Consider the following 42703-nt stretch of genomic DNA (forward strand, 5'->3'; position numbering starts at 1 on the left):
TTAGTTTCCCGATGGGCTATGGCGCCGGCGTCACCGCGGAAGCGAAGGTCACTTTCTGCTCAGCAAGGCCTTTATTTCGCAGAAAGTGACCTTCGCTTCCACGGCGCCGCCGGTGCATCCATCGCGGGCACTCAAAGGAAGGCCCGTGGCCGCGCGCTTCGATGCTTGCGCGTGTGCGATCCGGACTAAGGCGGATCATCTCTCCTGCGGATCCCGCGGTTAAACGATTCCGCACACCTGCCACCATCGCGTCAGCGCGTGCGTGTCCACCTGGACACGCGAATACCTTGGTCGCGAGCTGGATGGACGTCGAGACCGAGACACCTGTCCGCCCGGCGGCGGGGGTGGGTTCTTGGCGATCACGAGAAGCGCATCTGGCCGGTAAAGCAACCAGCTCGCGCTGCCGCGCGTAGCTCCGCCGGACGGGCCTTTGTTCCGGCTCACGCACGCGTTAGACGATTGGAGTCCTACGCGAACTAATTACGGACTTTCCTGGTTGCGGCGCGGCGTGTGAGACACGGGAGCCGCTCCTCGCGCTAGACCCGAACTCACACCCGCCGCCGGGCGGATAGGAGATTCGGTCTTGGCGTCCATCCAGCCCGCGACCAAGCCGGTTGCGTGTCCAGGTGGACACGCACGCGTTGACGCGCTGGCGCCAAGTCGACCGCACTGTTTCACCGCGTGATCAGCAGGAGAGATGGTCCGACTTGGTCCGGATGGCACACGCGCAAGCATCGAAGCGCGCGGCTACGGGCCTTCCTGACAGCAAACCGGATGATCCGGACCAGGCGGGACGTGGAGGTGCAGGTCACTTTCTGCGAAATAAAGGCCTCACTGAGCAGAAAGTGACCTGCACCTCCGCGGCCCGTCCGGCGCCAGATAACTCAGCGCGGTGGGGCGAGAAGCTCGGTGCGGCTCAGGTAGCCGTCGGCGTTGCCGTCCTGGCGGCGGAACTGCGCGGTGAAGCGCTCGTGGTGCTCGGCCAGCGTGAGCGGCTTGGCGTTGGGGATGTGCTGCTCGCCGGGCTCGAGCACGTCGTTGAGGTTGGTGTCCATCTGCCGGAACGCGAAGCTCATGCGCTCCAGGAACTCCTGCAGCGACACCCTTCCATCACCGTCCAGGTCCACCCGGGTGAAATAGTCGTCCGACTGTGCCCAAGCGGGGCCGGCGCAGGCGAACACCACCAGCGCGATCCAGGCCAGTGCGCGGCGACGATCAGCCCGCATACACGGTGATCTCTTCGCGGTCGTGGTAGAGCTGCTTCGCGCGCAGCGTCAGCGGCCGGCCGGCATGGTCGACGAAATGCTGCAGGCAGTCGCGGGTCTCGTCCCAGCGCTTCTTCATCGGCAGCTTGAGGTTGAAGATGGCGTGCTTGCACCAGCCCTCGCGGAACCAGGTGGCCATGCGGTCGGCCACCTTGCGCGGCGACTCGACCATGTCGCACACCAGCCAGTCCATCGGCTTGGGCGGCTGCCAGCGGAAGCCGTCGGCGCGGATGTGTTCGATGATCGGCATGTCCATCGCGGTCTGCGCCATCGGCCCGTTGTCCACCGCCAGCACCCGCACGTGCATGCGCGCCAGTACCCAGCTCCAGCCGCCGGGCGCGGCGCCCAGGTCGGCGGCGAACATGCCGGGCTTGATGAACTCGGCGCGCTCCTTTTCGGTCAGCAGGGTCATCAGCGCTTCTTCGAGCTTGAGCGCGGAGCGGCTGGGCGCATCGGCATGCGCACGCAGCCGCGGCACGCCCAGCGGCCACGGCGAAGCGTCCTTGGCGTCGGCGCTGGCCAGCAGGGCATGGTCGCCGGCGAGCATCATCACGTGCAGGCGCGGCAGCCGCGGATCGTCCTTGTCGGTGAGCAGGCCGCGCTGGCGCAGCGCCGGGCGCAGCGCGTTGCCGAAGGAGCGGGCGAGGGCGGCGAGTTGTTTGCCCTCGTCCGAATCGGGGTGCTCGACCATCAGGTCGCCGTAGCGGCCGCGGCCGCCCAGCACCTCCATGATCGGCGTGATGCGGTCCTTGGGGTCCATGCCCGCCACGTCGGCCAGCAGCCGCAGCTTCTGGCGCGCGAAGATCAGCGTGGACCAGGGCAGGGCACGCGACAGCGCGGCGCCGTCCTCCACGCCGAGGAACTCGACGTAGCCGGCATTGCGCTGCGTGCGGGCATAGCCCGGGCAGCCGGCGATGGCCGCGCGCTCGCCCAGTTCGGCGGCGAGCTCGGGCTCGAAGCCGGGGCGGCAGTAGGCCAGCAGGCCATCAGTAGACAAGGCCACTTTCTCCGTAGTCGCGCAGCACGTCGCGCGCGTGGTCGCGCATCAGGTCGGTGTGTACTTCGATGCCTCGCTTGCGCAGCTCGCCGGCCCAGTCGGCCGGCAGCGGGCCTTCGTCGAAGCCGGCCAGGGTCTGCACGTCGTCGGCGGTGGCTGCGATCAGCAGCTCGTCGATGCCGGCCCAGATCAGGGCGCCGTAGCACATCGAGCAGGGCTGGGCCGAGGTGGCCAGGGTGATGCGTTCGCCGCCCAGGTTCAGGCGGAAACTCTGCATGCGCTGCTGGCTGGTGGTCAGCGCCATCACCTCGGCGTGCGCCGCCGAGCAGTTGTGCGGCACCACGCGGTTCACGCCCACGCCCACCAGGCGGCCGGCGCCGGTGAATACGGCGGCGCCGAACGGGCCGCCGCTGCGGTGGTCCACGTTCAGTCGCGACAGCCTGATGGCCAGCGCGATGCGGCTCTCGGCATCCGGATACAGGCGGTCGCCGTCCACGTCCTCGTGGATCCAGGCCGGCAGCGTCAGGTGCAGCTGCGCGTAGATCACGTCAGCCACCGGCCTTGCCGGCCCAGTTGTCGCGCAGGGTCACGGCGCGGTTGAACACCGGACGGTCGGCGCGGTGGTCGTGGCGGTCGGCGACGAAAAAGCCCAGGCGCTCGAACTGCAGCGCCTGCTCGGGCTGCAGCGCGGCGGCCGACGGCTCGACGTAGCCGCGTACCACGCGCACCGAGTCGGGATTCATGTAGTCGCGATAGGTCTTGCCGCCTTCGTCCTGGTCGGGATCGGGCACGGTGAACAGGCGGTCGTACAGGCGCAGCTCGGCCGGTACCGCGGTGGCCGCGGCCACCCAGTGGATGGTGCCCTTCACCTTGCGGTCGGCGCCAGGCAGGCCGGCGCGGCTGTCCGGGTCGAGCGTGCAGTGCACCGCGACCACGGCATCGCCTTCCTTGACCACGTCGGTGCAGCGCACGATGCCGACGCCGCGCAGGCGCACTTCGCCGCCCGGCACCAGGCGGTGGAAGCCCTTGGGCGGCACTTCCATGAAATCCTCGCGCTCTATCCACAGCACCGGAGAGAACGGGACTTCGCGCTCGCCGAAGGACGGATCCTTCGGGTGGTTGGAGAAGCGGATCGTTTCGGCGTGGCCTTCATCCAGGTTGGTGATCACCAGCTTCAGCGGATCCACCACGCCCATGCGGCGCGGCGCGGCGGCGTCCAGCGTCTCGCGGATGCAGCCTTCCAGCACCGAGAAGTCGATCAGCGAATTCTGCTTGCTGATGCCGACCCGGTCGGCCAGCAGGCGCAGCGCCGCCGGCGGGCAGCCACGGCGGCGCAGGCCCTGCAGCGTGGGCATGCGCGGATCGTCCCAGCCCGACACCAGGCCTTCGCCGACCAGGGCCAGCAGCTTGCGCTTGCTCATCACGGTGTAGTTGATGTTCAGTCGCGAGAACTCGATCTGGCGCGGCTTGGCGACCGGGGCGTCCAGTCCGGCGTCGAGCAGCGGCTGGTAGAGGTCCGGGTTGCGCGGCAGGTCCACGTGGTCCACGAACCAGTCGTACAGCGGCCGGTGGTCCTCGAACTCCAGCGTGCACAGCGAATGCGTGATGCCTTCCAGCGCGTCGCTGAGGCAGTGCGCGTAGTCGTACATCGGGTAGATCGGCCAGGCGTTGCCGGTGTTCTGGTGCTCGACGTGCTTGATGCGGTAGATGGCCGGGTCGCGCAGGTTGATGTTTCCGCTGGCCATGTCGATCTTTGCGCGCAGGGTGCGGGCGCCGTCGGGAAACTCGCCGGCGCGCATGCGCGTGAACAGGTCCAGGTTCTCGGCCACGCTGCGATCGCGGAAGGGCGAGTTGCGGCCCGGCTCGGTGAGCGTGCCGCGGTAGGCGCGCACCTGCTCGGCGTCCAGGTCGCAGACGTAGGCCTTGCCGTCCTGCACCAGCTTCAGCGCGCTGCGGTAGAAGACCTCGAAGTAGTCCGAGGCATGGCGCAGCTCGGCCCACTCGAAGCCCAGCCAGCGCACGTCTTCCTTGATGGCCTCGACGTACTCGGGGTCTTCCCGGGCCGGGTTGGTGTCGTCGAAACGCAGGTTGACCGGGCCGCCGAACTCTCGGCCGATGCCGAAGTTCAGGCAGATCGACTTGGCGTGGCCGATGTGCAGGTAGCCATTGGGTTCGGGCGGGAAGCGCGTGCGCACGGCCGCGTGCTTACCCGAGGCCAGGTCCTCGCGGATGATCTGCCGGATGAAGTCGTTCTTTTCCGGCGCGGTGGCGTCGGCGGGCTTGGGCGAGGAGGTCATGCGTCCGCAGGGATGGGGAGGGGTCGCCCAGTTTACCGGCTGCCGGCCCCCGCCGCGGCCCCGGGCCTGAACGCCGGGCGCCGCGCGAGTATAGAATCGGACGGCCGGGGGGCGTTGCGCTGTCTTGGGGAGTGACCAGCTTGCACATCATGCGGGCCGCAATAAGCGTCGTCGGTGGGCTGCTGCTCGCCCTGATGCTGCCCCTGGCCGCGCGCGCCGCCGAGCTGGCGGTCCAGCCGGCCTTCGAACTGGCGGTGATGGAAACGCCGCAGGGCACGACCCTGGACGACATCCTGACCGGCCGGGCCCAGCCCGGCTTCACGCCGGTGCTCACGCCGGGCTTCCCGTTCCAGGCCCGCGAGGGCCAGGTGCTGTGGGTGCGGGTGCGCACCGAACTTCCGCCGGCCCCTCCGGGCGGGTGGCGCGTCGGCATCGTCCGCGTGCCCTTGGACCACATCCGCCTGCGCGTGCAGCCGCCGGGCGCCGTGGTCTCGCGCGCCAGCTTCTTCGTCACCGGCAAGGACTCCACGCCCTGGCCGGCCACCTTCGAGCTCAAGCTGCCGCCGGAGCTTCAGGGTCGCACCACGCTCTACCTGGAGCTGGAAGGGAAGGTGCGCGGAGGCTTCCACCTGCGCCTGCGGGACGCCGCATCCGCGGACGGGGGCGAGGCCCGCGCGCGCGGTTTCTTCCGTCTGGTCTACGGGCTGTTCCTGCTGGTGGCGGCCCTGTCGGTGATCCGCTACGTCGAGGACAACCGCTCCGGCGCGCTGGCCGTGGGCGCCGCCGCGCTTTGCTCCTGGCTGGCCTGCCTGGGCTTCAATGGCCACGTGTATTCGCTGCCCGAGGTGGCGCTGCTGTCGGGCCTGGGCGCGACCGTGCCGCAGGCCCTGCTGCTGCTGGGTGCGGGGCCGCTGGTGCTGGCCACGCGCTACTACAGCGGCCTGGCGAAGTCGGCCCCGGGCATGGTGCCTTGGGCGCGTGCGCTGGGCTGGGCGTTGCTGCTGCTGGCCGTGTTCGGACTGTTCGCCTCCAGCACGCCGCCCGCGCTGCTGCAGGCCCTGGCCTGGCTGGGCTACGGCATCGCCGGCGTCGCCTGCCTGCTGATGCTGCTGGTGGATTCGCGCAGCTATCGCTGGGCGCCGCTGCTGACCCTGCTGGCCACGGCGGCCGCCGTGGTGGTGCGCGTGCTCACCGACCTGCAGGTATTGCCCGCCAGCCTTTACAACCTCTATGGCTGGCAGCTGCTGCTGGCGATCACGGTGACGCTGTACCTGGCCTTGCCCTGGATCCGCGCGCGCCTGCAGCAGTGGGCCATCCGCAAGCGGGCCGAAAAGCCCGAGCCCAGCGCCACCGAGAAGATCGCCGCCGCGCGCGAGCGCCTGATGGAAAGCCTGCAGTCGGGCCTGAAGAACGCGGCCGACGGCGACCTGAAGTGGATCGCCTTCCGCCGCCTGCTCGATGGCCTCAAGAGCGTGCTGCCGCAGAGTTCCGCCGCGGTGGTGGCCATGCACTTCCACGGCGAGGACCTGCTGCAGGTCGAACCGCCCGATGCCGAAGACCGCTATCGCGAGCTGCTTTCCCAGCGTGCCACCCTGCTCAAGAACCTCAGTCGCCTGCGGGCGCCACAGCAGATCGGCATCGATTTCGACGGGCCGCAGGGACCGCTGGACCAGGTGCAGCTGGCGATCATTCCGCTGCCGGTCGGCCGTCCGGGCTGGGGAGCGCTGCTGGTCGAGCGCAGCGCCGACGTGACCTACAGCGATGCCGAGCTGGCGCTGTGCACAGAGTTCGCCGCGATGGCGATCGTGGCCGGTGAAGAGGCCGCCAACGTCGTCAGCGCCCAGCGTGCCGCCGATACCGATGCCGCCACCGGCGTGCTTCGGGCCGAGCCCTTGCGCGCGGCGCTGGCCAGGCACATCGACCATTCGCGGCAGAAGCAGGTACCGATGAGCCTGCTCTACGTGCTGGTGGACCAGTTGCCCGGACTGCGCGAGACCGGTGGCGAAGTCGGCGCCACCGCCGGCCTGCGGCCCGTGGCCGAGCTGCTGCGCGAGGAAGTGGACTATGGCGACCTGATCGGCCGCTCCGGCCCCGACGGCTTCCTGCTGGTGGCCAACGGCAAGCGCCTGATCGAGGCGCGCGACTATGCCGAGCGCCTGCGCGCGGCGGTGGCGCGCATGCCGGTGGATGCCCGCATTGCCGCCAGCCTGACGGTGAGCATCGGCGTGGCCCAGGCCGGACCGGCCGAGCGCGATGCCGCAGCCCTGGTGGAGCGCGCGCTGAAGGCGGCGCAGATCGCCAGCAAGAACGGCGGCAACCAGATCTTCAGTTGAGCGCCGTGGCCGGGCATGATGCCCGGGCCGCGACCTGCGGCGTCCGCGAGGCATCCATGGCCACCACGCTCGTCATCGGCAACAAGAACTATTCGTCCTGGTCGCTGCGGCCCTGGCTGCTGATGCGCCACGCCGGGGTGGCCTTCGACGAGGTGAGGCTGCCGCTGGATACCCCCGAGTTCCACGCCCGGGTCGGGCAGTGGTCGCCCACCCAGCGCGTGCCGGTGCTGCGCGACGGCGAGCTGACCGTGTGGGATTCGCTGGCCATCTGCGAATACGTGAACGAGCGTTGGCTTGACGGTGCCGGCTGGCCAGCCGCCAGAGACGCGCGCGCCGTCGCACGTTCGGCCGCGGCTGAAATGCATTCGGGTTTCGCCGCAATGCGCGGCCAGCTGCCGATGAACGTGCGGCGCCAGCCCGACGCCAGGCGCTGGGACGCCGACGCCGGGCGCGACATCGATCGCATCCAGGCGCTGTGGCGCGAGCTGCGCACGCGTTTCGGCGGCGACGGTCCCTTCCTTTGCGGCCGGTTCGGCATCGTGGATGCGATGTACGCGCCGGTGTGCGTGCGCTTCCGCGGCTACGGCGTCCGCGCCGACGATGTTGCCTCGGCTTACATGGACGCGGTCTTCTCCCTGCCGGCGATGCGCGAGTGGGAGGCTTCGGCCCTGGCCGAAACCGAACGCGTCGCCGCGGACGAGGCCTGAACATGGGTGGCTTCGCCGACCTGATCCGCGACGTGCCGGATTTCCCGAAGCCGGGCATCGTCTTCAAGGACATCCTGCCGGTGCTTTCGGATCCAGCTGCGTTTGCATCGGCCATCAACGCGCTCAGCGATCCCTGGCGCACGCTCGGCCTGACGGCGGTGGCCGGCATCGAGGCGCGCGGCTTCATCCTGGGGGCGGCGATGGCGCGCGAGTTGGGCGTGGGTTTCGTGCCGCTGCGCAAGCCCGGCAAGCTGCCGGGCCAGCTGCACGAAGTGGCCTACGCGCTCGAGTACGGCCACGACCGCCTGCAGGTGCAGCGCGATGCGTTCGCCGCCGGCAGCCGCGTGCTGCTGGTGGATGATGTGCTGGCCACCGGCGGCACCCTGGTCGCGGCCGCGGAATTGCTGCAGGCCACCGGCGCCGAACTGGTGGGCGCGGCGGTACTGGTGGAGCTTCGCGCCCTCGGCGGTCGCGCGCGGTGGACGTGCCCGGCGCCGCTGCACGCCACGCTGGCCTACTGACTCAGTTGGCGGAAATCGCGCACACGTAGATCAGCTCGCAGGATCCGTCGCCGCTGTCCTCGCGGGTCAGCGAGCTGCGCCAGTGCCAGCCATCCTCGCGGCGTGCCTCCACAAGCCAGCCCTGCAGCTGCACGGTCTGGTCGGGGCGCACGCGCGACATGGCCTGCGCAACCCCGGCGTTGGCCGGGATCAGGTGCATGTTGGCGCTGGAGCGGATGATCTCGCCCAGTTCAAGCGGCGGCCCTTCGCTGCCCCAGCGGTAGTGGTACCAGCGGCCGGACTGCGAGATGGAAAGCTGCCGGTACACGGCCGGATCGGACATGCGCTGCCAGCCCAGGGCCAGGTCGGTGGGCGACAGGGCGGCGCCCGCATCGAAGCGATAATCCTCGCGCGCCAGCACGCGCGCCTGCAGTGCGAAGCCCGCCAGGGGCGTGATGGTGAATTCGCCGTGCCGGAACGGACCCATCGTGTCGGGAACGTCGCTCTGCATCGGCGCTTCGCCCGCCCGCGCGGCCGCCTGGGGGACGCAGTTCACCAGGCCTTGCCCGGACAGGGATTGCGCCACCACCAAGTCGGGGCTTCGATTGGCTGCCCAGAGCAAGGCGCCAATGCAGGCGAGAAGGAAGATCCATATCCAGCGCGGCATGGGTGGTCTCGTCGTGGCGCGGGTCAGGCCGCGGGACCGGAGGCAAGGCCATCCAGCGCGCGCTGGAACCTGCGCGCATGCGAACGCTCGGCCTCGGCCAGGGTCTCGAACCAGTCGGCGATTTCGTCGAAGCCTTCTTCGCGCGCGGTGCGCGCCATCGCCGGATACATCTCCATCGCATCGTGCAGCTCGCCGGCGATGGCGGCGCGCAGGTTGCCCGGCGTATCGCCCCAGGGCAGGCCGGTAACGGGATCGGCGCAGGCCTCCAGGTACTCCAGGTGCCCGTGCGCGTGGCCGGTCTCGCCTTCGGCGGTGGAGCGGAACACCGAAGCGATGTCGTTCTGGCCTTCGGTATCGGCGCGCTGCGCGAAGTAAAGGTAGCGGCGGTTGGCCTGGGCCTCGCTGGCGAACGCGGCCTTGAGGTTGTGCTCGGTGCGGGAACCCTTCAGCGACATGGCGAGATCCGGTGCGGGGCCCGCGATGCGCGGGATCGGGCCAGCATAGGGCCGTGCCGGCCACCGCCGATTGCCGATCATCGGGACGGAGGCTGCCGTCCGCCGGGAAGGCGGGATCGGCTGCTGCACTCAGGCCTTGGCGCGGCTGGTCCGGGCGGGTTTGCCGTGCACCTCGGCCGGTGCCTCGAGCAGGCCTGGCGGCAGGTCGCGCAGTACCGCGGCCAACTGCCGCAGGAAGGCTGACATGGCCGAACTGCGCCGCCACACCATGGCCATCTGCCGGGTGGGCGGCGGATCGCGGAAGGCGATCAGGCGGATGTTCTCGGAGGGCGAGACCGGGGGTTTCACCGCCAGGGTCGGCAGCAGGGTCACGCCGACGCCGGCCGCGACCATCTGGCGCAGCGTCTCCAGGCTGGTGGCGCGGAAGCCGTCCTTTTCGCCGGCGCCGGCCAGGGCGCAGACCTCCAGCGCCTGGTCGCGCAAACAGTGGCCTTCCTCGAGCAGCAGCAGGTGCTGGTCGCTGAGCTCTTCCAGGCGCAAGTCGTGGCGGTGCGACAGCGGGTGGCCCTCGGGCACCGCCAGCAGGAAGGGTTCCTCGAACAAGAATTCGGTTTCCAGCCAGTCCTCGTGCAGGGGCAGGGCCAGCACGGCGGCGTCGAGTTTGCCGTCCCGCAGCATCGCCAGCACCACCTCGGTCTTCTCCTCCACCAGCAGCAGCTCCAGGCGCGGGAAGCGGGCGCGGATGCGCGGCACTACGTGCGGCAGCAGGTAGGGGCCCAGGGTGGGGAAGAGGCCAAGGCGTACCGTGCCAGCCTCCGGATCGCTGGTGCGGCGCGCGGTCTCGCGCATCTGCTCGACTTCCGACAGCACGCGGCGCGCGCGTGCCGCGATGTCCTGCCCGGCGGGGGTCAGCATCACGTGCCGGGGCGCGCGTTCGACCAGGGCCACGCCCAGCTCGTCCTCGAGCTTCTTGATCTGGGTCGACAGGGTCGGCTGGCTCACATGGCAGGCTTCCGCGGCGCGGCCGAAATGCAGCACGTCGGCCAGGGCGACCAGATAGCGGAGATCACGCAGGTTCATGGCTCATGGATCCGGTCTATCAAGTTGCGGCAATCAATACGCCTTGAGAATGGCTTTGTCGAGCCTTATATATAGGCATTGCCTATTGCATAGATAGTATTCATTGTCTTGGCATATTGATAGGCAGGGCCTAAGATGGCCCATCGTTCAATTCACCCCTCCCCAAGCAAGGAAGTCTCCATGTCCCTGATCAACACCGAAATCAAGCCGTTCAAGACCAATGCCTTCCACGCCGGCAAGTTCGTCGAGGTCTCGGACCAGACGCTGAAGGGCCACTGGTCCGTGCTGGTCTTCATGCCGGCCGCCTTCACCTTCAACTGCCCGACCGAGGTCGAGGACGCGGCCGACAACTACGCCGAGTTCCAGAAGCTGGGCGCCGAGGTCTACATCGTCACCACCGACACCCATTTCTCGCACAAGGTCTGGCATGAGACCTCGCCGGCGGTGGGCAAGGCCAAGTTCCCGCTGGTCGGCGACCCGACCCACCAGCTCACCCGCGCCTTCGGCGTGCACATCGAGGAAGAAGGCCTCGCCCTGCGCGGCACCTTCGTGATCAACCCCAACGGCGTCATCAAGACCGCCGAGGTGCACGACAACGCCATCGCCCGCGACATGAAGGAAACCCTGCGCAAGCTCAAGGCCGCGCAGTACGTGGCGGCGCATCCGGGCCAGGTCTGCCCGGCCAAGTGGAAGGAAGGCGAGAAGACCCTGGCGCCTTCGCTCGACCTGGTCGGCAAGATCTGACTGTCGCCGGCGGCCCCTGCCTCTGCGCAGCGGCCGCCGGACCCAGGACCCTTGCCCCAGGGACCGTCGCCTCGCCGGCGCCGGTCCCTGCATCAAGCGTCTTCCCCCCTTTCTTTCCGGAGCCTTCGCCATGCTTGATGCCACCCTCAAGTCCCAGCTGCAGGCCTACCTCGAAAAGCTGGTGCACCCGATCGAACTGGTCGCCTCGCTCGACGAGGGCGAAAAGTCCCTCGAACTGTGGTCGCTGCTGGAAGACATCGCCCCGCTGTCGGACAAGATCAGCCTGCTGCGCCGCGACGACGACGCGCGCAAGCCCTCCTTCGCGATCCAGCGCGTGGGCAGCGACATCGGCGTGCGCTTCGCCGGCCTGCCGATGGGCCACGAATTCACCTCGCTGGTGCTGGCCCTGCTGCAGGTGGGCGGCCATCCGTCCAAGGCCACGCAGGAAGTGATCGAGCAGGTGCAGGCGCTGGAGGGCGATTACCTGTTCGAAAGCTATTTCTCGCTCAGCTGCCAGAACTGCCCGGACGTGGTGCAGGCCCTGAACCTGATGAGCGTGCTGAATCCGCGCATCCGCCACGTGGCCATCGACGGCGCGCTGTTCCAGGACGAAGTGGAAGCGCGCGAGATCATGGCCGTGCCCACCGTGTTTCTCAACGGCAAGGTGTTCGACCAGGGCCGCATGAGCCTGGAGCAGATCGTCGCCAAGCTCGACGTCGGCCTGGAGCAGCGCGAGGCGGAGAAGATCGCCGCGCGCGCGCCCTTCGACGTGCTGGTGGTGGGCGGTGGCCCGGCCGGAGCCGCGGCGGCGGTGTACGCCGCGCGCAAGGGCATCCGCACCGGCGTGGTGGCCGAACGTTTCGGTGGCCAGGTGCTGGACACGATGGGCATCGAGAATTTCATCTCGGTGCCGCACACCGAGGGCCCGAAGCTGGTGGCCGCGATGGAGCAGCACGTGCGCGAATACGAGGTGGACGTGATGAACCTGCAGCGCGTCGAGAAGCTGGTGCCGGCTACGGTCGAGGGCGGCCTGGTCGAGCTGCAGCTGGCCAACGGCGCCACCCTGCGCTCGCGCACCGTGGTGCTGTCCACCGGCGCCCGCTGGCGCCAGATGAACGTGCCGGGCGAACACGAATACCGCAACAAGGGCGTGGCCTACTGCCCGCATTGCGACGGCCCGCTGTTCAAGGGCAAGCGCGTGGCGGTGATCGGCGGCGGCAATTCCGGCGTCGAGGCGGCCATCGACCTGGCCGGCCTGGTCAGCCATGTGACGCTGGTCGAGTTCGACGCGCGCCTGCGCGCCGACGAGGTGCTGCAGCGCAAGCTGCGCAGCCTGCCCAATGTCAGCGTGGTGCTCAACGGCCAGAGCACCGAGGTGCTGGGCGACGGCAAGAAGGTCACCGGCCTGGTCTACCGCGACCGCGTCGGCGGCCAGGACGTGCGGCTGGAGCTGGAAGGCATCTTCGTGCAGATCGGCCTGCTGCCCAATACCGAATGGCTCAAGGGCACGGTGGCGCTGTCGGCCCGCGGCGAGATCGTCATCGACGACCGCGGCCAGACCTCGGTGCCGGGCGTGTTCGCCGCCGGCGACGCCACCACGGTGCCCTACAAGCAGATCGTGATCGCGATGGGCGCGGGTTCGACCGCGGCGCTGGGCGCCTTCGACCACCTGATCCGCACGGTCTCAGCCGCCGAGGTCGCCCCGGCCGAGGCCTGAGGGTTCGGCCGGCAGGTCCAGCCAGGCCAGCACTTCCCGCAGGGTAGGGCTGGCCTTCTCGCCGCGCAGTTCCAGCAGCAGGCCGATGTGGCCCTTGTCCGGTACCGGCACATACGTGGCCGACACGCCTTGCGCAACCAGCCTCCGGCCGAGGCGCTGGCTGTTGACCGGCCACACGGTGCCGTCGTCGGTGCCGTGCAGCAGCAGGAAGGGCGGCTCGTCCCCGTCCACGAAGTTCACCGGCTGCGAGGCCGGCCAGTCGGCCTCGTCGCCGAACACTTCGCGCAGCGCCGGGTCGGTGATCGGAAGGAAATCGAACGGACCCGCCAGCGCGATCACGCCGGCCAGGTCGCGCGGCTTCATGTCCACGCCGGCCAGGTAGCGTGCATCCGTGGCCACCAGCGCGGCGATGTGTGCGCCGGCCGAGTGGCCCATCACGTAGATGCGGTCGGGGTCGCCGCCCAGCTCGGCCGCATGCGTGCGCGCCCAGGCCAGCGCCCGCGCGGTGTCATGCATGAAGTCCGGAAAGGCATGTGCCGGCGCCTTGCGGTAGTCCGGGACCAGCACCAGCGCCCCGCCCGCGGCCAGCCGCTGGCCGACGAAGCGATAGCCCTGGCGGTCGCCGTTGCGCCAGCTGCCGCCGTGAAGGAACACCACCACCGGGGCCGGCCCGGCACCGTCCGCGGGGCGATGGATGTCCAGCGACAGCCCCTGCGCCGGGGCATACACCTGCGAGCCGATCCGGCTGTCGTCCACGCCCAGGTTGATCGCCCGGTAGTAGGCCTGACCGCAGCCCGCCAGCAGCAGGGCAACGAGGGCGGCGACGGCGGCGCGCAGTTTCGGCAGGGGCATCCAGTGTCCGGGGCGGGTGGCGGAAGGACTATCATGCGGGCCTGAACGTCAGGAGCGCGTCATGAGCCCCCCCGAGCCCGCCGTCGCCAGCGACACCGAGCGCCTGTTCGCGGCCATCCCCGAACGCAACACCAGCGACTGCCTGCTGCGCACCATGCAGCAGCACCACGTGCAGCTGTCCACCATGGCCGACACCAAGGCCAACATCATCATCACCATGTCTTCGATCGTGCTGACCCTGGTGCTGGGCCGGCTCAACGACCCCGTGCTGCGCACGGCTTCGCTGACGTTGGCGGGCTTCACGATGATGGCGCTGCTGCTGGCGGTGCTGGCGGTGCTGCCCAAGTACCGGCCGCTGAAGCTGCAGGACGGCAGTCTGCCCTCGCAGTTCAACCTGATGTTCTTCGGCCATTTCGCCGAGCTCTCGCGCGAACGCTTCCTGTCCGAGATCGCCGGCGCGCTCAAGTCCGACGGCTCGGTTTACGAGACCATGGCGCGCGACACCTATGCGCTGGGCTGGTACCTGGCGCACCACAAGTACCGCTACCTGCGGCTGTCCTACCTGTTTTTCCTGGGCGGCTTCGTGCTGGCCTGCATGGTGCAGGGCTGGTACCTGGTCACGCACTGGCAGTGACCACGCTGGCCCAGGCGCTGCGTGACGCCTCGTCGCGGCTGTCCGGCGACGAGGCGCGGCTGGAAGCCGAGCTTCTGCTGTCCCATGCGCTGGACAAGCCCCGCAGCTGGTTCTACGCCCACGCCGGCGACGTGCTGGACGAAAGCGAACAGCGCGCCTTCGAAGCCCTGCTGAGGCGACGCCACGAGGGCGAGCCGGTGGCGCAGATCACCGGCCACCGCGGCTTCTGGTCGCTGGACCTGGCGGTGACCCGCGACACGCTGATCCCGCGGCCGGAGACCGAGCTGCTGGTGGAGCTGGCGCTGGACCGCATGCCGAACAACCGGCCGATGCGCGTGCTCGACCTGGGCACCGGCACCGGTGCGATCGCGCTGGCCATCGCCAGCGAGCGGCCCTTGGCCGACGTCACCGCGCTGGATGCCAGTCCCGGCGCGCTCGAGGTCGCGCGTGCCAATGCCGCCGAGGCGGGCCTGCCGGTGCGCCTGCTGCTCAGCGACTGGTATGCCGCCGTCGCCGGCGACGTTTTCGATCTGCTGGTCAGCAATCCGCCTTACATCGCCGACGGCGACCCGCACCTGCGCCAGGGCGACCTGCGCTTCGAGCCGATCGCCGCCCTGGCCTCGGGCAGCGACGGCCTGGATGCGATCCGCGTGATCGCGCGCGACGCCATCGCCCACCTGTCGCCGGGTGGCTGGCTGCTGGTGGAGCATGGCTACGAGCAGGGCGCGGCGGTGCGCACGCTGTTCACGGCGGCGGGGCTGGATTCGGTGGCGACCGAGCGCGATCTCGAGCAGCGCGACCGCGTCACGCTCGGCCGGCGTGCGCCGGCCTGAGGTCCGACGCGACGGCGAACCGCGTCGTCAGTCCGCTACCCGAAGTTCAACGCGGCGATTGAGCGCGCGCCCGGCCTCGGTCGCGTTGTCGGCCACGGGCCGCGCTTCGCCGAGGCCTTCTGCGCGCAGGCGCTGCGCATCGATGCCCTTGCCGGTGAGCCAGGCCACCACGGAGGCCGCGCGCTGTTCCGACAGCGACTGGTTGTAGGCGTCGCCGCCCTCGCTGTCGGTGTGCCCGGCGATCACCAGCTTCAGGGCGGCGTCTTCGGTCAGCACGCCCAGCACCTGCTGCAGCGTGGCCTCGGACTCGGGCTTGAGGCTGGCCTTGGCGGTGTCGAAGTAGATGCCGTACAGGTCCACCTTGCCTTCGCGCTCGAGCTGCTGCGCCAGCGAGTCGCTGTCCTTCCGGATCGGTGCGAGCTCCAGCACCACGTCCACCACCTGACCATCCTCCAGATCGGCCGCCTCGCTGTCGGAGCTGTAGTCGGGCTTGCTGCCGGTGGTGACCACCAGTCCGGCCGGCACCTGCTCGAGCACGAAGCCGCCCTTGTCGTCGGTGAGCGCCTGGCGCACGTTCGCCGCCGACACCAGCACGCCCGCGAGCGGACGGCCGGCTTCGGTGTCCACCGCGATGCCGCGCACGGTGCCGGTATAGCGATAGCCCTTGGGGTTGATGAGCAGGCGCGCGAAGTCGAAGGCAAAGCCATCGCCGGCGGTGTTGTCCGGATCGTCCACGCGGATCTCGAGGCGGCCATCGCGCACCAGGTCCAGGTATTCGGGCAGCAGCTGCAGCGTCAGCAGCTTGCCGATCGGGCCGGTCTGGTCGAGCGCATTGAGCACGACGGGCAGGTCGGTGGCCTCGCGGTCGTCGAGCCAGACGCGGAAGCGGCTGCCCATGCTGCGCGACTGGAAGTCGTCGACGAACAGCTGCAGCGCCACCGTCTTCACCTCGATGCCGTCCAGCGCGTACTCCAGCACCAGCGGCTGCGGCAGGTTGGCGGGGCGCGAGGTGGTTTCGGTATAGCCATCGCGACGGCCCGCGCCGCCGTAGACGTGACCGGTCACCACCATGATGCGGTCGGTGGCCTGCGGATCATCGTCCTCGGGCAGGTAGGGGAAATCATGGCGTGGCGTTGACTTGCCGCGGAACGGATCGAAGCCTTCGGGCCAGCCGAATCCCATGTTGTCGATGTCGCCCACGCGCACGACCAGGTCGGCTTCCGGGCCATCCTTCACCACGCTGTTCTGCTCGCGCCATTCTTCGGGCAGCTTCGCTTCGAGCTCGGCATTGCGCTGGTCGGAGCGGGTCTTGAGCTGGGCATCGCGGATCGCGAGCTGGGCGGCCTCCAGGCGCGCCATCGCGGCCTTGCGCTTGGCTTCGTCGTTGCCGGCGGCCGTCATGTCGGCCATCGCCGCCATCATCTCGGCCATGTTGGCCTTGGCGGTGTCGGCAGGATCGGGCGCGCTCTGCGCGTCCACGGCCTCGGCTCCGGTGGCCCCGGGATCGCCCGCGAGGGCGTCGCCGCCGGGCATGGCCGCGAGGTCGCCAAGGCTGGCAGTGCCGGCGTCCGCCGTGTCGGTCTCGCCCGCAGGCGGGGCGGCGGACGCTAGGGGCGCTGCCGCATCGGACATCGGACCGGCGGCCGGGGCGGGCGCGGGATCGTCACCGCCGCAGGCGGCAAGGACAAGCGTCAGGACGAGCAGGGCGGCGAGCGGGGGAAGTCGCATGGCAGGCTCCGGGTCGACGGCGCGCCCACTCTAACAAAGCGTCGCCGCGCGCGAGCGCGGCGCGCATCAGGCGCCGAGTACCGCCCGCGATTGGCCCGGACCCAGCTGGGGCCAGCGCGCCAGCACCGCGGCGCGGATGCCCGCGGCGTCCAGCCCGGCCTCGGCCAGCAGGTCTTCGCGGCTGGCGTGCTCCTGGTAGCGGTCCGGCAGGCCCAGGTGCAGCACCGGCAGGGTGATGCCTTCGGACGCCAGCAGTTCGGACACGCCGCTGCCCGCCCCGCCCATCACCGCATTGTCCTCGAGCGTGGCGAAGCCTTCATGCGTGCGCGCCAGCTCCAGCAGCAGCGTGCGGTCCAGCGGCTTGACGTAGCGCATGTTGACCACCGTCAGCCCCAGTTCGCGGCCGACCTTTTCGGCGGCCGGCACCAGGGCGCCGAAGGCCAGCAGCGCGACGCCGCCGCCGCGCTGGCGCAGCTCGGCCTTGCCGATCGGCAGCACGTCCAGGTCGGCCTGCACCGGCACGCCCGGACCCGTGCCACGCGGGTAGCGCACCGCGGCCGGGCCCTTGTGACGGAAGCCGGTGCTGAGCATCTGTCGGCACTCGTTCTCGTCGGCCGGGGCCATCACCACCATGTTCGGGATGCAGCGCAGGAAGCTGAGGTCGAAGCTGCCCGCGTGGGTGGCACCATCGGGGCCCACGACGCCGCCGCGGTCGATCGCGAACAGCACGTCCAGGTCCTGCAGCGCCACGTCATGCACCAGCTGGTCATAGCCGCGCTGGAGGAAGGTGGAGTAGATCGCGACCACGGGTTTGGCGCCCTCGCAGGCCATGCCGGCCGCCAGCGTCACCGCATGCTGCTCGGCGATGGCGACGTCGAAGTAGCGCGCCGGATATTCCTTGCTGAAGCGGACCAGGCCCGAACCCTCGCGCATCGCCGGGGTGATGCCCATCAGCTTGTCGTCGGCGGCCGCCATGTCGCACAGCCAGTCGCCGAACACCTGCGTGTACGTGAGCTTGGCCGGGCCGGGCTTCTTGACGATGCCGATGCTGGGGTCGAAGGGGCCGACGGCGTGGTACTCGATCTGGTCGCCTTCGGCCAGTTCGTAGCCCTTGCCCTTGGTCGTGATGATGTGCAGCAGCTGCGGACCCTTCAGGCCCTGCAGTGTCTTGAGCGTGGACAGCAGGGCCGGCACGTCGTGACCGTCGATCGGGCCGGTGTAGTGGAAGCCCATTTCCTCGAACAGGGTGGAGGGCACGAACATGCCCTTCCAGTGTTCTTCCCAGCGCCGCATGAAGCGCGCGGCCGGGCGCCGCTTGTCGCCGAACAGCTTCTTGCCGCCCTCGCGAAGCGCATTGAGCGTGCGGCTGCCCGACAGCCGGCCAAGCATGCGCGTCAGGCCGCCGACGTTCTCGGAGATGGACATGCGGTTGTCGTTGAGCACCACCAGCAGGTTGGGCTCGGGGTCCATGCCGCCGCCGTGGTTGAGCGCCTCGAAGGCCATGCCGGCGGTCATCGCGCCGTCGCCGATCACGGCCACCACCTTGCGCGGGTCGCCCTGGGCCTGCAGCGCGATGGCCATGCCCATCGCCGCCGAGATCGAGGTGGAGCTGTGGCCGACGCCGAAGGTGTCGTATTCGCTCTCGTCGCGCTTGGGGAAGGGCGCCACGCCGTCCTTCTGCTTGACCGTGTGGATGCTGTCCCGGCGGCCGGTCAGGATCTTGTGCGGGTAGCACTGGTGGCCCACGTCCCAGACCAGGCGGTCCACCGGCGTCTCGAACAGGTAGTGCAGGGCGACAGTAAGCTCGATGACGCCCAGGCCCGCGCCGAAATGACCGCCGGACTGGCTGACCGTGTCGATCAGATAGGCACGCAGTTCATCCGCGATGGCGGGCAGCTCGGATTCCGGGAACTGGCGCAGGTCGGCGGGAACGGCAATGCGGGAAAGGCGCGGGTAGCGCTGGGAGTCCATCAAGGCTCGAAAGGCAGGGGTCAGGCCGAAATTGTCCGGCACTGGCTGTCCCGGGGCAAGGCGGGACAGGGTTTCCATTCAGGCGGGCGACCTGGTCGGACCAGGCCGCGATGCGCGTGCGCCGCGAAGACGCCGCATGACCCTGACGCGCGGCCGGTGGCCGCGCGTGTATCAGCGCCGGAAGCGACCCAGCAGGCCGCCGCTTTTGCCCTGGTCCGGCACCGCCGGCGGCGGCACGTCGGGCTCGGCCACGCCGGTGGCCAGGCAGGCATTCACGAAATCGATCACCTCGGCCAGGGTCGAGCTGCTCTGCTCGGCGATATCGGAGAGGTTGGCCGGTCCCTTCATCATGATGGTGGCGATACGGAAGTGTTTCGGGAACTCGCGCTCCGTCTGCGGCCACTTGAGCAGCTTGTACTTTTCGTTGGGGCTGAAGCCCGGGGCGAGGGCCCCGTTGCCACCGGTCAGCGCGCACAGCCAGGCCAGGCGCGACCAGGGCTGGCTGCCGCCGAGCTGGGTGGCCAGGCCGGGCAGGTCGGCCGCGGCGACCGGCTGCAGGTCGTCGTCCTTGAGCACCGCGGCGCAGTAGGGCAGCAATGGCTTCAGGGCCGAGGCGCCCAGATAGGTCTGGGTCGTAGGATCGAGCACCAGGTCGGGGGCGCCGGCCTGCTGCAGCCGGACCGGACCAGTGAGTGCGCCCGGCCGCAGGTAGTCGGCCAGGCGCGGTTCCGCGGGTTTGGCCGGGGCGGGGGCGGGCTCGGGTGCGGCGGCAACGGGCGCCGGGGCGGGCGTTGGCACAGGCGCAGGCGCCGGGACGGGAGCAGGCGCCGCTGCGGGCGCAGCCACCGGGGAAGGGGCGGGCACGGCGGCCTTGGCCGGGACCGCCGGAATTTCGGCGGTGATCCGCGACGAGGCCGGCACTGTGGCGGGAGCTTCCACCGGCGGCGAAGGCTGCGCGCTGGCGGCCGAATCTGCGTCGATCTTCCCGAACAGGTCGACCAGGGCGTCGACCGTCACCGGCCGCTGCAGCACGTGGTCGGTCTCGGCCCGGCCGCCGGAGGTCAGCGCCACCAGCACCTTGCCGGTGCCCAGGGCCTTCATCAGGCTCATCTGGCCGTACATCGAGTCCATGTCGATCACCACCACGGCGGCGTCCTTTTCGGGGGCCACCAGCCAGCGGTTGCCCACGCGGGCGTTGGCCTGTTTGAAACGGGACACCACTTCGGCCTCTTCCTCGCGGGACAGGCCGGCAAAACAGATGCTCTGAGTCGTCATTACGTTCCTTCCCCCTGATCACGCCGCCCGGGGCGACGTGAAGGCCGGCAGTGTCGGCCGCCGGCCCGGGTCCCGTCAAATGGGCTCAGGACGGGCGCCCCGGCCGCTTGGGCAGGTGGTTTTTCAGGAAGGCCATCTGGTCGGCCAGGATGTGGCGATTGGAGAGGATCAGGTGTTCGACCCAGCTGGGCCGGTAGGGAACCGCCAGTAGCGGCATGCCGGCCTGTTGCGGGGTCCGGCCGCCCTTGCGGGAATTGCAGTGGTAGCACGCGCAGACCACGTTCTCCCAGACGTCGCGACCGCCGCGCGAGACCGGGATGACGTGGTCGCGGGTCAGCGAGTGCCGGCCGAACTCGTTGCCACAGTAGAGGCAAAGGTTGGCGTCGCGGGCGAACAGCGCGGTATTGGTGAGCGCGGGCGAGGGCGACAAACCCTGCAGCCGTGCATGGCTGCGCGCCGCGACGATGGGATGCAGGTCGATCAGGCTCTGCTGGCCGCTGATGCGGTTGGTGCCGCCGTGCACGGTGAGGCAGGGCTCGCCCAGGGTCCAGGCGACCGCGCCACGCACGTACAGGCAGACGGCATCCTGCCAGTGCATCCAGTCGAGGATGCGGCCATGGGCATCCAGGGAGAGAACGCGGGGCATCGCGGTTTCGCGCGGGGAAGCGGGGCCGACCGGGGGGCGCTGCATCCCGGTGCCCACCAGACTCAGATGCGTTGGTGGCGTGCCCATCTCGTCTGAGCATACGCCTTGCGCATGACAGTTCAAGTCCGGCGCGTGCGGGCGGTCGGGATAGAATCGGGGCCAGACCCTGACACCGAGAGATGCCATGCGCGGCCTGTACCCGGAGCTCGAGCCCTACGACAGTGGTTTCCTGCAGGCCGACGCGCGCCATCGGCTTTATTACGAACAGTGCGGCAACCCCGAGGGCAAGCCCGTGGTGCTGCTGCACGGCGGCCCCGGCGCCGGCTGCGGCGCGCGCATGCGCCGCTTCCATGATCCCGCGCGCTACCGCATCGTGCTGTTCGACCAGCGCGGCAGCGGTCGCTCGACCCCGCACGCCGACCTCCAGGACAACACCACCTGGGACCTGGTGGCCGACATCGAAAAACTGCGCCGCCATCTCGGCGTCTCCCGCTGGCAGGTGTTCGGCGGCAGCTGGGGCTCGACCCTGGCCCTGGCCTACGCGCAGGCGCACCCGGGCCAGGTCACCGAGCTGGTGCTGCGCGGCATCTTCATGCTGCGGCGCTGGGAGCTGGAGTGGTTCTACCAGGAAGGCTGCTCGAACCTGTTCCCCGATGCCTGGGAAAAATACCTGGAGCCGATCCCGCCGGTGGAACGGCACGACCTGATGAGCGCCTACCACCGCCGCCTCACCTCGCCCGACGAAGCCACACGCCTGGCTGCGGCCCGGGCCTGGTCGGTGTGGGAGGCCAGCACCAGCTTCCTGCGCCAGGACGAGGCCTTCATCCGCAGCCACGAGGACGCGCACTTCGCGCTCAGCTTCGCGCGAATCGAATGCCATTATTTCGTCAACGGCGGCTTTTTCGATGTCGACGACCAGCTGCTGCGCGACGCGCACCGGCTCAAGGGCATCCCGGGCGTGATCGCGCACGGTCGCTACGACGTGGTGTGCCCGGTGCGCAACGCCTGGGACCTGCACAAGGCCTGGCCGGAGTCGAAGCTCGAGATCGCGCCGCTGTCGGGACACTCGGCCTTCGAAGAGCAACTGACCGACATCCTGGTGCGCGCCACCGATTCGTTCCGGTAACCGGCGAGCCGCCGCGACGGCCTGTCGCGGTGGCCGTGGCTCAGGCGGGGCGGCCGTCCGGATCGCGGTCCAGCAGCCAAAGGCCGGCCCACAGCTTGGGATCCATCGAATAGCCGGCGTCCATCTTCGCTGCCAGCCAGCGCGGCGCGTCCGCCACCGGCACCTCGTGCACGGTGATGTCCTCGCTCTCGTCGCCGCCGCCGGCATGCACCCGGGTCAGGCCGCGCGCCCGCACGAAGGCGATCCGCTCGTTGCTCAGGCCCGAGCTGGTGGGTCCGATCATCAGCACCTTGACCTCTGCGGCCAGCCAGCCGGTTTCTTCCAGCAGCTCGCGGCGCGCGGCCTCTTCCAGCGTGTCGCTGGCGTCGATGTCGCCCACCAGGCCGGCCGGCATCTCGATGGTGTTGGCGTCCATCGGCACCCGGAACTGCTCGACGAAGACCAGCTTGTCCTCGGGCGTCACCGCGATCACGATCACCGCGCTGCCGGCATTGGTGCGCTCGGCGTATTCCCAGGTGCCGCGCTTGACCAGGCGCAGGTACTTGCCTTCGTACAGGGTGTGGGCGTCGTCGGTCATGCGGGCATCCGGGCGGTCAGGCGGAAAAAAGGCGGCGGCGGGTCATCGGGCCGAAGCGCAGGTCTTCGCACAGCGCCTCCAGGCCGGCGACGTCGGAAGCACGGCGCTCGGCGGTGCCGAAGTCGGCGGGCAGAGGAGCGTTGACGTCGATGGTGGCCAGCCGGCGCGACAGCAGCGCGATCTCGCGGTGTTCGCCCAGGCGCGCGGCGTGCTGCGCGCTGCCGCGCATGCGCAGGTAGGGCACTTCGGCCAGGCGCTCGAGCAGCCCGTCGAGGCTGCCGAAATGCGCCAGCAGGATGGCCGCGGTCTTGGCGCCGATGCCGGGCACGCCCGGGATGTTGTCGATGGCGTCGCCGGTCAGGCCCAGGTAGTCGGCGATCTGATGGGCATGCACGCCGTAGCGGGCCTTGACGCCGTCGGCGCGCCAGCGCTCGTTGCGGGCGTAGTCCCACTGTTCGTCGTCCAGGTCGAGCAGCTGGGACAGGTCCTTGTCGGCCGAGATGATCAGGCCGGCGTGGCCGGCGCGGCGGACATGGCCCAGGGCCGCACCGATCAGGTCGTCGGCCTCGAAGCGGCTGTCGGCCAGCACCGGCAGGCCCAGGGCGCGGCACACCCGCTGGCAGTGCCGGAACTGGCGCTTGAGCTCCTCGGGAGCGGCGTCGCGGTTGGCCTTGTAGGCCGGGTAGATCTCGTTGCGGAAATTGGAGTCCAGCGACTCGTCGAAGGCGATGGCGATGCGCGCGGGCTTGTGCCGCTCCAGCAGCTCCAGCAGGAAGCGGGTGAAGCCATGCACGGCGTTGACCGGCCAGCCTTCGCGGTCCTCGAATTCCGGCGGCATCGAGTGCCAGGCGCGGAAGACGTAGAGGCTGGCGTCGACCAGGTGGACGGGAGCGGTCACGGCGTCCAGTCGGTGAGCAGGGTGCGGGGGTCGGGCCGCTGTCGCTCCGGGGCCAGCTCGGCGGGGGTGCCGATGTGGATGAAGCCCAGCACGGTTTCATTGGCGGCCAGGCCCAGGCGTGCGGTCACCACCGGGTCGTACGCGGCCCAGCCGGTCAGCCACTGGGCGCCGAAGCCCAGGCCTTGCGCGGCCTGCAGCAGGGCGAAACAGACCGCACCGCCCGAAAGCAGCTGTTCCTGCTCGGGCACCTTGTGGCCGGGGGTGAGGTGGCCGACCACCGCGATGATCACCGGCGCGAACGAGAAGCGCAGGCGGTCCTTCTCCACGGCCGCGGCCGGCGCCGCAGGGTCCCTCTCCCGACAGCGCCCGGCGAGAAGTTCGCCGAGCGCGGCGCGGGCCGGACCCTGAATGCGGATGAAACGCCAGGGCACCAGCTTGCCGTGGTCGGGCACGCGCACTGACGCCGTGAGCATGGCTTGCAGCTGCTCGGCATCCGGCCCCGGCTCGCCCAGGAGGCGCGAAGGGACTGACCGGCGGCGGTTCAGTTCAGGCAAGGTATCCATCCGGGAAGATTAGCATTCACCCCTCGACAACTTCCCGCGGAGCAATCTGGGAGAGAAGTCACAGACGCGGTGTGGCACATTCACGGACACTCACCACATAGCGCGTAGTCCCCCCGGACGTGCAGAGGCCCATGACCGAATCGATCCTCCCGACCCCGCCGCAGCTCCTGACCCCCGCCACCCGGGACCTGGTCAATGTGATGCGTCGGCGCAGCACCGAGCACCTGCAGGCCGTGCTGGCCCGGGTGTTCGCCCGCGCGGACGACTGGCTGTTCGACCTGGCCAAGAAGGACGGCGTGCCGGACGGTTCGCCCTACCTGCATGCCATGCGCGCCCTGCGCACCTCGCGCGCGCCGATCGAGCGGGGTTTCCGCGAACACCTCGACCTGGGCTTCGAGAACCTGGGCCGCAACCTCAAGACCGATCCGGGCCAGGCTGCCGAGGGCAGCCAGGAACTGAGCCTGATCGAGGAAAGCGAGCTCGAGCAGCACCTGGCCACCAACCTCACTGCCGAAGCGGTGATGCGCATCCACGGCGCCATGATCGACGAGCTGGCCGCGCGCCTCTCGCGCATGTACGGGGTGGCCGCGCTGGATCCCGAGGTCAATCCGCTCAGCGCCTACAGCCTGTCGGGCGCCATCCGTGCCGCCCATCGTGGTGTGGACGTGCCGGCCGACGTTCGCATGGTGCTGTTCAAGTACTACGAGCGCGAGCTGATCCACGACCTGCGCGACCTGCTGGTGGACCTCAATGGCCGGCTCTCGGCGGCGGGTTTCAATCCGACCGCCGCGCCCAAGCCGCAGCCGCGCCAGGCGCCGCGCCCCGACATGGCCGCCCCGCCGATGTCGCCCGATGGCTATGCCGGTGCCGCGTCCGACTACGGTGCGGGCAACTACCCCTCGGCCGCGCAGGCCGCGGCGGGGGCCAGCCCGGAAGACCGCCAGGTTTTCGACGCGCTGCTGCAGATGCTGCACAGCTGGCGGCCCGAGCACCAGCCCAGCGGACTGACTGCCGATGCCGTGCGCAGCGGCGGACCGCAACGGCCCATGGCCGCGCCGGAGATGATGTCGGTGCTGTCGCTGCTGCAGGGCTCGGTGCCCGAATCGGTGACCGAGGCGATCAACCGCCCCGAGGCCTCGCTGTCGGTGCTGTTGAAGAACGAGCTGCTGCGCAACGCCAGCCGCATCGGCCTGCCGCCCGACAAGGTCAGCATGAGCCAGGACGACGAGGACGCGGTCGACCTGGTCGGCATGCTGTTCGACGTGATGTTCGACGAGCGCGACTTCGAGCAGTCCGCGCGCACCCTGATCTCGCGCCTGGTGGTGCCGTTCGTGAAGGCCGCGGTGATGGACCGCCGCCTTTTCCTCTACAAGACCCACCCGGCGCGGCGCCTGCTCAATTCGCTGGCCGAGGCCTGCGAAGGCAACCGTGGCGAAGGCCCGCAGGAGCGCGAGCTGCTGCAGAAGGCCGAGAACACGGTTGACCGCCTGATCGCCGAGTTCAACGAAGACATTGCCATTTTCGAAACGCTGGAGCAGGAGCTGCGGTCCTTCCTGGACCAGCACCGCCGCCGCGTCGAGCTGGCCGAGCGCCGCGCCGCGGAGGCCCAGCGCGGCCAGGAGCGCCTGGAGCAGGCCCGGGAACTGGCGTCCAAGGAGCTGGGCCAGCGCACGCAGGGCCTGGAGCCCACGCCGGCGATGGACGATTTCCTCAGCCGCTGCTGGACCCACCACCTTTCCATGATCGCGCTGCGCGAGGGCCCCGGAAGCGGGTCCTGGCAGTCGGCGCTGTCGGTGGCCGATCGTCTGCTGGCCCTGCTGCCGCGCGAAGGCCAGCCGGCCGCGCCGGTTGCGCCGGCGCTGCAGGCGCTGCGCGAACCGATCGAGACCGTGCTGGCCAGCTCCGGTATCACCGGCGAAGCCGCTCACGACCTGATGCGCGTGCTGGGCGAGAGCCTCGAGCACCGGGCCCAGGGCCTGGCGCCGCCGCCGGCCCCGGCGCTGCCGCCGGAAAACGTCATCCCGATGCCCGAGCGCCGGGCCGCGGCCGCCGCGGCGGACCTCAAGCCGCGCCTGGAAGTGGTCGGCGGTACCGACGGGCTGAAGGTCAGCGACGACGACGTCGAACTGATGCGCCAGCTCAAGGTCGGCACCTGGATCCACATCGCCGGCGAAGACGGCAAGCACCATCCGGTGAAGCTGTCCTGGGTCAGCCCGATTTCCTCGCGACTGATGTTCGTCAACCGGCGCGGCGTGCGCGTGCTGGTGGCCTCGGTGGAAGAGCTGGCGGCCATGAAGCAGGAAGGCAACCTGCTGGTGCGCGAGCAGGAAAACGTGTTCGACCAGGTGCTGCACCGGGTCATGGGCAAGCTCAAGACCGACCTGGGCTGAGCCGGCGGCCGCGCGCGCGGGCGCCCCTGCCGTCTCGGCAGCGCTTCCGGTAGCATCAAGGCCATTCCGACAGGGGAGTGGCATCAATGGCGGTCAACATCGTCTTCGTCCGTGAGTCGGCCCAGGGCGAACGCCGCGTGGCCCTGACGCCGGAAACCGCCAAGAAGCTGGCCGCGCTGGGCGCCAACCTGGTGATCGAGCGCGGTGCCGGCGTGCCGGCGCACTTTCCCGACGCAGCCTATGTCGGCGCCACCGTGGTGGACGATGCCGATGCGGCCCTGGCCCAGGCCGATGTGCTGGTGTGCGTGCAGCCGCCCTCGAACGACCGCCTGGCGCGGCTCAAGCCCGGCGCCGTGCTGGTGGGCCTGCTGGCGCCGCATGCGGATGCCGGTCGCGTGGACGCGCTGGTGGCGGCGAGGGTCTCCGGCTTCTCGCTCGAGCGCCTGCCCCGCACCACACGCGCCCAGGCCATGGACGTGCTGTCCTCGCAGGCCGGGATGGCCGGCTACAAGGCCGTGCTGATCGCCGCGCAGCTGGCGCCGCGCTATTTCCCGATGCTCACGACGGCGGCCGGCACCATCCGGCCGTCCAAGGTGCTGATCGTCGGCGCCGGCGTGGCCGGCCTGCAGGCCATCGCCACCGCGCGCCGGCTGGGAGCGCAGGTGGAAGGCTTCGACGTGCGTCCGGAAACCCGCGAACAGATCGAATCGCTGGGCGGCAAGTTCCTCGACCTCGGCGTCAGCGCGGCGGGCGAGGGCGGCTACGCGCGCGAACTCACCGCCGAGGAGCGGGCCGAGCAGCAGAAGCGCCTGGGCGAACACCTCAAGACCGTGGACGTCATCGTCACCACGGCGGCCGTGCCCGGGCGTCCGGCACCCAAGATCATCACCGCTGCCATGGTGTCGGGCATGAAGCCGGGCAGCGTGATCGTGGACCTGGCCGCGGAAACCGGCGGCAACTGCGAGCTCACGCGTCCGGGCGAAACCATCGACAGCGGCGGCGTCACCATCGCCGGCCCGCTCAACCTGGCCAGCCAGGGCGCGATGCATGCCAGCGAGATGTACGCGCGCAACGTGTTCAACTTCCTGGCGCTGTCGCTCAAGGACGGCCAGCTGGTGCTGGACTGGAATGACGAACTGATCGCCAGGACCTGCCTGGCGCACGCCGGGGAACGCAAGGCCTGAGCCCTGCGGCGCGCACTCAGCGCGCCGGCGTAACCGATGCGGGAGGCGGCGAGATGCCGGGACCGCCCGCCTCCAGCCAGGTGCGCCGCTGTTCGGGGTCCAGCGAACGCCACAGCGCGAACAGCGCCTTGCGCTCGGCCTCGGGCAGGGCGCGCATGGCCTGCATACTCGTGCGCATCTTCTCGCGCAGCTCAGGCGGCATGTCGCGGAAGTTGCGTGCGCCCTCGCGCAGTCGCTCACGCTGTTCGGGCGTCATCGCCTCCCAGCGTGCGCGCCGCTCCAGGCCCTCCAGCGCCCGCACGCGGCGCGAGGCCGCCATCGTGTCCCACTGCTTTTCCAGCGGCGCCAGTCCGGATTGCTGTGCCGGCGTGAGCTGGCTCCAGGTGGGCACCTGCACGCCGGCCGGCACGGGCGTCGGCTCACCGCGATCGCGCCGCGACCAGTCGCCTTCCTTCCTGCGATGCATGCGGTCGGGTGCGGCCGCCGGATCGCCAGCCTGATGCGAGGCGGCGGTTTCCGCCGGCGGTGGCGCGGCGTGGACCCCCGGCGACACCGTGCCCGTCACCGCCAGGCAGATCACCGCGCACAGGGTCGGCAGCGGGAGCGCGCGCATCACAGGCCGGGCCCCCGGTTCGCGACGGCCACCGGAGCGTCGGCCAGCCAGGCGTAAAGATCGGCGTCCTCCTCGACCAGCAGCGCATCGATCTCGCTGCTCAGCTGGGCGGCCTCCGGATCGACCGGCGGCGCCACGGACGGCTGCAGGCTCCACCACGACACACCCACCGCCAGCACGGCGGCAGCAAACGCCCCCACCGGGACCAGGCCGCGGCCGGGACGCGGCGCGGATCGGGGCTGCAGCGCCTCCTGCCGAGCCCGACGCAGGCGGTAGGCCATGCCCTGGTCCACGCCGTCGCTGGCGCGGTCGAACAGGGCCCTGGCGCGTACGTGCACACGATCATGGCCGGGGGAAGGGTTCGGGTCGCGGCTGGTCATTGCCAGTCCTCCAGTTGAATGCGCAGGGCCGCCATCGCCCTGGAAAGATGGGTCTTCACGGAACCGTCGGAACAGCCCATGGCCGCCGCGGTCTCCGCGACATCGAGCCCCTGCAGCTCGCGCAGCAGGTAGGCCTCGCGCTGGCGCCGGGGCAGCTTGCGCAGCGCCTTGCCCAGCGCCGCCCAGGCCTCGCCGTCGGCATGCCGGCGGGCGGGGTCCTCGGAAGGATCGGGCAGCATTTCCAGCGGATCCTCGCGCTGGTCCTCGCTTCGGCCAAGAACGGCCATGAAACGGCGCCGCACGTTGCCGCGCCGGTGCCGGTCGGTCACCTGGGTGCGCAGGATGCTCCAGAACAGCGGCGTCCATTCCTGCGCGGGCCGATCGCGATACGCGACCAGCTTGATCATCGCGTCCTGCACCGCGTCCAGCGCGTCCTCGCGGTGGCCCAGCGCCAGCTCGGCCATTCGGAACGCGCGCCGCTCCACCGAGGCCAGGAACTGGTCCAGGCTGGCGGGCGGCGCGGCCGGGGCGGCGTCGAAAGGCATCACGGGGCGGGAACGGGGCCGGTCATGGCGAAGGACAACGCATCAGGGCAGGCCCGGTTGACGGTTCAGTGGCGACGATCGTAGCGCGCGCCGCGCCGGTCCAGGCGATGGTCGATGCGCTCACCGCGGCGGTCGAGGCGACGGTCGATGCGGTCTCCGCGCAGGTCCAGTCGCGCGGCACGGTGGTAGCGGCCGTTCGCGGCGGCGATGTCGGCGCGGCGGTCCAGGCGGCGGTCGATACGGTCCCCGCGCTGGTCGAGGCGGTGCTCGATGCGGTCGCCGCGGCGGTCCAGGCGGTTCTCGACGCGGTCGCCGTGGCCGGCGGAGGCGGCACCGGCGGCCGTGAGGGTCAGCGCGGCAAGCAGCAGGGCGATCGGCTTGATGGCTTTCATGGCGGTCTCCTTCGGTGGGGTTGCCATCCCGGGAACGGGGGACGCCCCGGCCGGTTTACGGGCCCCTAGCCGCCGTTTAGCCAGCGGTTATGATGCAGGCGTTCGCGCATTCGCGTGGGGAGGGGACATGGACGGCTTCGTTGCGCTCTACATCTTCGTGCTGGCGGCCTTCACCGGCTATGAAATCATCGGCCGGGTGCCGGTGATCCTGCACACGCCGCTGATGTCCGGTTCGAACTTCGTGCACGGCATCGTGATGATCGGCGCGATGGTGGTGCTGGGCCATGCCGACACCACCACCGAGAAGGTGATCGGCTTCCTGGCGGTGCTGATGGGCGCGGGCAACGCGGCCGGCGGCTATGTGGTCACCGAGCGCATGCTCGAGATGTTCAAGTCCTCCAAGAAGCCCGGGGGCGCGGCATGACGGCCTGGCTGCCCGTGCTGGTCAAGGCCAGCTATTTCGTCGCGGCGCTGCTCTTCATCCTGGGCATCAAGCGCATGGCCTCGCCGGTCACGGCGCGCAGCGGCATCCAGTGGGCGGGCGCCGGCATGCTGCTGGCCACCTTCGCCACCTTCCTGCTGCCGGGCCTGCACAACCTGCCGCTGATCGCGCTGGCCGTGGTGCTGGGCACCGCCGTGGCCTGGGTCTCGGGCAAGCGCGTGGCCATGACCGACATGCCGCAGATGGTGGCGCTGTACAACGGCCTGGGCGGCGGCTCGGCCGCAGCGATCGGCGCGGTGGAGCTGCTGAAGTTCTCGGCCGCCGGCGCGGCGCCGTCGCAGACGGCGCTGGTGCTCGCGGTGGTCGGCGCGTTGATCGGTTCGATTTCGCTCACCGGCTCGGTGATCGCCTGGGCCAAGCTCGACGGCCGCATGGACAAACGCTTCACCTTCCCGGGCCAGCAGGCCTTCAACGCCCTGGTGTTCCTGGCGGCGCTGGGCCTGGGCGCGCTGACGGTGTACGGCCTGGACCAGCCGGTGATCATCGGCTTCTTCGTCGCCGCGCTGGCGGTGGGCGTGCTGATGACGCTGCCGATCGGTGGCGCCGACATGCCGGTGGTGATCTCGCTGTACAACGCGCTGACCGGCCTGGCCGTGGCCTTCGAAGGTTACGTGCTTCAGAACGAGGCCCTGATCATCGCCGGCATGGTGGTCGGCGCGGCCGGCACCATGCTGACCCAGCTGATGGCCAAGGCCATGAATCGCTCGATCGCCAGCGTGCTGTTCGGCAGCTTCGGCCAGACCGGCGAGGCGGCCGAGATCACCGGCGCGCAAAAGCCCATCGAGGCCGGCGACGTGGCCGCGATGATGGCCTACGCCGAGCGCGTGGTGATCGTGCCGGGCTACGGCCTGGCGGTCGCCCAGGCCCAGCACAAGGTCTGGGAACTGACCCAGGTGCTGATGAAGCGCGGCGTGAAGGTGCGCTTCGCGATCCACCCGGTGGCGGGCCGCATGCCCGGGCACATGAACGTGCTGCTGGCCGAGGCCGGCGTGCCCTACGACCTGATCGCCGACATGGACGACATCAACCCCGAGTTCCCCACCACCGACGTGTCCCTGGTGATCGGCGCCAACGACGTGGTCAACCCGGTGGCCAAGACCGACCCGTCCTCGCCGATCTTCGGCATGCCGATCCTGGACGTGGTCAATTCCAGGAACACCATCGTCATCAAGCGCGGCAAGGGCACGGGCTTCGCGGGCATCGAGAATGCGCTGTTCTACGCCGACAATACGCGCATGCTTTACGGCGATGCGGCGTCCGCGGTGAGCCAGCTGGTGGCCGAACTCAAGTCGGTGGACGGCGGGCACTGACCCGCCCGGCCGCGGGGCGCGCCAGCCACGCGGCCAGGACCAGGGCCAGCACCGCGTACGCCACGTCGTAGGCGTCCGTGGCGTACCGGACCAGGTCGCCGGCCAGCACCCAGCCAATGCGGTCGGCCGATTCGAGCGGGGTGAGCCCCAGCAGCCGCCCCATCTGGGTGGCAGCGAACATGAAATAGCTGGCGCCAATGGCCAGGGCCGTGCCTGCCACTGCCAGCACGGCGCGCAGCGGGTGGGCCGGGGCCGCGGCCAGCCGCAGCATCAGCACCATGTCCAGCGCGGCCACCGGCGCCAGCCAGCCGCAGGGACTGCGAAGGGACAGGGTCACCGCCAGCCAGAGGGCGGTCATGCCCAGCACGCCGACCGCGAGGGCGAACACCGGCAGGGCCCAGGCCAGCGGCGAGGTGGAACGGTCCGTTGGCGTCAAGGCGGTTTACCGGTGGTGGGGCGGGCTAAAATAGCCGCCTTTCCCCTCAGGCGATACCCGAGTGAGCTATTCCCGCACCAGCGAACCGGTGAAGTTCGAGCGTGACTGCGCTGCGGTCATGGTGCCGCAGGGCGAGGCGGTGACGCTTCCCGCCGGCACCAGCGGCTACATCACCCAGGCCCTCGGCGGCTCGTTCACGCTGTTCGTGGACGGCAACCTGTTCCGGGTCGCGGGCGACGACGCCGACGCGATCGGCAAGGCCCGGCCCGCACCCCTGGTGCTGCCCGAGGGCGCGGGCGACGACGAGGTGGAGAAGCTGGTGTGGTCGCAGCTGCGCACCTGCTTCGATCCGGAAATCCCGGTGGACATCGTCGAGCTGGGCCTGGTGTATGAATGCGAACTGGGCCGCAACGCCGAGGGCGAGCGAATGGTGTCGGTGCGCATGACGCTTACAGCGCCGGGCTGCGGCATGGGCGACATCCTGGTCGAGGACGTGCGCACCAAGGTCGAGGCCGTGCCCACGATCGCCGAAGCCGATGTCGAGCTGGTGTTCGACCCGCCCTGGAACCAGTCGATGATGTCGGACGCGGCCCGTCTTGAAACGGGCATGTTCTGAGTCAGCAGGCCGCTTCGGCCCACATGCGCAGCAGCTGGGAGTGCACCTGGCTCAGCTGCAGGAACTCCGGACTCTCGCCCTCGCGCGCATGCAGGCTGCGGCGCGTCTGGTCCAGCGTGAACAGCAGCTCGCGCTGGCGGCCGTCGCGCACCCGGCTCTGGATCCAGCCCACGCAGGCCAGCCGCTCGCCGCGGGTGACGGGCGCGACCCGGTGCAGCGCGCCGCAGTCGTAGACCACCAGGGCGCCCGCGGGCAACTTCACCGGCGTCTCGCCTTCGTGCGATTCGATCACCAGCTCGCCGCCGTCGTAGTCGTCCGGCCCGGACAGGAACAGGGTCCAGGCGAGGTCCGTGCGCAGCGCAGGCTTTCCCATCAGGGCATCGTCCACGTGCGTACCGTAACCCTGTCCCGGTCGGTAACGACTCAGCAGGGGCGAACCGAATCGTGCCGGCCGGGCAAACCGCTCGAGCGTCGGATGCCCCGAAACCGCGTCGAGCAGGCGGGCGGCGAGCGCTTGCACGCCTGGGTCGGAGGCATCCAGCTGTTCATTGTTCTTGGCGCCTCGTGCCGCCCAGCCTGCGGTCAGCCGGCCGTCCCGGCTGGGCAGTCGCGCGAATTCGTCCCGGGCACGGGCACAGGCCTCGGCGTCCATCACATCGGCGATGCAGAACAGTGACATGGTTGATGAGAATCATTTGCATTAAGGCGCCAGCGGCCGATAATACCCGCATCCCACGCCGCCTGGATGCCCATGACCCCGCGCCTCAAACTCTGGACCCGCCTCGGAACCTGCCTGGCCAGCGCCGTGCCGATCGCAGCGATGGCCCTGTCGCCCGTGGCCAGCGAGGGCGGTGAGGGCGGCGAGGGCGGGGAAGGTGGCGAGGCCGGCTCGGCGCCCTCGCAATACCGCCTGCTGCTCGATGCCGCGTCCGACCCGCAGTACAGCGCGGCGTCCAGCCTGCAGGACTATGCGCAGGGTGCACATGACACCTACCTTGAATCGGCCGCGCAGGCTCGCCAGCTGCGGGCGGCGATCCAGACCCTGCTGGACGCACCCGGCCAGGACAGTCTGGACAGCGCGCGCCGGGCGTGGATCACGGCTCGGCAGCCCTACCTGCGCAGCGAAGCCTTCCGCTACTACGATGGTCCCATCGACGGGCCTGCCACGGCCGGGCGCCAGGCGGGGCCCGAGCCGCGCCTCAATGCCTGGCCATTGAACGAAGCGGTGATCGATTACGTCAGCGGCGACGCCGACGCCGGCCTGGTGCATGCCTACGACCTGCCGATCACCCGCCAGACCATCCTGGCCCAGGACCAGGTCAGCGACGAGGCCGATGTCACCACCGGCTGGCACGCGATCGAGTTCCTGCTCTGGGGCCAGGACCAGCGTGCCGATGGACCGGGTAACCGGCCCCACACGGACTACGTGGCCGGCACGCCCGCGACGGATCGCCGCCGCGCCTACCTGGCCCTCCTTGCCGAGCAGGTGGTGGCGGACCTGGACTGGCTGGCGGAACAGTGGGATCCGGCACGTGCCGACGCCTACGTGCATTTTTTCCTGGCGCTGGAACAGCACGAGGCGATCGGACGCGTGCTCACCGGCGCGGCCAACCTGGCAGGGCACGAGCTGGCGACCGAGCGGCTGGCGGTCTCGCTCGACTCGGGTTCGCAGGAAGACGAACAGAGTTGCTTCAGCGACAGCACCCGCCAGGATTTCGTGCACGCGCTCGAGGGCATCCGCCTGGCCTGGTACGGCCGCGACGGCAAAGGCCTGGCCAGCGTGCTCAAGCCGCTGCGGCCGGCGCTGGCGGCCGACATCGACGCCCGTTTCGCCAAGGCGCAGGCCGCCGTGGATGCATTGCCGCAGCCGTTCGACCGTATGCTGGCGTCCGCCCCCGACAGCGCCGACCGCGCGGCGGGCGAGGCGGCGGTTGAAGCCCTGCAGTCGCTGGGTGCCGGACTGCGCGACGCCGGCAATGCGCTCGGCGTGCTGGTGATCGTCTCCGGCGTATGAGGCGCACCCTGCTGGCGGTCCTGGGCCTGCTGCTGGCGGGCAGCCTGGTGGCGGCATCCCCGTCGGATGCGCCGGGTGGCGGTTTGACGCGCGCCCTGGACAACCGCGACGCCTTCGCGATGCCCGCGCCAGGCCTGACATCGAAGGAGCTGCGCGATTTCAGCTTCGGCAACCGCGTGTTCAATACCAACTGGGCGGTCGCGCCGGCGTCGGTCGATGCCTTCGACGGCCTGGGCCCGATATTCAATCGCGTTTCCTGTTCGGGCTGTCACCTGCGCGACGGTCGCGGTCGGCCCCCGGTGGACGGTGAAGACGAAATGTTGTCGAGCCTGGTGCGCCTGGGCGTGCCCGGCAAGGACGCGGTCGGCGGCCCGCGACCGCATCCGCGCTACGGCGACCAACTCGGTGACCGCGCGATCCCGGGCGTCGCGCCCGAGGGCAAGGTGCGCATCGCCTGGCGCGAACAGGCGGGCCGTTATCCCGACGGCACGACGTACTCGCTGCGGTCGCCCCGGATCACGTTCGAAGACCTGGCTTACGGGCCGCTGGGCCGGAAGCTGCAGACCTCCCTGCGCGTCGCGCCGGCGGTGGTGGGCATGGGGCTTCTGGACGCGATTCCCGAAGCCGATCTTTTGGCGGCCCAGGATCCCGACGACCGGGATGGCGACGGCATCTCCGGCCGCGTCAATCGCGTCTGGGATCCGGTGGCGCGCGCCGAGGCCGTGGGCCGGCTCGGCTGGAAGGCCAATGCGGCCAACAGCACGGCCCAGTCCGCCGCGGCGGCACATGGCGACATGGGGCTGAGCACGAGCCTTTTCCCCGACGAGAACTGCATGCCGGGGCAGACGGACTGCCTGGCCGCGCCACGCGGCGGCGACGGCCCCGACCTGCGCGACGCGCACCTGCAGAAGCTGGTGTTCTATTTGCAGGTGCTGGCGGTGCCCGACCGCCGCCGCGTGGCGCCTGCACAAGAAGCGCGCGGAGAAGCCGTTTTCCAGGACACAGGCTGCGCGTCCTGCCACACCCCGAGGCAGCGCACCGGGGCCGACGCCTCCCCGGCCCGTCTGGCAGGCCAGGCCTTCATGCCCTACACCGACCTGCTGCTGCACGACATGGGGCCCGGCCTGGCCGACGGTCGCCCTGACTTCCTGGCCAGCGGTCGCGAGTGGCGCACCGCGCCGCTCTGGGGCTTGGGCCTGGTGCCCACGACCAATGGCCATTCCTTTTACCTGCATGACGGCCGCGCCCGTTCGCTGGAAGAAGCCGTGCTCTGGCACGGGGGTGAAGGGCAGGCGTCGAGGGACCGTTTCAAGGCCCTGAGTCGCGCGGACCGCGAGGCCCTGCTGGCCTTCCTGCGCTCCCTCTGACCGCCGGGAAGGCGTCCTGCCGGGCATGTCACCGGTGGTCAGGAATTCCTGCGGCGGTGCGGCTTGACCTGTGACTTTCGTCACGCTAGCGTCGGTCGCGTGTCATGCAGATGTGATCTGCATCACACGTCCGGGTGGTACGAGACTCCCCGCTACGAATCCAGGCCAAGACGGCCGGCGCGGGGAAGTTTTTGCCCAGGGGACCCGGGGCATGGAAGCAAACACGGCTGCCCAGCAGCCTTCATTGCCATCATTTTTCGGGGATACACACATCGTGAGCAAGAACACTCGCAAGCTCCGCCTGCGCAGTCTCGTCGCTGCCACCACCATCGCCCTTGCAGCCCAGTCCGCGTTCGCCGCCCAGACCGCTCCGCGCGTTGATCTCAGCGCCCTGCAGTCCGACACCCAGTTCGACCAGTTCATCGTGAAGTACCGCGCCGGTACGCCCGAGGCCGCCAACGCCGCCGAGCTCAACCGTGCCCTGCAGGCCGCTGCGGTCCAGGCCGACCAGATGGTGCAGGCCTCGCGCATCCAGCGTGGCGACACCTCGCGTCCGTCCAAGCCGCTGTCGGCGCGCCACATGCGCCGCATGGCCGTCGGCGCCGACGTGGTCACCACCTCGCAGAAGCTGGGTCGCGCCGATGCCGAGACCCTGATGCGCCAGATCGCCGCGAACCCGAACGTCGAGTACGTGCAGATCGACCGCATCATGAAGCACACGCTGACGCCCAACGACACCAACTACAGCCAGCAGTGGGGCTACACCGATGCCGACGCCGGCATCCGCGCCAACACCGCGTGGGACGTGGCCAACGGCTCCGGCATCATCGTTGCCGTGCTCGACACCGGCTACGTGGCGCACTCCGACCTGGCCGCCAACATCGTGGCCGGCTACGACTTCATCTCCAACACCACGACCGCCGGCGACGGCAACGGCCGTGATTCCGACGCCAGCGATCCGGGCGACTACTTCGGCGGCGATCCGTCCAGCTGGCACGGCACGCACGTGGCCGGTACGGTCGCGGCGGTCACCAACAACGCCAAGGGCGTGGCCGGTACCGCCTGGGGCGCCAAGGTGATGCCGGTCCGCGTGCTGGGTCGCGGCGGCGGTTCCACCTCCGACATCGCCGACGCCATCATCTGGGCGTCCGGTGGCACCGTCAGCGGCGTGCCGACCCTGTCGGCGGCCAATGCGGCCGACGTCATCAACATGTCCCTCGGCGGCGGTGGTTCCTGCGATGCCACCACCCAGGCGGCGATCAACAGCGCGGTCAGCCGCGGCACCACCGTGGTCGTGGCGGCGGGCAACAGCAACGCCAACGCTTCGGGCTTCACCCCGGCCAGCTGCAACAACGTGGTCAACGTCGCTTCGGTCACCAGCGCCAGCGCCCGTTCCAGCTTCTCGAACTACGGCACCCTGATCGACGTGTCGGCCCCGGGCTCGAGCATCCTCTCCACGCTCAACTCCGGCACGGCCGGCCCGGGCACCGAGAACTATGTCTCCTACAGCGGCACCTCGATGGCTTCCCCGCATGTCGCGGGCGCGGTCGCGCTGGCGCAGAGCCGTCGCCTGGCCCTGGGCCTCGCCTTGTACACCCCGGCACAGATCGAAGCGTCGCTGAAGGCCACCGCGTATCCGCTGTCGGGCGCCTGCTCGGGCGGTTGCGGCGCGGGCATCATCGACGCGCGCGCCCTGGTGGATGCCGCCGGTGGCGGCGGCACCAATGCGCCGCCGGTCGCCAGCTTCACCTTCACCACCAGCGGCCTGACCGCCAGCTTCACCGACGGTTCGACCGACAGCAACGGCACCATCGCCTCGCGCAGCTGGAATTTCGGCGACGGCACCACGTCCACGGCCACCAACCCGAGCAAGACCTACTCGGCGGCCGGCACCTATACGGTCACGTTGACCGTCACCGACAACGGTGGCGCCACCAACACGACCACCCGCTCGGTCACCGTGTCCTCGGGTGGCGGCGGCGGTTCGGTGCTCAGCAACGGCGTGCCGGTGACCGGCCTGTCCGCGGCGACCGGTGCCTCGGTGAACTACACGATCAACGTGCCCACGGGCGCCAGCAACCTGGTGATCAGCACCTCCGGTGGTACCGGTGATGCCGATCTGTACGTCCGCCAGGGTTCCGCGCCCACCGACACCGTGTACACCTGCCGTCCGTACCTGGGTGGCAACAACGAGACCTGCACCATCGCGGCACCGGTGGCCGGCGTGTACCACGTCCGCGTCAAGGCCTATGCGGCCTACTCCGGCGTGAGCCTGGTCGGCAGCTACACCACCGGTGGTGGCGGCGGCGGCACCCAGACCTACAGCAACACTGCGGACTACGCCATCGCCGACAACGCGACGGTGGACAGCCCGATCTCGGTCTCGGGTCGCACCGGCAATGGTCCGTCGGCGGCTTCGGTGTCGGTGAACATCGTCCACACCTACAAGGGTGACCTCAAGGTCGACCTCGTGGCGCCGGACGGCACCCTGTACAACATCCACAACCGCACGGGTGGCGGCACCGACAACGTGATCTCCACCACCAGCCACAACCTGACCAGCGAGGCCCTCAACGGCACCTGGCGCCTGCGTGTCAACGACAACGCGAGCGGCGACACCGGCTACATCAACAGCTGGACGATCACCTTCTGATAGGAAGGTATCGGCAACACCTCTAGGACCCCGGCTTCGGCCGGGGTCTTTTTTTTGCGCCGACCTCGCGGCCGGCCAAATCGTGACGCCCTTCACATCGCTGTCCCGGGACATTTCGGTCCCGGGACGGCCCAAAGTGGCCGCACCGGGTCGGCAACCGACCCATCGCGTCAGCAAGTGACAAAAACAATCCCCACCAAAACAGGGACTTATGCTGGACAGCGTGAGTTTCGCTCACTATCATTGCGGCCGTTGGATCAGGGCGCGGGGAAGGTTGGGCTGGCATCCCGACCGGTTTCCGCAAGTCGGAAATAGGGGACTCATGTCGCACTTCGATTTTGCGCCGCTCGCCGGTGCCCAGGATCGCGCGTCTGCGCGGCATACGCTTACGCGCGGCTTCGTGCTCATGTTCCTGCTGGCGCTGATGCCGGATGCGTACGCATGGCAGCCGGGCAAGGATGGCAGCCTGACCGTCAACGCCAACACCAATTATTCGGCGCTGGCCGCGGTGCGCATCACCACGCTCTCTACGGCCGCCAACGCGGGCGACGGCACGATCACGCTGGCCAGCGCCGCGGGCATTTCCGCCGGTGACGTGCTGATGATTTACCAGGCGCAGGGCGCCACCATCGGGTCGGGCAATGCCGCGACCTATGGTGAGGTCACCAACTTGAACAATGCCGGCCGCTACGAGCTGGTAAATGTGTTCGGCGTCGTCGGCACGGTCATTACGCTTAGCCCCGCCTGCGACACCACGCCGCTGCAGTTCTCGTACGCGAGCGGCAGCCAGGTGATCCGCGTTCCCCAGTACACCACGCTGACCATCGGTGGCGCCGCCACGCTCTCGGCTCCCGCGTGGAACGGCAGCACCGGCGGCGTGATGCCGCTGATCGTGCAGAACACGCTTACCGTCAACGGCCTGCTGTCGGCCAACGGCGCCGGATTCCGCGGCGGCGTGCTCGACAACACCACCACCGATGCCGGTACCGACGTGACGCTGTTCCGCGGTACCAGCAATGCCGACGGCGGCGAGAAGGGCGAGAGCATCGCCGGCTTCCAGACCCAGTACGACAGCCTCAATGGCCGCTATGGCCGCGGCGCCCCGGCCAACGGCGGCGGCGGCGGCAACGCCCACAACGCCGGCGGCGGCGGCGGTGCCAACGGCGGCACCGGCACCTGGACCGGGCAGGGCAATCCCAGCGTGACCACGGCGGCTTGGGCCGGGGCTTGGAACCTCGAGGGTGCGGGCTTCGCGACCAGCACCTCGCCCGGTGGCGGACGCGGCGGCTACACCTACGGCAGCAGCAACCAGAACGCCCTCACCCTGCCGCCCGGCAACAATTCCTGGGGCGGCAACAGTCGCCGCCAGCGCGGCGGTCTCGGTGGTCGGCCCCTCGCCAACAGCCCCGCCAACAGCGGCAACACCCGCATCTTCCTCGGCGGTGGTGGCGGTGCGGGCGATGCCAACAACAGCGCCGGCTCGTCGGGTGCTTCGGGCGGTGGTTTCATCCTGGTGATTGCCGGCACGGTTTCGGGTTCCGGCGACATCGTCGCCAACGGGAACACGGCGACCAATTCCACGCCGGGCCACAACGACGCCCCGGGCGGCGGTGGCGGCGGCGGCAGCATCGTCATCTCCGCTGGCTCGGCCAGTGGCGTGGACCTGTTTGCGCGCGGCGGCAATGGCGGCAATCAGCTGATCACCAACGACGAGTCCGAGGGCCCGGGCGGCGGCGGCGGTGGCGGTTTCATTTCCGCGCCCGCGGCCCTGGCGACCAGCGTGACCGGTGGTGCCAGCGGCACGACGTCGTCGGGCGCGGTCACGGAGTTCCTGCCCAACGGCGCCACCTTCGGTGGTGCCGGCAACACCACGACGATCCCTGCCCTGGCCAGCCTGCCGGTTTGCCCGACGCTGGCCACGGTGACGCTGGCCGTCACCAAGGCGGACACCTTGACCAATTACACGCCTGGCGGCACCGCCACCTACACGGTGGTGGTCACCAATACCGGCAACGTGCCGGCCATCGGCACGCTGGTGGACGATCCGCTGCCTGCGGGCCTGACGCTGACGGCGCCCTGGACCTGCACGGCGTCCACCGGCGGCTCCTGCCCCGCCAGTGGCGGCACCATCGGCGGCACCACGGTAGGCCTCACCGGCACCGTTGCCGCCGGCGGCACCCTGACCATCACCATCCCGGTGGCCTTCTCGGCCAACCCCAACGCGTACTGAGTGCCCGAGCGATGACTTCCTTCCAGATCCCGGGTACCCAGGCCAACGCCATCGCTATCGGCGGCGGAGTCAACATGTCCAGCAAGCGCATGCCCACCTTCCGCAGGCTGCACGGCGCGGTGTTCGCACTCGGCCTGGCCATCGCCGGCAGCGCCCAGGCGCAGAACTACCCGCCCAACATCACCAACACCGTCACCGTGACGGCGCCCAACGGCACCCTCAGCACCGCCAGCGACGTCAACGCGCTGATCGACCAGGCCAACCTGGGCATCACCAAGACGGTTGACGTGGCTGCGCCGGCGGTGGGCAGCAACGTGGTGTTCACGCTCACGGTGACCAATGCCGGCCCCGCGCCCGCGCTGGGCGTCAGCGTCACCGACCTGCTGCCCGCGGGTTACACCTTCGTCGCCGCGACGCCCAGCGTTGGCACGTACGCCAGCGGCACCGGCGTGTGGACCATTGGCACGATGGCCAATGGCGCCACGGTGACGATGACCATCCAGGCGACGGTGAATGCAACGGGTTCCTATGCGAACTCCGCCACCGTCAACAGCACGACGCCGGACCCGGTGCCGGGCAACAACAGCGACACCGAAACCCCTGCGCCTGTGGCCCAGGCAGACGTGTCGATCACCAAGGCGGTGGACGATCCGATTCCGGATGTGGGAGAGAACGTCACCTTCACCCTGACCGTCAGCAATGCCGGTCCGTCGGCCGCAGCCGGCGTCTCGGTCAATGATCTGCTGCCGGCTGGCTACACCTTCGTTTCTTCGGCCGCCAGCACGGGCACCTATAACTCCGGTACCGGCGTGTGGGCGATCGGCGGTCTGGCCAATGGCGCCAGTGCGACGCTCGACATCCTGGCCACGGTCAATGCCGCCGGCCCGTATGACAACACCGCTTCGGTCACCGCTACCACGGCGGACCCGACCCCGGGTAACAACAGCGACACCGAAACGCCTGCACCGCAGGCAGTGGCAGACCTTACGGTGACCAAGACGCTGACATCGGCCTCGCCGGTACAGGCGGGCGCGGCCGTAAGTTACGAGATCAACGTTTCCAACGGCGGACCTTCCGACGTCGCCGATGCAATTTTCTCCGATACCGCGCCGGCCGGCCTCGTGGGTGCGCAGTGGACCTGTGCCCCTCTGGCCAACTGCGGCGTGGCGTCGGGCAACGGCGATGTTTCCTTGCTGCTTGATCTGGCGGCAGGTCAATCGGTAACGATCACGATGACCGGCACCGCGCCGGTCGTCACGCCTGCCACGGTGGCCGCCAATACGGCCAGCGTCACGGCCCCGGCCGGCGTCACCGATCCTGACCTGGCCAACAACACCGATACGGTACCTGCCATCACGGTGGATCCGTTGGCGATCGATGCCGTCAACGACAGCGCCGGTCCGGTCAATGGCTTTGTGGCCAACACCAATGTCGTCAACGTGCTGGGCAATGACCAGCTCAATGGCGCGGCCGTGAATCCGGCGGACATCACCTTGGTCCCGGTGACGAATGGTCCGCTGACCGTGAACGCCGATGGCTCGGTGGACGTGGCGGCCGGTACCGCCGCGGGCACGTACACGGTCGACTACGAGATCTGCGAGGTCCTGAACCCGGCCAACTGCGATACCGCCACGGTCACCGTGACGGTCGAAGCGGCCGTGCTCGATGCGGTTAACGACACTGCGGGTCCGATCAATGGCGTCACCGGCGGCACGAACGTAGTAAACGTCCTGGCCAATGACCAGCTCAATGGCGCGCCGGTGAATCCGGCGAACATCACCTTGGTTCCGGTGACCAACGGTCCGCTGACCGTGAACGCCGACGGCAGCGTCGACGTCGCGCCGAATACCCCGGCTGGCACGTACACCGTCGACTACGAAATCTGCGAAGTCCTGAATCCCGCGAACTGCGACACCGCGACCGTTACGGTCACGGTGGAGGAGGGCGTCATTGACGCCGTCAACGACAGCGCCGGTCCGGTCAATGGCTTTGTGGCTAACGCCAACGTCGTCAACGTCCTGAGCAATGACCTGCTCAACGGTGCGGCCGTGAATCCCGCCGACATCACCCTGGTCCCGGTCACGAATGGTCCGCTTACCGTGAACGCTGATGGCTCGGTGGACGTCGCGCCGAATACCCCGGCTGGCACGTACACCGTCGACTACGAGATTTGCGAGGTCCTGAACCCGGCCAACTGCGACACCGC

General features: G+C 69.7%; 40 protein-coding genes (1 of these 40 cut by a window edge). 19 read left to right on the plus strand and 21 right to left on the minus strand.

Features of this window, described 5'->3' with window-relative positions:
• Positions 1-4, plus strand: partial view of an MAPEG family protein gene (locus tag ACOQFR_RS15620; RefSeq protein ID WP_421383623.1) — the end only. The gene continues 413 nt to the left of window position 1, outside the view; only the last 4 of its 417 coding nucleotides appear in the window; the start codon falls outside the window, past its left edge; its stop codon occupies positions 2-4.
• Positions 5-884: 880 nt separating this feature from the next.
• Here ACOQFR_RS15620 and ACOQFR_RS15625 read toward each other — a convergent pair.
• The 4 genes from ACOQFR_RS15625 to ACOQFR_RS15640 are packed head-to-tail and all read right to left on the minus strand — an operon-like array spanning position 885 to position 4559.
• The gene (locus ACOQFR_RS15625; protein ID WP_421383625.1) at positions 885-1226 is read right to left on the minus strand and encodes a hypothetical protein; all 342 of its coding nucleotides are present in this window, start codon (positions 1224-1226) and stop codon (positions 885-887) included.
• Complete coding sequence (rlmM, locus tag ACOQFR_RS15630; protein WP_421383627.1) at positions 1216-2262, minus strand: 23S rRNA (cytidine(2498)-2'-O)-methyltransferase RlmM; 1047 nt, start codon at positions 2260-2262, stop codon at positions 1216-1218. Before rlmM ends, ACOQFR_RS15625 begins: the two co-directional genes overlap by 11 nt.
• Positions 2252-2809 carry a nucleoside deaminase gene (locus ACOQFR_RS15635; protein WP_421383697.1) on the minus strand — a complete coding sequence of 186 codons (558 nt, stop codon included), beginning with the start codon at positions 2807-2809 and terminating at the stop codon, positions 2252-2254. Before ACOQFR_RS15635 ends, rlmM begins: the two co-directional genes overlap by 11 nt.
• A gap of 1 nt (position 2810) precedes the next feature.
• The gene (locus tag ACOQFR_RS15640) at positions 2811-4559 is read right to left on the minus strand and encodes a glutamine--tRNA ligase/YqeY domain fusion protein (protein ID WP_421383629.1); all 1749 of its coding nucleotides are present in this window, start codon (positions 4557-4559) and stop codon (positions 2811-2813) included.
• A gap of 131 nt (positions 4560-4690) precedes the next feature.
• Between ACOQFR_RS15640 and ACOQFR_RS15645 the strand changes: the two genes are divergently transcribed.
• From ACOQFR_RS15645 to ACOQFR_RS15655, 3 genes are read left to right on the plus strand one after another with little or no spacing between them, the layout of a single operon-like run.
• Positions 4691-6892 (plus strand): diguanylate cyclase, encoded by a 2202-nt coding sequence (locus ACOQFR_RS15645; RefSeq protein WP_421383631.1) that lies wholly within the window; start codon positions 4691-4693, stop codon positions 6890-6892.
• A gap of 56 nt (positions 6893-6948) precedes the next feature.
• Positions 6949-7599 carry a glutathione S-transferase family protein gene (locus ACOQFR_RS15650; RefSeq protein WP_421383633.1) on the plus strand — a complete coding sequence of 217 codons (651 nt, stop codon included), beginning with the start codon at positions 6949-6951 and terminating at the stop codon, positions 7597-7599.
• 2 nt (positions 7600-7601) lie between these two features.
• The gene (locus tag ACOQFR_RS15655; protein WP_421383635.1) at positions 7602-8120 is read left to right on the plus strand and encodes an adenine phosphoribosyltransferase; all 519 of its coding nucleotides are present in this window, start codon (positions 7602-7604) and stop codon (positions 8118-8120) included.
• 1 nt (position 8121) lies between these two features.
• Here the strand turns inward: ACOQFR_RS15655 and ACOQFR_RS15660 are convergent, their stop codons facing one another.
• From ACOQFR_RS15660 to ACOQFR_RS15670, 3 genes are all read right to left on the minus strand, one after another.
• Complete coding sequence (locus ACOQFR_RS15660; protein WP_421383637.1) at positions 8122-8766, minus strand: hypothetical protein; 645 nt, start codon at positions 8764-8766, stop codon at positions 8122-8124.
• 23 nt (positions 8767-8789) lie between these two features.
• Positions 8790-9221 carry a rubrerythrin family protein gene (locus ACOQFR_RS15665; protein WP_421383639.1) on the minus strand — a complete coding sequence of 144 codons (432 nt, stop codon included), beginning with the start codon at positions 9219-9221 and terminating at the stop codon, positions 8790-8792.
• Between the two features lie 129 nt (positions 9222-9350).
• Positions 9351-10301: a LysR substrate-binding domain-containing protein gene (locus tag ACOQFR_RS15670; RefSeq protein ID WP_421383641.1), complete on the minus strand. Its 951-nt coding sequence runs from the start codon at positions 10299-10301 to the stop codon at positions 9351-9353.
• A gap of 180 nt (positions 10302-10481) precedes the next feature.
• On the opposite strand from ACOQFR_RS15670, the gene ahpC reads away from it, so the two are divergent.
• Together ahpC and ahpF are read left to right on the plus strand one after the other, a co-directional pair.
• The gene (gene ahpC / locus ACOQFR_RS15675; protein ID WP_421383643.1) at positions 10482-11045 is read left to right on the plus strand and encodes an alkyl hydroperoxide reductase subunit C; all 564 of its coding nucleotides are present in this window, start codon (positions 10482-10484) and stop codon (positions 11043-11045) included.
• A 130-nt stretch (positions 11046-11175) separates the two neighbouring features.
• Complete coding sequence (ahpF, locus tag ACOQFR_RS15680) at positions 11176-12762, plus strand: alkyl hydroperoxide reductase subunit F (protein ID WP_421383645.1); 1587 nt, start codon at positions 11176-11178, stop codon at positions 12760-12762.
• Here ahpF and ACOQFR_RS15685 read toward each other — a convergent pair.
• Positions 12730-13614, minus strand: coding sequence for an alpha/beta hydrolase (locus ACOQFR_RS15685; protein ID WP_421383647.1), 885 nt, complete (start codon positions 13612-13614; stop codon positions 12730-12732). The genes ahpF and ACOQFR_RS15685 overlap by 33 nt on opposite strands.
• Before the next feature lie 61 nt (positions 13615-13675).
• On the opposite strand from ACOQFR_RS15685, the gene ACOQFR_RS15690 reads away from it, so the two are divergent.
• Positions 13676-14248: a Pycsar system effector family protein gene (locus ACOQFR_RS15690; RefSeq protein WP_421383649.1), complete on the plus strand. Its 573-nt coding sequence runs from the start codon at positions 13676-13678 to the stop codon at positions 14246-14248.
• Positions 14239-15081 carry a peptide chain release factor N(5)-glutamine methyltransferase gene (prmC, locus tag ACOQFR_RS15695; RefSeq protein WP_421383699.1) on the plus strand — a complete coding sequence of 281 codons (843 nt, stop codon included), beginning with the start codon at positions 14239-14241 and terminating at the stop codon, positions 15079-15081. Before ACOQFR_RS15690 ends, prmC begins: the two co-directional genes overlap by 10 nt.
• 27 nt (positions 15082-15108) lie before the next feature.
• Here the strand turns inward: prmC and ACOQFR_RS15700 are convergent, their stop codons facing one another.
• The 4 genes from ACOQFR_RS15700 to ACOQFR_RS15715 form a co-directional block, all read right to left on the minus strand.
• On the minus strand, positions 15109-16809 hold the full coding sequence (locus tag ACOQFR_RS15700) for an OmpA family protein (protein WP_421383651.1): 1701 nt from the start codon (positions 16807-16809) through the stop codon (positions 15109-15111).
• A gap of 66 nt (positions 16810-16875) precedes the next feature.
• Positions 16876-18783 (minus strand): 1-deoxy-D-xylulose-5-phosphate synthase, encoded by a 1908-nt coding sequence (gene dxs / locus ACOQFR_RS15705; protein ID WP_421383701.1) that lies wholly within the window; start codon positions 18781-18783, stop codon positions 16876-16878.
• Positions 18784-18951: 168 nt separating this feature from the next.
• Positions 18952-20055 (minus strand): hypothetical protein, encoded by a 1104-nt coding sequence (locus ACOQFR_RS15710; protein WP_421383653.1) that lies wholly within the window; start codon positions 20053-20055, stop codon positions 18952-18954.
• An 85-nt stretch (positions 20056-20140) separates the two neighbouring features.
• Positions 20141-20746, minus strand: coding sequence for an HNH endonuclease (locus tag ACOQFR_RS15715; protein ID WP_421383655.1), 606 nt, complete (start codon positions 20744-20746; stop codon positions 20141-20143).
• A gap of 139 nt (positions 20747-20885) precedes the next feature.
• On the opposite strand from ACOQFR_RS15715, the gene pip reads away from it, so the two are divergent.
• A complete protein-coding gene (gene pip / locus ACOQFR_RS15720) occupies positions 20886-21827 on the plus strand; it encodes a prolyl aminopeptidase (RefSeq protein WP_421383657.1) in 942 nt (313 codons plus the stop codon).
• Between the two features lie 40 nt (positions 21828-21867).
• On the opposite strand, the gene ACOQFR_RS15725 is transcribed toward pip, so the two are convergent.
• Genes ACOQFR_RS15725 through ACOQFR_RS15735 form a run of 3 tightly spaced genes read right to left on the minus strand, consistent with a single transcriptional unit; the run spans position 21868 to position 23865 of the window.
• Positions 21868-22404: an NUDIX hydrolase gene (locus tag ACOQFR_RS15725; RefSeq protein ID WP_421383659.1), complete on the minus strand. Its 537-nt coding sequence runs from the start codon at positions 22402-22404 to the stop codon at positions 21868-21870.
• A gap of 16 nt (positions 22405-22420) precedes the next feature.
• Entirely contained in the window at positions 22421-23311 is an 891-nt protein-coding gene (locus tag ACOQFR_RS15730; RefSeq protein WP_421383703.1) for a 5'-3' exonuclease, read from the minus strand.
• Entirely contained in the window at positions 23299-23865 is a 567-nt protein-coding gene (locus ACOQFR_RS15735; protein WP_421383661.1) for a nitroreductase family protein, read from the minus strand. The genes ACOQFR_RS15730 and ACOQFR_RS15735 overlap by 13 nt, the downstream gene beginning before the upstream one ends.
• A gap of 131 nt (positions 23866-23996) precedes the next feature.
• Between ACOQFR_RS15735 and ACOQFR_RS15740 the strand changes: the two genes are divergently transcribed.
• Both ACOQFR_RS15740 and ACOQFR_RS15745 read left to right on the plus strand, forming a co-directional pair.
• Positions 23997-26255 carry a DUF1631 family protein gene (locus tag ACOQFR_RS15740; protein WP_421383663.1) on the plus strand — a complete coding sequence of 753 codons (2259 nt, stop codon included), beginning with the start codon at positions 23997-23999 and terminating at the stop codon, positions 26253-26255.
• 86 nt (positions 26256-26341) lie between these two features.
• Entirely contained in the window at positions 26342-27439 is a 1098-nt protein-coding gene (locus ACOQFR_RS15745; RefSeq protein WP_421383665.1) for an NAD(P) transhydrogenase subunit alpha, read from the plus strand.
• 16 nt (positions 27440-27455) lie between these two features.
• Here ACOQFR_RS15745 and ACOQFR_RS15750 read toward each other — a convergent pair whose 3' ends face one another.
• The 4 genes from ACOQFR_RS15750 to ACOQFR_RS15765 all read right to left on the minus strand — a co-directional run bounded on the left by ACOQFR_RS15750 (position 27456) and on the right by ACOQFR_RS15765 (position 29369).
• A complete protein-coding gene (locus ACOQFR_RS15750) occupies positions 27456-28052 on the minus strand; it encodes a DUF3106 domain-containing protein (protein ID WP_421383667.1) in 597 nt (198 codons plus the stop codon).
• Complete coding sequence (locus ACOQFR_RS15755) at positions 28052-28432, minus strand: hypothetical protein (RefSeq protein ID WP_421383669.1); 381 nt, start codon at positions 28430-28432, stop codon at positions 28052-28054. The genes ACOQFR_RS15750 and ACOQFR_RS15755 overlap by 1 nt, the downstream gene beginning before the upstream one ends.
• The gene (locus ACOQFR_RS15760; RefSeq protein ID WP_421383671.1) at positions 28429-28977 is read right to left on the minus strand and encodes an RNA polymerase sigma factor; all 549 of its coding nucleotides are present in this window, start codon (positions 28975-28977) and stop codon (positions 28429-28431) included. The genes ACOQFR_RS15755 and ACOQFR_RS15760 overlap by 4 nt, the downstream gene beginning before the upstream one ends.
• A 65-nt stretch (positions 28978-29042) precedes the next feature.
• Positions 29043-29369: a hypothetical protein gene (locus tag ACOQFR_RS15765; protein WP_421383673.1), complete on the minus strand. Its 327-nt coding sequence runs from the start codon at positions 29367-29369 to the stop codon at positions 29043-29045.
• A gap of 127 nt (positions 29370-29496) precedes the next feature.
• Between ACOQFR_RS15765 and ACOQFR_RS15770 the strand changes: the two genes are divergently transcribed.
• Entirely contained in the window at positions 29497-29793 is a 297-nt protein-coding gene (locus ACOQFR_RS15770; protein WP_421383675.1) for an NAD(P) transhydrogenase subunit alpha, read from the plus strand.
• Positions 29790-31181, plus strand: a complete 1392-nt coding sequence (locus ACOQFR_RS15775) for an NAD(P)(+) transhydrogenase (Re/Si-specific) subunit beta (protein WP_421383677.1) — start codon at positions 29790-29792, stop codon at positions 31179-31181. The genes ACOQFR_RS15770 and ACOQFR_RS15775 overlap by 4 nt, the downstream gene beginning before the upstream one ends.
• Here ACOQFR_RS15775 and ACOQFR_RS15780 read toward each other — a convergent pair.
• A complete protein-coding gene (locus tag ACOQFR_RS15780; RefSeq protein ID WP_421383679.1) occupies positions 31156-31617 on the minus strand; it encodes a hypothetical protein in 462 nt (153 codons plus the stop codon). The genes ACOQFR_RS15775 and ACOQFR_RS15780 overlap by 26 nt on opposite strands.
• Before the next feature lie 61 nt (positions 31618-31678).
• Here ACOQFR_RS15780 and sufT point away from each other — a divergent pair, with 61 nt between their 5' ends.
• Complete coding sequence (sufT, locus tag ACOQFR_RS15785) at positions 31679-32233, plus strand: putative Fe-S cluster assembly protein SufT (RefSeq protein WP_421383681.1); 555 nt, start codon at positions 31679-31681, stop codon at positions 32231-32233.
• 1 nt (position 32234) lies between these two features.
• Here the strand turns inward: sufT and ACOQFR_RS15790 are convergent, their stop codons facing one another.
• Entirely contained in the window at positions 32235-32912 is a 678-nt protein-coding gene (locus tag ACOQFR_RS15790; protein WP_421383683.1) for a Fe2+-dependent dioxygenase, read from the minus strand.
• A 72-nt stretch (positions 32913-32984) separates the two neighbouring features.
• Here ACOQFR_RS15790 and ACOQFR_RS15795 point away from each other — a divergent pair, with 72 nt between their 5' ends.
• The 5 genes from ACOQFR_RS15795 to ACOQFR_RS15815 form a co-directional block, all read left to right on the plus strand.
• Entirely contained in the window at positions 32985-34247 is a 1263-nt protein-coding gene (locus ACOQFR_RS15795; protein ID WP_421383685.1) for an imelysin family protein, read from the plus strand.
• The gene (locus ACOQFR_RS15800) at positions 34244-35614 is read left to right on the plus strand and encodes a di-heme oxidoredictase family protein (RefSeq protein WP_421383687.1); all 1371 of its coding nucleotides are present in this window, start codon (positions 34244-34246) and stop codon (positions 35612-35614) included. The genes ACOQFR_RS15795 and ACOQFR_RS15800 overlap by 4 nt, the downstream gene beginning before the upstream one ends.
• Positions 35615-36194: 580 nt before the next feature.
• Positions 36195-38267 (plus strand): S8 family serine peptidase, encoded by a 2073-nt coding sequence (locus tag ACOQFR_RS15805; protein ID WP_421383705.1) that lies wholly within the window; start codon positions 36195-36197, stop codon positions 38265-38267.
• A gap of 322 nt (positions 38268-38589) precedes the next feature.
• Positions 38590-40497 carry a hypothetical protein gene (locus ACOQFR_RS15810; RefSeq protein ID WP_421383689.1) on the plus strand — a complete coding sequence of 636 codons (1908 nt, stop codon included), beginning with the start codon at positions 38590-38592 and terminating at the stop codon, positions 40495-40497.
• A 74-nt stretch (positions 40498-40571) separates the two neighbouring features.
• On the plus strand, positions 40572-42703 hold a 2132-nt coding region (locus ACOQFR_RS15815), incomplete at its 3' end, for a hypothetical protein (RefSeq protein ID WP_421383691.1).

Origin of the sequence: Arenimonas sp. MALMAid1274 (assembly GCF_049195245.1) — a bacterium.
Classification (GTDB): Bacteria; Pseudomonadota; Gammaproteobacteria; order Xanthomonadales; family Xanthomonadaceae; genus Arenimonas.

Coding starts and splice junctions, on each gene's coding strand:
- ACOQFR_RS15625 (WP_421383625.1), bottom strand. CDS start 1,226: ATGCGGGCTGATCGTCGCCGCGCACTGGCCTGGATCGCGCTGGTGGTG.
- ACOQFR_RS15640 (WP_421383629.1), bottom strand. CDS start 4,559: ATGACCTCCTCGCCCAAGCCCGCCGACGCCACCGCGCCGGAAAAGAAC.
- ACOQFR_RS15650 (WP_421383633.1), top strand. CDS start 6,949: ATGGCCACCACGCTCGTCATCGGCAACAAGAACTATTCGTCCTGGTCG.
- ACOQFR_RS15655 (WP_421383635.1), top strand. CDS start 7,602: ATGGGTGGCTTCGCCGACCTGATCCGCGACGTGCCGGATTTCCCGAAG.
- ACOQFR_RS15660 (WP_421383637.1), bottom strand. CDS start 8,766: ATGCCGCGCTGGATATGGATCTTCCTTCTCGCCTGCATTGGCGCCTTG.
- ACOQFR_RS15665 (WP_421383639.1), bottom strand. CDS start 9,221: ATGTCGCTGAAGGGTTCCCGCACCGAGCACAACCTCAAGGCCGCGTTC.
- ACOQFR_RS15670 (WP_421383641.1), bottom strand. CDS start 10,301: ATGAACCTGCGTGATCTCCGCTATCTGGTCGCCCTGGCCGACGTGCTG.
- ahpC (WP_421383643.1), top strand. CDS start 10,482: ATGTCCCTGATCAACACCGAAATCAAGCCGTTCAAGACCAATGCCTTC.
- ahpF (WP_421383645.1), top strand. CDS start 11,176: ATGCTTGATGCCACCCTCAAGTCCCAGCTGCAGGCCTACCTCGAAAAG.
- ACOQFR_RS15685 (WP_421383647.1), bottom strand. CDS start 13,614: ATGCCCCTGCCGAAACTGCGCGCCGCCGTCGCCGCCCTCGTTGCCCTG.
- ACOQFR_RS15690 (WP_421383649.1), top strand. CDS start 13,676: ATGAGCCCCCCCGAGCCCGCCGTCGCCAGCGACACCGAGCGCCTGTTC.
- ACOQFR_RS15700 (WP_421383651.1), bottom strand. CDS start 16,809: ATGCGACTTCCCCCGCTCGCCGCCCTGCTCGTCCTGACGCTTGTCCTT.
- ACOQFR_RS15710 (WP_421383653.1), bottom strand. CDS start 20,055: ATGACGACTCAGAGCATCTGTTTTGCCGGCCTGTCCCGCGAGGAAGAG.
- ACOQFR_RS15715 (WP_421383655.1), bottom strand. CDS start 20,746: ATGCAGCGCCCCCCGGTCGGCCCCGCTTCCCCGCGCGAAACCGCGATG.
- pip (WP_421383657.1), top strand. CDS start 20,886: ATGCGCGGCCTGTACCCGGAGCTCGAGCCCTACGACAGTGGTTTCCTG.
- ACOQFR_RS15725 (WP_421383659.1), bottom strand. CDS start 22,404: ATGACCGACGACGCCCACACCCTGTACGAAGGCAAGTACCTGCGCCTG.
- ACOQFR_RS15735 (WP_421383661.1), bottom strand. CDS start 23,865: ATGGATACCTTGCCTGAACTGAACCGCCGCCGGTCAGTCCCTTCGCGC.
- ACOQFR_RS15740 (WP_421383663.1), top strand. CDS start 23,997: ATGACCGAATCGATCCTCCCGACCCCGCCGCAGCTCCTGACCCCCGCC.
- ACOQFR_RS15745 (WP_421383665.1), top strand. CDS start 26,342: ATGGCGGTCAACATCGTCTTCGTCCGTGAGTCGGCCCAGGGCGAACGC.
- ACOQFR_RS15750 (WP_421383667.1), bottom strand. CDS start 28,052: ATGCGCGCGCTCCCGCTGCCGACCCTGTGCGCGGTGATCTGCCTGGCG.
- ACOQFR_RS15755 (WP_421383669.1), bottom strand. CDS start 28,432: ATGACCAGCCGCGACCCGAACCCTTCCCCCGGCCATGATCGTGTGCAC.
- ACOQFR_RS15760 (WP_421383671.1), bottom strand. CDS start 28,977: ATGCCTTTCGACGCCGCCCCGGCCGCGCCGCCCGCCAGCCTGGACCAG.
- ACOQFR_RS15765 (WP_421383673.1), bottom strand. CDS start 29,369: ATGAAAGCCATCAAGCCGATCGCCCTGCTGCTTGCCGCGCTGACCCTC.
- ACOQFR_RS15770 (WP_421383675.1), top strand. CDS start 29,497: ATGGACGGCTTCGTTGCGCTCTACATCTTCGTGCTGGCGGCCTTCACC.
- ACOQFR_RS15775 (WP_421383677.1), top strand. CDS start 29,790: ATGACGGCCTGGCTGCCCGTGCTGGTCAAGGCCAGCTATTTCGTCGCG.
- ACOQFR_RS15790 (WP_421383683.1), bottom strand. CDS start 32,912: ATGTCACTGTTCTGCATCGCCGATGTGATGGACGCCGAGGCCTGTGCC.
- ACOQFR_RS15795 (WP_421383685.1), top strand. CDS start 32,985: ATGACCCCGCGCCTCAAACTCTGGACCCGCCTCGGAACCTGCCTGGCC.
- ACOQFR_RS15800 (WP_421383687.1), top strand. CDS start 34,244: ATGAGGCGCACCCTGCTGGCGGTCCTGGGCCTGCTGCTGGCGGGCAGC.
- ACOQFR_RS15805 (WP_421383705.1), top strand. CDS start 36,195: ATGCGCCGCATGGCCGTCGGCGCCGACGTGGTCACCACCTCGCAGAAG.
- ACOQFR_RS15810 (WP_421383689.1), top strand. CDS start 38,590: ATGTCGCACTTCGATTTTGCGCCGCTCGCCGGTGCCCAGGATCGCGCG.